Origin of the sequence: Bradyrhizobium sp. (assembly GCF_047605465.1) — a bacterium.
In the GTDB taxonomy this organism is placed as follows: Bacteria; Pseudomonadota; Alphaproteobacteria; order Rhizobiales; family Xanthobacteraceae; genus Bradyrhizobium.
In genome coordinates, this window is the sequence record NZ_JASGFS010000029.1 from 1 (window position 1) to 57,671 (window position 57,671).

Here is a 57,671-nt window from a genome sequence, read left to right on the forward strand (position 1 = left end):
GATCACGATCTATTGCGGCGCCTCGTTCGGCGCCGGCAATTACGGCATGTGCGGGCGCGGTTTTCATCCCCGCTTCTGCTTCTCCTGGCCGAATGCCAAGACCGCCGTGATGGGCGGCGAGCAGGCCGCAGAGACCATGGCGATCGTCACCGAAGCCGCCGCCGCGCGCCGCGGCAAGCCGATCGAGAAGGACAAGCTCGACGCCATGAAGGCGCAGATCGTCGGCGTGTTCGACGGCCAGATGGACGTGTTCTCGACCAGCGCGCGCGTGCTCGACGACGGCGTGATCGATCCGCGCGACACTCGCGCGGTGCTGTCCGAGGTCCTCGCGATCTGCCGCGAGGGCGATTCGCGCACACCCCAGCGCATGCAGTTCTCGGTGGCCCGCCCATGAGGAACGGATCAGTGCAGCACCGGCCGTTCTTCAAGGTCCTGATCGCCAACCGCGGCGAGATCGCGCTGCGCGTGATGCGCAGTGCGCGGCGGCTCGGGCTCGGCGTCGTCGCGGTCTATTCGGATGCAGATCGCGATGCGCTCCATGTGCAGCAGGCCGATCAGGCCGTGCGCATCGGCGAGGCGCTGCCGGCGCAATCCTATCTCAACATTCCCGCGATCGTTGCGGCGGCCAAGGCCAGCGGCGCGGACGCGGTCCATCCCGGCTACGGCTTCCTGGCCGAGAACGAGGATTTCGCGGCAGCCTGCAGGGATGCCGGGCTCGTCTTCATCGGCCCGTCCCCGCAGGCCATCGCCGCGATGGGCAACAAGGCGGGTGCCAAGGAGATCATGAAGAAGGCCGGCGTTCCCGTCGTGCCCGGCTATCAGGGCGCAGACCAGGGCGACGAGGTCATGCTGGCGGAAGCCAGGAAGGTCGGCTTCCCCGTGATGATCAAGGCCGTCGCGGGCGGTGGTGGGCGCGGCATGCGGCTCGTCACCGACGCGGCCTCGTTTCCGGATGCGCTGCGCAGCGCGCGGTCAGAGGCGAAGGCGGCGTTCGGCGATCCCACGGTCATCCTCGAACGCGCCATCCGGAATCCCCGCCACATCGAGATCCAGGTGTTCGGCGACAGCCACGGCAATGCCATCCATCTCGGAGAGCGCGATTGCTCGGTGCAGCGGCGGCATCAGAAGCTGATCGAGGAGGCACCGTCGCCCGCGGTCACGCCGGAACTGCGCGCGAAGATGGGCGATGTCGCCGTCGCCGCGGTCAAGGCGCTGCGCTACGAGGGCGCCGGCACGCTAGAGTTCCTGCTCGATGAGAGCGGCGCGTTCTATTTCATGGAGATGAACACGCGCCTGCAGGTCGAGCATCCCGTGACCGAGGCGATCACGGGGCTCGATCTCGTCGAACTGCAACTGCGCGTCGCGCGCGGCGAGCCCTTGCCGGTGACGCAGCAGGACATCCGCTTCTCGGGCCACGCGATCGAGGTTCGGCTCTGCTCGGAAGATGCCGCGCAGGATTTCATGCCGCAGTCGGGGCGCATGGCGCGCTGGCAGGTGCCGGGCGGCGTCCGCGTCGAGCACGCGTTGCGATCGGGCACGGAGATCCCGCCATTCTACGATTCCATGATCGCCAAGGTCATCAGCCATGGCGCCACGCGCGAGGAAGCGCGCGGCCGGCTGATCTGCGCCCTGGAGCAGCTCACGGCTCTCGGTGTCACCACCAATCAGGCATTCCTGATGTCTTGCCTGCGTCATCCCGGCTTCGCGGCGGGACAGGCGACGACGGCCTTCATCGGCGCACATCGCGACGAACTGCTGGCGCCGCGGGCGGATAGCGCTTTCGACGCGGCGCTCGCGGCTCTTCTGCTCTACATCACCAATACGCGGGCGCCCGCATGGCGTTCCGGCCGGAGCCTGGCGGCGACGTTTCCGCTGCCGGTCAAGGTCGAGATCGCCGGGAAGGTCCACGAGCTGGAGGTCACGCGCCAGCGCGATGGCGGCTATACGGTCTCCGCCGATGGCCGGCAGGACAGCTTCGAGATCGACCAGCTCGATGCCGAAACGGTTCGGTTCCGCCATGGCGGCGTGATGGAGACCGCGCAGTTCGTCCGCGACGGCGATCGTCTCCATCTGCAGCACCGCGGGCTGCCGCTCTCCGCCATCGACCTGACGCTTGCTCCGCCGAAGGCCGCCGCGGCCAATGGCGGTGACGGCAAGGTTCGCGCCGCCATGAACGGCCGCATCGTCGCCGTTCTGGTCAAGCCGGGCGACCGCGTCAGTGCCGGCCAGCCGGTGATGACGCTGGAGGCGATGAAGATGGAGCACGTCCACAAGGCCGGAATCGACGGCGTGGTATCCGCGATCGACGTCGCCGAGGGTGAGCAGGTCACAACGGGCAGGATCGTGGCGGAGATCGGGGCGAATTGAAGCGGTGCGTGCTACACCCGTAGGGTGGGCGAGGGCGCATCGCGCCGTGCCACCGTGTTGCGGTGATCGCATGGGCACACTTCGCTTTGCCCAGCCTACGGCACCAAGGCGTCCCGCCCGGTCCCCTCGTTGAGCAGGCAAGCCACCTGATGCCCGTCGCCCGCACGCGCCAGCGCGGGCCGTTCCGTCTTGCATCGCTCCATCGCAAACCGGCAGCGGGTGTGGAAGGCACAGCCCGGCGGCGGGTTGACCGGGCTCGGCACGTCGCCGTCGACCAGCGGGGCGAGCTTCTTCGCGAGCGGGTTTGCGATCGGCACCGAGGCTAGCAGGGCCTGCGTGTAGGGATGACGCGGATTGCGGAACAGCTCGTCCTTGTCCGCGATCTCGACGATGCGGCCGAGATACATCACGGCGACGCGGTGGCTGATATGTGCGACGACCGCGAGGTCGTGCGCGATGAAGAGATAGGAAAAGCCGTGCTGCTTCTGCAGGTCGATCAGCAGATTGATCACCTGCGCCTGGATCGAGACGTCGAGCGCCGAGACCGGCTCGTCGCAGACGATCAGGCGCGGTTCGAGTGCCAGTGCGCGCGCGATGCAGATGCGCTGCCGCTGGCCGCCGGAGAATTGGTGCGGGAAGTTGCGCATCTGGTCGGGCCGCAAGCCGACCTGCTCGAACAGTCTGGCGACACGCGCTTCCAGCGCCTTTCCGGTCGCGAGCCCGTGCACCGCGAGCGGCTCGCCGACGATGTCGCCGGCGGTCATGCGCGGATTGAGCGAGGCGAAGGGGTCCTGAAACACGATCTGCATCGCACGGCGGTGCGGGCGCAAGGCCGTCTTCGACAGATGCGTGATGTCTTCGCCTTCGAGGCGGATCTGGCCCGTGGTCGGCTCGACGAGCCGCAGCACGCTGCGCGCCACCGTCGACTTGCCGCAGCCGGATTCGCCGACGAGGCCGAGCGTCTCGCCCGTACCGAGCGAGAACGAGACCCCGTCGACCGCGTGCACGGTGCCGACCTGCCGGCGCAGGACGCCGGCGCGCACCGGATAGTGCTTGGTGAGATCGGTGACCTCGAGCAGGGCCTCGGTCATGCCACCTCCGCCACGTCGGCCGCGCGCCAGCACGCGGCGAGATGGCCGCCGCCCCAATCGGCGAGCGGCGGATAGTCGGTCTCGCAGCGTTTCACCGCGAGCTTGCAGCGCGGCGCGAAGGCGCAGCCGGGCGGCAGTCGCACCAGCGAGGGCACGGTGCCGGGGATTTCATTCAGCCGTTCCTGCGCGGCGGCGCCGGATGCGGGCACGGCCGGGATCGAGGCCATCAGCCCGCGCGTATAGGGATGCTTGGGCGCGGCGAACAAGGCCTCCACGCTGGCCTCCTCGACCTTCCGCCCCGCATACATCACGATCACGCGCTGCGCGGTCTGCGCGACGACACCGAGATCGTGCGTGATCAGCACGAGGCCGGTGCCGAGCTCTTTCTGAAGGTCGAGGATCAATGCCAGGATCTGCGCCTGGATGGTGACGTCGAGCGCGGTGGTCGGCTCGTCCGCGATCAGCAGCGCCGGCCGGCACGCCAGCGCCATCGCGATCATCGCGCGCTGGCGCATGCCGCCGGAGAGCTGATGCGGATACTCGCGGGCGCGGCGCGCCGGTTCGGGAATCCGCACCAGCCGCAGCATCTCGACCGTGATGTCCCGGGCTTCCCGGGCCGAGATCGACCGGTGCAGCCGCACGGCCTCGACGATCTGGTCGCCGATCCGCATTACCGGATTGAGCGAGGTCATCGGCTCCTGGAAGATCATGGAGATGCGATTGCCGCGGATCGCGCGCATCTTCGCCTCGTCCAGCGCCAGCAGGTCGGTTCCCTCCAGTATGACCGATCCGCCGGCGATCCGGCCGGGGGGATCTGGCACCAGCCGCATCAGGGACAGCGCGGTGACGCTCTTGCCGCAGCCGGATTCACCGACGATCGCGAGTGTCTCGCCTCTGCTGACGTGAAACGAGACGTCGTCCACCGCCTTGAACAGGCCCGAGTTGGTGAAGAACACCGTCTTCAGGTTCCTCACATCGAGCACGAGATCGGATGTGTCAGCCATCAGCCGCGCTGCCTCGGATCGAGGATGTCGCGCAAGGCGTCGCCGAACAGGTTGGCGCCGAACACCGCGAGGCTGATCGCGACACCGGGGAAGATCACCAGCCACGGCGCGGTGCGGACATATTCCGCCGCCGACTCCGACAGCATGCGTCCCCAGGACGGATAGGGCTCGGGGATGCCGAGCCCGAGGAAGGAGAGCGAGGCTTCGGTGAGGATGGTCGAACCGAGCTGGGCGGTCGCGAGCACGATCAGCGGCGCGAGCGTATTCGGCAGCACGTGACGGACCGCGATCCGCACCTCGCTCATGCCGATCGACTTGGCTGCCTCGACGAACGGCTGCTCGCGCAATGCCAGCGTGTTGGCGCGGACGACGCGGGCGACCGTCGGGATCAGCGGGATGGCGATGGCGAGGATCACGTTCGGCAGCGACGGGCCGAGCGCGGCGGTCATCACCAGCGCCAGCACCAGCAACGGCAGGGCTTGGAGGATGTCGGAGACGCGCTGGAACAGGAGATCGACCCATCCGGAGAGATAACCGGACGTGAGGCCGACGATCACGCCGATGGAGCCGCCGAGCGCGGTCGAGCCGATGCCGACCGCGAGCGAGATCCGCGCGCCGTGGATGATGCGGCTGAACACGTCGCGGCCGAAGGAATCCGTCCCCATCCAGTGCGCCAGGCTCGGGCGCATCAGGGCATGCGCGGCATCGACCGTCAGCGGATCATAGCGTGCGATGAAGTTGGCGAAGATCGCGGTCAGCACGAAGACGGTCATGATGATCAGTCCGGCCGCGCCCAGCACGTGCCGCTGCGCCAGAAACAGAACGCGCCGCCAGCCGCCGGTCGCGTGTGCCCCGGCACGCCTCAGTTCAACGTCAAAGTCGATCGCGGCCATGCTGCTACCTTCCCCCTCGCCCCGCTTGCGAGGAGAGGGTTGGGGTGAGGGGGACTCTCGGTATGAAAGGTGACAGCGAGTTTCGTGGATGCTTCCTTGCACCCGAACTTGCGCCTCGCACAAATCCGACTTCTCTTTGCGGGCAGAGCACGGTGAAAAGAGGCGTAAGGTGAGTGAACGTTGAGCTCATTCCGTCAATCCGTGTACCTGATGCGCGGATCGAACACCGCGTAGAGCATGTCGACCGTGAAGTTCGCGAACACGACGACCACAGCGATGAACATCACGAGGTTCTGCACGATCGGGTAGTCGCGCCAGCGGATCGCCTCGACCAGGAAGCGCGCGACACCGGGGATGTTGAACACGGTCTCGGTAACGATCAGGCCGCCGATCAGGAATGCCGCCTCGATGCCGATCACGGTGATCACGGGCAGGATCGCGTTCTTGAGCGCGTGATGATAGTTCACGGCTGCGTCGGAGGCGCCCTTGGCGCGCGCGGTGCGGATATAGTCCTGCCGCAGGACCTCCAGCATCGAGGAGCGGGTGATGCGCATGGTCAGCGCCGCGCTGCGGAAGCCGACGGCGGCGGCGGGCACCGCATAGGTCGCGAAGGCTTCCAGCCATGTCTGCGGATTTGGATTGAAGATCGGCATCTGCCCGAACATCGCCACCGACGCGGTGAGGATCAGCAGGCCGAGCCAGAACGACGGCAGCGACAATCCGCTGAGGCTGACCACGCGCAATGCGTAGTCGAGCTTCGTTCCCTGCTTCACCGCGCTGAGGACGCCCAGGGGAATGCCGATCGATGCCGAAAACAGCAGTGCCAGTCCGGCGAGCCGTGCGGTGATCGGGATGCGCGGCAGGATCTCCTGCAGCGCCGGTTTCTCGGACACGTAGGAGTAGCCGAAATCGCCGCGCAAGAGGCCGCTGATCCAGTGCCAATATTGCAGGATCAGCGGCTGATCGATGCCGAGCTCCTTCTCGAGGTTGGCCTTGTCGGACGGATCGACATAGCCGGCCGCGGCAAACAGGATGTCGACGATGTTGCCGGGGACGATGCGCAGCAGGAAGAAGATGACGATCGAGATCCCGAACAGGGTCACGAGCATCAGGAACAGGCGCCGCACCAGATAGGCAAACATCCCTTCGCCTCCTGCCGAACCTTCGGCCGCCTGCGGCCTGTCGCTACTTGTCCATCCACACGTCCTCGTAGCGGTAGCCATTATAGGAGCTGTTCGACATCACCGTCACGCCCTTGACATAGGGCTTCCAGCACGTGCCGGTGCGCGCGTGGAAGATGATCGGACGGGCCACGTCCTCCTGCAGCTTCTTGTCGATCTCCCACACCAGCTTCTTGCGCTTCTCGGCGTTGGTCTCCATCGACTGCTGGTCGAACAGCTTCTCGATGTCCTTGTTGCAATAGTTCGTGTAGTTGCGCTCCGAGCCGCAGGAATAGTTCTCGTAGAACGACTGGTCGGGCTCGTCGACGGCGTTGCCGGTGAGGTTCAAGCCGAGCGCATAATCCTTGCGCGCGACTTTCGGGAACCATTGCGCGGTGTCGACGACATCGAGCTCGGCGTCGATGTAGATGGTCTTAAGCTGGTCGATCAGGATGATGGCGGGGTCGCGGTAGACGTTGATGTTGCGGGTGGAGACCTTGATCGCGAGATGCTTGTCCGGCCCGTAGCCGGCGTTCTGCATCAGCTTGCGCGCCTCCTCGCGGTTCTTCGCGATGTCGGGCCCATAGCCGGGGATCTGCTCGAGCATTTCCTTCGGCATCGCCCACAGTCCCGCAGGCGCCGGTTCCATGGTGCCGCCGATGTCGCCCTGGCCCTCGAACATGATGTCGATGAAGGACTTGCGATCGAGCGCCAGCGCCAGCGCGCGGCGGATGTCGAGGTTGTCGAATGGCGGATTGGACGAGTTGATGATGATGTTGGTCGAGACGTTGTTCGGCTCGACGACGCAGACCGCGCTCGGATCCTGCGACTTGATATCCTTCAGCAGCGGGATGGAGACCTCCGTCGGGAAGGTCATGTCGAACTTGCCCGAGACGAAGCCGAGGATCGCGGTCGAGCGATTCGGGGTGATGGTGAACTCGATGCCGTCGAGATAGGGCAGACCCTTCTTGAAGTAATCCGGGTTCCTGGTGAGCTTGATCGACTCGTTGGCCTTGAACTCGACGAACTTGAAAGGCCCGGTGCCGATCGGCTTGGTCCGCATCTCCGCCGGGGACACATGGCAGGGATAGATCGGCGTATAGCCGGAGGCGAGCAGGGTCAGCAGCGCCGGCTGCGGCCGCTTCAGGTTGAAGGCAGCCTCATAGTCGCCGTTGACCGTGACGTCGTTGACTTCGTCGTACCAGGATTTGCGCGGGTTCTGCCGGAACTTCTGTTGCGACTTGCCCATCAGCATGTCGAAGGTGCACTTGACGTCCGCCGAGGTGAACGGCTTGCCGTCGTGCCATTTGACGTCCTTGCGCAGCTTGAAGGTCAGCACCTTGCCGTCGCTGCTCCAGGCCCAGCTTTCGGCGAGTTCGGGAACGATGGTGTCGACGCTGTTCTGCGCCTTGTGCTGATCGAAGATGATCAGGTTGCTCATCACCGGCATGAAGGGCACGTTGAACGAGTAGCTCGCGCCTTCATGGATGGAAGCACTGCCGGGACTGTCGCGGTGATACATCCGCAGGATGCCGCCCTGTTTCGGCTCGGCGGCGAGCATGGTGGTTGAGGCTGTCAGCACAGATAGCGCCGCCACTGCGGCGAGCGCCCACACGCTCCGCATGCTCTTCCTCCCTGACACCGGCCTTTCGCGGCCTGTTTGAGCAGACGATAACGAGGCCGATGGAGCGAGGCAACCGGCAACGCCACAGGCCGTCTCGACAATTTGGATGACGGACAGCGCCGAAGTTTCACACTTTCATCATGTGAGAGTGCAGGTGCGAACGGATGGTTCCGAAACAATAGTCGGGCCGAGCTTGCACCGACGCGCCTCCGCTGTCGTCCCGGCGAAAGCCAAGACCCATGCCCCAGGAATATCTTTGGCGAAGATTCCTCGTTGGGGTTCGCTCGCGCTCACCACCGAGAGATCACGCGGTGTGGGTCCCGGCTTGCGCCGGAAGGACAGCGGGCCCTCACACGATCCGCGACGTCTTGTTCCCCCAATAGCGATCGCGCAGCAGCCGCTTGTAGAGCTTGCCCGTCGGCAGCCGCGGCAGTTCCTTCTCGAAATCGACCGAGCGCGGCACCTTCTGCCGCGACAGCGATCCGCCGCAGAAGGCGATCAGCTCTTCGGCCAGTGCCGGCCCCGGCACCACGCCGGGCATCGGCTGCACCACCGCCTTCACCTCCTCGCCGAGGTCGGGATTGGGCACGCCGAAAACCGCGGCATCGGCGACCTTCGGATGGGTGATCAGCAGGTTTTCGCATTCCTGCGGATAGATGTTCACGCCGCCCGAGATGATCATGAAGGTGGCGCGATCGGTGAGATAGAGGAAGCGGTCTGCATCGACATAGCCGACATCGCTGACCGTGCTCATGCTGCCGTCGGCCGAGCGCGCTTCCTTCGTCTTCTCCGGATCGTTGAAATATTCGAACGGCGATCCCGTCTTGAACCACACCTGGCCGGGCGTGCCGATCGCGCATTCCTGCATGTTGTCGTCGAGAATGTGGAGGTCGCCGAGCAGCACCTTGCCGACCGTGCCGCGATGGGCGAGCCATTCCTCGCTGTTGCAGGCGGTGAAGCCGAGGCCTTCGGTGGCACCATAATATTCGTGGATGATGGGGCCCCACCATTTGATGACGTCGTCCTTCACCAGTGCCGGGCAGGGCGCGGCGGCGTGGACGGCGATTTCCAGCGACGACAGGTCGTAGCGGGTGCGTACCTCCTCCGGCAGCTTGAGCATGCGCGAGAACATCGTCGGCACGAGCTGGGTGTGCGTGATGCCCCACCGCTCGACGAGCTGGAGGTAGCGCTCGGGGTCGAACGTCTCCATGATCACCACGGTGCCGCCGATCCGGATCGTGAGATTGACCGCGGCTTGCGGCGCCGAGTGATAGAGCGGCGCCGGCGACAGGTAGACCATGCCCTCGCGGTAGTGCCAAAGCCTGGTCAGGAAATCGAACAGCGGCAGATTGTATTTCGGCGGCTCCTCCGGCAGCGGGCGCAGGATGCCTTTGGGCCGCCCGGTCGTCCCCGACGAATAAAGCATGGCGGTGCCGAGCCATTCGTCGGAGATCGGCGTTGATGGCAGGCCGGCCGTCACCTCGGCGAGGCCGACGATGCGGTCGCTCTCGCCCGTGCCGTCGGCGACGATGCAGAGCTTCACGTCGGGGCAGGTCTTGATCGCCTCGCGCGCGATATCGAGCTTGGCCGTCGAGGTGATCAGGATCTTCGACTGGCTGTTGACGAGGAGGTAGGCGAGCTCGCTCGCGGTGAGGAAGGAATTGATGCAGGTGTAGTACAGCCCGGACCGCTCCCCCGCGCCGCAGGCTTCGAGGTAGCGGGAGTTGTTCTCCATGAAGATCGAATAATGATCGCGCCGCGTCAGGCCGTTGTTGCGGAACAGACGCGCGAGCCGATTGCTGCGCGCATCGAGCTCGCGATAGGTCACGGTCTCACCCGTGCTCGCCATGATGAAGGCGGGCTGGAGCGGGCGTAGGCGGGCATGCGTACCTGTGTACATCAGTCCTCCGGCGTTGCTATGCGGCGAGAAGCAGGATTTCGCGCAGTTCGGCAGGGCCATCGATCCTGCGCGGGTTGCGCGGCACCCAGGGTGTGCGCATCGCCTGCTCGGCGATCGCATCGAAATGGTCGGGCGAGACGCGCACGTCCGACAGGCGGCGCGGCATGCCCAGCGCGCCGATGAAGGCGTCCAGCACATCGCCGGCGTCGCGTCCGGGATAGCCCATGGCGGCGGCGACGATGGCCTGGCGATCGGCATTGTCGCGCGCGTTCCACCGCATCACCGCCGGCAGCATGATGCAGGAGGTGTAGCCGTGCGGCACGTCGAACGCGGCGCCCAGCACGTAGCCGATGCCATGGCTCGCGCCCATCGGCACGCCGGCCGAGAGCGCGCCCATCGACAGCCAAGTGCCGATCTGCGCATCCATCCGCGCGTCGAGATCGGCGAGATTGGCCTTCACCCGTGGCAGCGCATCGGTCAGCATCGCCAGCCCCTTGACCGATTGCGCGTCGGCATAGGGATGCGTCTCGCGCGAGCAGATCGCCTCGACGCAATGGTCGACGGCGCGGATGCCGGTTGATAGGAACAGCCATTCCGGCGTGTGCACGGTGATCGCGGGATCGAGGATGGTCGCGCGCGGCACGGCGAGCGGATGCCGCAGCATCTGCTTCACATGCGTGCTGCGGTCCGTCACGCCCGCGATTGCGCTGAACTCGCCGCCGGCGATCGTGGTCGGCACGCTGATCTGACGTACGCTGGGGGCGGTCATCTCCGGCGCGACGCCGTTGCGCACGCGGATACGATCGATGCCGCCGACGTCGTCGACGCCGTTGGCGAGGCAGAGCTGCACGGCCTTGGCGCCGTCGGTGATCGAGCCACCGCCGATGGTGACGATCAGGTCGGTGCCGGCTTCGCGCGCCGCATTGGTTGCGGCGATCACCGCCTCGCGCGGCGTGTGCGCGGGCATCGCGTCGAACACGCCGACGCAGCGTTCGCCGAGAGCCTCTCTGATCCTGGTGATTTCGTCGGTCTGCCGGTTGAGCGTGCCGGAGACCATCAGGAAGGCGCGGTGCGTCCCAAGCCGGTCCATCTGGGCGACGATGGCGCCCGCGGCCGGGTGACCGAACACAACCTCCTCGATCGCGCCGTAAACGACACGTCCCTGGTGCACGCCTGTCCTCCCCGGACAATCCGTCTTGTTGTTATCCGGACAGTCTAGCCGAGCGGACGCCACACGTCATGCGTGAAGACGCTGGTGTACGGGTGCGTACTCGGCCTCTCATGGTTCGCGACGCCCGCTTCGGCGGGCTCCTCACCATGAGGGCTGATATTCCGCCGCCAAGCGCGGCTTCATCCTGAAGGGCCGCCTTGGGCGGGCATCTCGAAGGATGGCCGCAGGCGAGCATTCCGCCGCGTATTCCTTGATGGACGATCGCCCGGCCGCTTGGGAAGAGACAAGCGCAAGCCCGCCTGCAGGGCCAGCCGCTTTCCCTGTCAACCCGTCATCCGGCCAGGGCGTCTTCGGGGCGGTACGCGCAACGCTGTCTTGAAGAGTTCATTATTGAAACCCATCTTGTGCCGCCTGCGGGTAGGGGGCTACCCTGTCGCTGCCGCAGCCACCAGGGAAGGGGGCAAGAGATGAGCGAGCCGGACCCGAGGCAGCGTATTGCGCGGTGGCCATTCGTGGAGCCCTCCTTCGGCGCGGTCTTGCTCGCGGCCCTGTCCCTCACCACAGCGGGCCTGCTCGCCGGTTGTGAGCGGCCGGCCTCGCAGGCAGCCGCTCCGTCGCCGCCGTCGGTGACGGTCGCCCAGCCGGTCAAGCGCACCGTGACCGATTGGGACGAGTTCACCGGCCGCTTCGAAGCCGTCGAAGAAGTGCAGGTGCGCCCCCGCGTCGGCGGCTTCGTCAACTCGGTCGAATTCCAGGACGGCGCGATCGTGCATCAGGGCGACCTGCTCTACGTCATCGATCCACGCCCGTTCGAGGCCGTGGCGGAACAGGCCGACGGCCAATTGTCGGACGCGCGCGCCAAGGTCGAGCTGGCCAAGCGCGAGCTCGACCGTGGCCTGAACCTGGTCCAGACCAGCGCGGTCTCCGAACAGGTCGTCGACCAGCGCCGCCAGGCGCTGCAGGCCGCGCACGCCGCGGAAGCGCAGGCCGAAGGCGCGCTGAAGGCCGCCAACCTCAACATCGAGTTCACGCACGTGACCGCGCCGATCACCGGCCGGGTCAGTCGCCATCTCGTCAGCCCCGGCAACCTCGTGCAGGGCAGCGACAACGGCGCCTCGACGCTCCTGACCTCGATCGTCACGCTCGATCCGATCTACGTCTATTTCGACATGGATGAGGCGACGTACATCAAGTACAGCAAGCTGTGGTTCGAGGGCAGGCGCCCGAGCTCGCGCGACACCGCGAACCCGGTGCAGGTGACGCTGGCCGGCGAGACCAAGCCGTCGCATGACGGCACGATCAACTTCCTCGACAACCGCCTCGACGTCTCGACCGGCACGCTGCGCAGCCGGGCCGTCGTCAAGAACACCGATCTGTCGATCCTGCCCGGGCAGTTCGGACGGGTCCGGCTGATCGGCAGCGCGCCCTACGAGGCACTGCTGATTCCGGACGTCGCGGTCGCGACCGACCAGTCCCGCAAGATCGTGTTCGTGGTCAAGCCGGACGACACCGTCGAGGCGCGCCCCGTGATGCTCGGTCCGCTCGACGAGGGCCTGCGCGTGATCCGCGAAGGGCTGAAGGCGGAGGACCGCGTCATCGTCAACGGCATCCAGCGCGCCCGCGTCGGCGCCAAGGTCACCCCGCAGACGGCGCCCGCGCCGACCGGTGGTAAGTCATGAATCTCGGCCGGCTCTCCATCAATCAGCCGATCCTGGCGATGGTGCTGTCGATCGTGCTGTTGATCGTCGGCGCGCTCGCCTACACCACGCTGCCGGTCTCCGAATATCCGCAAGTCGTGCCGCCGACGGTGGTCGTCACCACGCAATATCCAGGCGCCTCCGCGCAGACGGTGTCCGACACCGTGGCGGCTCCGATCGAGCAGGAGATCAACGGCGTCGAGGACATGCTGTATCTCTACAGCCAGGCGACCTCGAACGGGCAGCTCACCATCACCGTCACGTTCAAGCTCGGCACCGATCTCGACAAGGCCCAGGTGCTGGTGCAGAACCGCGTCGCGATCGCCCAGCCGCGCCTGCCGGCCGAAGTGCAGCAGCAGGGCGTCACCACGCGCAAGAACTCGCCCGACATCCTGATGGTCGTGTTCATGCTGTCGCCCGACGACAGCTTCGACCAGCTCTACATCTCCAACTATGCGCTGCTCCAGGTCCGCGACCAGCTCCTGCGGCTCGACGGCGTCGGCGACATCCAGATCTTCGGCGCGCGCGACTATTCGATGCGGCTGTGGCTCGATCCCGATCGCATCGCCAACCTCGGCCTGACCTCGACCGAGGTGCTGGCGGCGATCCGCGCGCAGAACGTGCAGATCGCGGGCGGCCAGATCGCCGAGCCGCCGATCGCGGACCGCGCCTTCCAGCCGAATCTCGTCTTCACCGGGCGCCTGAAGGACACCAGGCAGTTCGAGGATATTCTGATCAAGGCCGGCTCCGACGGACGCACGGTGCGCCTGCGCGATGTCGCCCGCATCGAGCTCGGCGCGCTCTCCTACACCACCAACAGCTTCCTCCTGCGCAAATCGGCCGTCGGCATGCTGGTGACGCAGCGGCCGGGATCGAACGCGCTCGCGACCGCCAAGGGCATTTCCGACACCATGGCGAAGCTCAAGGAGAGCTTTCCCAGGGGGCTCGACTACAATATCGGCTACAACCCGACCGAGTTCATCGCGCAATCCGTCCACGAGCTGATCAAGACCATCTACGAGGCGATGCTTCTGGTCGTGATCGTGGTGCTGGTGTTCCTGCAGGGATGGCGGCCGGCGATCATTCCGATCGTCGCGATCCCGGTTTCGCTGGTCGGCACCTTCGCGGTGATGGCGGCGCTGGGCTTCTCCATCAACAACCTCACGCTGTTCGGCCTCGTGCTCGCCGTCGGCATCGTGGTCGACGACGCGATCGTGGTGGTCGAGAACGTCGAGCGGCATCTCGAGCACGGCATGAGCCGGCGCGACGCCGCGCTCAAGACCATGGAGGAGGTCGGCGGCGCGCTGGTCTCGATCGCGCTGGTGTTGTGCGCCGTGTTCGTCCCGACGGCGTTCCTGGGCGGCATCTCCGGCCAGTTCTTCCAGCAATTCGCCGTCACCATCGCGGTCGCGACCGCGATCTCCTGCTTCTGCTCGCTGACGCTGTCGCCGGCGCTGGCCTCGCAGATCCTGGTGCCGCACGGGGAGAAGCGGCCGCCGGCGCGCTGGAACGTGATCGCGCGCGGCTGGGGCGCGTTCACCGGCGTCTTCAACCGCGTGTTCGACCGGCTGGCGCATGGCTATGCCGGCCTCGCCAATTTCGTGATCCGCCATGCGGCGGTGATGATCCTGGTCTACGTCGTGCTGATCGGCAGTGCCGGCTGGCTGATCGCGACGACGTCGCAGGGCTTCATCCCGGCGCAGGACCGCGGCTACGTCATCGTGTCCGTGCAATTGCCCGGTGCGGCCTCGCTGGCCCGCACCACCGACATCGTGCGCGAGATCGAACGGATCGCGCTGGATACCCCGGGCATCATCCGCGTCGCCGCCTTCGCCGGCTTCTCCGGCGCGACCCGCACGCAGGCCGGCAATGCGGCCGCGCTGTTCCCGGTCTTCGACGAGCCCGAGGCGCGCCTGAAGAAGGGGTTGTCCGCGAATGCCATCACGGGCGAATTGCGCAAGCGTCTCGCCGCGATCCAGGGCGCGTTCATCATCGTCATTCCGCCGCCGGCCGTGCCCGGCATCGGCACCGGCGGCGGCTTCACCATCCGCATCCAGGACCGCCAGGGCCGCGGTCCGGAGATGCTGGCGGCCGCGACCGACGAACTGGTCGCCGCCGCGCGCAAATCACCCAATCTCACCTCGGTGTTCTCGCCGTTCACGGCCAACACCCCGCAGCTCTTCGTCGACGTCGACCGCACCAAGGCGCAGAAGCTCGGCGTCCCCATCGCCAACATCAACGATACGATCGAGACCTATTTCGGTTCGACCTATGTCAACGACTTCAACCTGTTCGGCCGCACCTACCACGTCACCGCGCAGGCCGATTTCCCGTTCCGAAAGGAGCCGAGCGATCTGGCCCGGCTGCGCACGCGCAATGCCGCAGGCGACATGGTGATGCTCGGCAGCGTGGTCGATTTCAAGGACGTCTCCGGCCCTGACCGCGTCGCCCGCTACAATCTCTATGCGGCGTCGGAATTGCAGGGCGAGCCCGCGCCGGGCGTCAGTTCGACCACCGCGCTCGACACCATCAAGAAGCTCGCCGACGACACCTTGCCGAGCGGCTTCACGTTCGAATGGACAGACCTGTCCTATCAGCAGGTCACCGGCGGCAATGCGGGCCTCTACGTGTTCCCGATCTGCGTGCTGTTCGTCTATCTCGTGCTGGCCGCGCAATATGGCAGCTGGACCCTGCCGTTCGCCGTGATCCTGATCGTGCCGATGTGCCTTTTGGCGGCCACGATCGGCGTGCGCATCATGGGGCAGGACGTCAACATCCTCACCCAGATCGGCTTCGTCGTGCTGGTCGGGTTGGCGGCCAAGAACGCCATCCTGATCGTCGAGTTCGCGCGCGATATCGAGAACGAGGGCAAGCCGCGGCTGGAAGCCGTGATCGACGCATGCCGCCTGCGCCTGCGGCCGATCCTGATGACGTCGTTCGCCTTCATCCTCGGCGTGCTGCCGCTGGTGATATCGACCGGTTCCGGCTCGGAGATGCGGCAGGCCGTCGGCGTCGCCGTCTTCTTCGGCATGATCGGCGTCACCCTGTTCGGGCTCCTGTTCACGCCGATCTTCTACGTGGTGGTGCGGAACCTGGCGGAGGGGCGGCGGGACGGGAAGCCGGAGGCGGTGGCGCAATAAGCGTGGGCGTCGGCGCATCCACATCCCGGCCCTTGCCGCGACGGCACCTCTTGTTCGGCGTCCATACTAACGACCAACATGAAATGGATGGGCAGCGAGGGAGTTCTTCACTACTATCCGCGCGATTTCAAAGCAGAAACTTCCGGGAGACAAACGTATGAAATCAGTACTTTTGGCGGCCGTCGCGACCTCTGCCCTGTTGCTGGCAGGATCGGCCTCCGCACAAGGCGTCAAGATCGGCATCCTCAACGACCAGTCCGGCGTCTATGCCGATTACGGCGGCAAATATTCGGTCGAAGCCGCCAAGATGGCGATCGAGGATTTCGGCGGCGAAGTGCTCGGCCAGAAGGTCGAGATGGTCACCGCCGACCACCAGAACAAGCCCGATCTCGCCACCTCCATCGCACGCCGCTGGTATGACGCCGACAACGTCGACATGATCACCGAACTGACGACATCGTCGGTGGCCCTCGCCGTGCAGGACCTGTCGAAGGAAAAGAAGAAGATCGACATCGTGGTCGGCGCGGCGACGTCGAGCATCACCGGCAACGCCTGCTCGCCCTACGGCTTCCACTGGGCTTTCGACACCCACGCGCTGGCGGTCGGCACCGGCGGCGCGCTGACCAAGGCGGGCGGCGACACCTGGTTCTTCCTCACCGCGGATTACGCCTTCGGCTACGCGCTGGAGAAGGACACCAGCGAAATCGTCACCGCCAATGGCGGCAAGGTGCTGGGATCGGTCCGCGTGCCCCTCAACTCGTCGGACTTCTCCTCCTTCCTGCTGCAGGCGCAGAGCTCGAAGGCGAAGATCGTGGGTCTCGCCAATGCCGGCCAGGACACCACCAACTCGATCAAGCAGGCGGCCGAATTCGGCATCGTCTCCGGCGGCCAGAAGCTGGCCGGCCTGCTGATGACGCTCGCCGAGGTTCATGGCCTGGGACTGCAGGCGGCGCAGGGCCTGGTCCTGACCGAAGGCTTCTACTGGGATCATGACGACGCCTCGCGCGCCTTCTCCGAACGCTTCTTCAAGCGCACCGGCCGGATGCCGAGCATGATCCACGCCGGTACCTATTCGGCGACCCTGAGCTACCTGAAAGCCGTCAAGGCGGCCGGGACCAAGGACTCCGAAGCCGTCGCCAAGAAGCTGAAGGAGCTGCCGGTCGACGATGCCTTCGCCAAGGGCAAGGTGCTCGAGAACGGCCGCATGGTCCACGACATGTATCTGTTCGAGGTCAAGAAGCCCTCGGAATCGAAGAAGCCGTGGGACTACTACAAGCAGATCGCGGTGGTCCCCGGCGACAAGGCGTTCGCCACGGCCAAGGAAAGCGGCTGTCCGCTGACGAAGTAGGTCTCGGCGGCTCGACAAGCACAACGGGTCCTGGCGCAAGCCAGGACCCGTTATCGCGACAGCGCGTTGGTGAAAACGCCACCAGCCTGCCCATGACCACGCCCGGTGGTTATGGGTCCCGGCTTTCGCCAGAGCGACACCGAGAGCACGCGCCGGCGCTCACACCAGCCGCAACAGCACCGCGCCCAGCGCGCCGACCCAAAGCGCGACGGCGGCGAGCGCCTGGATCGCGAAGCCGGGGCCGCGCTTGGCGGCCGCCTGAGAATAGCCGATGAAGTAGACGATGCGGCCGATAATCCAGATCGCGCCGATGCCGGCCGCGAGGGCGTCGCCGTTATAGATCGCGAACAGCCAGAGCGACGGCAGGACGATCGGCATCCATTCCAGCGTGTTCATCTGGATGCGGAAGGCGCGATCGAAATCCGGATGGCCCGATGTCGCCGGCACCTTGATGCCGGTCTTTGTTCGCGCCCGGGACACGTTGATGCTGGTGAACAGATAGAATGCGATCGCCAGCAGCGTGACGAGGGCAGTGAGGTGATACATCGAGGCCTCCGGCGGTCGGATATTGCTCAATAGCCGGTCAGCTCGAGATAGCCAACGCCGTCATGCGTGCCGGCAAAGCTGATCGGTCCTTCCCAGTACGAGAAACCGGTTCCCATCCACGCCTTCGGATTGAGCGGCTTGCACGAAATCGAGAATGACCGCGACGGGATCGCGATCTGCCATTCGACCGGCACCTTGCGGCCCGCGATCTCCGCCGTCGCCTTCGGACTCATCTGGATGTCATCACCCGCGATCGATCGGGTTTCGCCCGAAGCGCTGATCCAGTTGCCGAACGGATGATCCTTGCCGTCCTTTTGCCGCAGCCGGTACAGCATCAGCTTGTCGCCTGACGACAGATGCAGCGACAACCAGTCCCAACCGGTCTGGTCGGTGTCGAGCGGCTGGCTGCTCCATTCCCGGTCCATCCAGGCCTGGCCGGACACGTCGACCGGCTTGTCGTCGATGAGAAGCGTGCCGCGCGCGCGGTAGAACGGCTGGCTGTAGTAGTAGGAGGCTTGACCGCGTTCCGACTTGCGGCTGTAGCCGCCGTCGCCTTGCAGCACCACCGGACGATCAGCGTCCAGTGCCAGCGTGTAGCTGAAGTCGGCGCCGGAGGCCTTCAGCGTCAGCGGAGCCAGGGTCCGATCCTCGGTCCGTTCGGACCCCTTCATCTCCCAATCGTCGATCCACGCCATGAACGGTTTCGCCGTGACGCCGGCCTGCCCGACGCCGCCGCGGGAAAACGTCTCGCTGAAGCGATGGGTGTCGGCGCGAGTCACTGCGGCGTGGCCCATCCAGACCTGTTGATTGGCCCAGCCCTCGCCCTGCGGTCCCGGCTGCGTCGCCTGGCGGAACAGCGTCCACTGCAGGCCGCAAGGCGCGCCGCTGCCGTCGACGAGATTCGCCGTGAGATACCACCATTCGATGCGAAACTCCGGATGCGGCTCGTGATCGGCGGGGAAGGCGAAAGTCTTTCCCGGCGTGACTTTCGCGAAGCCGTCGGCGGTCTCGCCAAGCCCGGCATAGCCCTGCGCGCCGGCATGGCGCGCGAGCGCCAGCGCGGCGATGCCGCCGGCAAAGGCGCGCCGCGAAATCCGCTCAGCGTTCATTGGCAAACACCTTGACGAGGTCCGCCGGCTGCATCCGCGCCAGCCGCACCATGGGCAGAAGGGCGGCGAGCAGCGAGGCGAACAACGCGACCGCGACCAACTCGACCAGTTGCAGCGGAAACACGTGGAACGGCAACCGCCAGCCGAACGCCTTCACGTTCACGATGGCGATCAGGCACCAGGCCACCAGCAGCCCGAGCGGCACCGCCAGCAGCGAGGTGAACAGCGCGACCGACAGCGTCTTGGTCAGCTCTATGGCGGCGAGGCGCGGCCGCGTCAAACCGATCGCCCAGAGCGGTGCGAGTTGCGGCAGGCGCGAATTCGCCAGCGTCAGCAGGCTGGTCAACAGCGCGATGCCGGCGACGCCGAGCGTGAACGCGTTCAGCGCCGAGGTCACCGCAAAGGTGCGGTTGAAGATGCGGATCGACTCCGCCTTCACCGTCGCCTGATCGGCGACGCTGCGATCGTCGAGTGCGAACTGCTGCCGCAAGGCCGTGATCAGGCCCGAAATCTTGTCGCGCGGAACGATCAGCCCGATCCGCGTCTGCGGCGTTTGCGGAAACTGCCGGATCAGCGCCGCGACGTTGACGGCGAGCTGGCCCTTGGGGTTGCCGTAATCGGCATAGATGCCGACGATGTCGAGCTCCCAGGTGCCGCCCGGCGCCGGGACTTCGATGACGTCGCCGACGCGCACGTTCAGGCGGCGGCTCAGTTGCTCGCTGATGAAGGCGGCGTTGCCCGGCACGAGCTGGCTCCAGGCGCGGGGCGCCGTCTCCAGCAGCGGCCAGCGTTCGCGGTAGAGCGCGTGGTCGGGCAGGCCGAGCAACTCGACCGGCTGTCCCTGCACCTGCGTCTCGGCCCGCCCGCCGGAGAGGATCGCCTGGACCTCGGCTCGCGCCTTCAGCCAATTGCGGATCGCGACGGCCTGCGCGTTGTCGGACGCGCTGATATAGACGTCGGCCGCGAGCCGCCCGTTGAGCCAGCCGACGAAGGTGCGGCTGAAGGTCTCCACCATGGTGGAGACGCCGACATTCACGGCAAGCGCGAGCAGCAGCGCCATCAAGGCCAGCGACAGTCCGGAGAGTTGCTGGCGGCTGTCCGCCCAGAACCACAGCGCGAGTGGCCCGCGCGCTTGCCGCTGGCCGGCGAGCAGGATCAGTTCGATGATGGCCGGCAGGGTCAGCGCCGCGCCCAGCATCAACGCCGCCAGCACGCCGAATCCCGCGATCAGCGATTGCCCGTAGTGAAGCAGCAGCAATGCGACGGCGAACACGGCGCAGGCCGCAAGGCTCTGCAGGACGAGCCAGCGATGCTGCGCCTGTTGCCAGGCGCGCGGCTGGGCGGTCGCGAGCACGGGCATCCGGAATGCCTTGATCAGGCTGGTGGCGGCCGCGACGATCGCGCCTGCGATGCTGATTCCGACGCCGGCGAGCCACCATTCGGGCCGCAGCGTGAGCTGCCCCGGGATCTGCGCGCCATAGAGCCCGCGCAGCGACGCGGCGACGTCGGGAAGCAGCGCAGCCGCGATGACATAGCCGCAGACGAGCCCGATCAGCCCCGCGACCAGCGCCAGCACCATCAGCTCGATCACCATCATGGTGTTGACCAGCCGCGCCGAGACGCCGCAGGCCCGCAGCGTGCGCAGCATCGGCAGGCGCTGTTCGAAGGCGAGGCCAACGGCGGAATTGACGATGAACAGCCCGACGAAGAACGACAGCAGGCCGAAAGCCGTGAGGTTGAGATGAAAACTGTCGGTGAGCCGTTCCAGCTCGGTCTCGGCCGTCGGCTCGACCCGCTGCAACCGGTCTCCGACGATGCTCGCGAGCGGCGCGGGCCTGTCCTTCGGTTTGCCGATCAGGAGCCGCGAGACCTGGTCCGGCTTGTTCAGCAGCCGCTGGGCCACACCGATGTCGACGACCAGCACGTCCGGCACGAGCTGCGGCAGCACGCGCAGCGGCGGCAGTTTCGCGCCGGTGCTGATCGACAGGACCGCGCCTTCCTGCTCCTGCAGGTCGGCCAGCGTTTCCTGTGCCAGCAGTGTCTGGCCGGGCGTCGCGACGAAGCCCGCCAGATCCGCGGCCCCCAGGCGCGGCGCGTTGCCGACATCGGCCGGCAGCGTCACCGGCTCGATGCCGAGCAGGCGCAATGAGCGTCCATTGACCTGGACGCGGCCCTCGAGCACCGGCGAGACCGGCCAGCCGGCGCGGCGAAGCTTGACGAACAGATCCTGCGAAAACGTCGCCGCATCAGGCGCGATCAGCATCGCCGTCCGCACTCCGCCGAAGGTCGCGGCCGCGCGGTCATAGGCGCTGCGGGCCTGCTGGTTGATCGCCTGCACGCCGCTCCACAGCGCGGTCGCGGCGATCAGCCCGATCAGGAGCGTCGCGAACTGCATCCGGTGGCGTCGCCAATGGCTCAGCAGCACCGCGAGCACCCACAGCGCCCGCCTCATGCGATCCGTCCCGCATGCAGGGTGACGTGGCGGTCGAGCGTGGCGGCCAGATGCAGGCTGTGCGTCACCATCAGGAAGCCGCAGCCGGTGCGCGCAACGAGGTCGCGCGCCAGCGCCAGCACGTCATCGGCGGTCGCTTCGTCCAGATTGCCGGTCGGCTCGTCCGCGAGCAGTAGCGCGGGCTTGGTCGCCAGCGCCCGGCCGATCGCGACCCGCTGCTGCTGACCGCCGGACAATTGCTCGGGATAGCGCTTCAACAGGGCGCCGAGCCCGAGCCGCTCGACCAGCTCCTGTGTCCAGGCCGCATCATGCCGGCCGGCGATCCGTGCCTGGAAGGCGAGATTGTCGGCGACCGATAGGCTGGGGATCAGGTTGAACTGCTGGAAAACCAGGCCGATCCGGTCACGCCGCAATGCCGCCCGGCCGGCGTCCGACAGGCCGGTGACTTCGGTCTCCGCGAGCCGGATCGTGCCGTTGTCGGCGGTGTCCAGTCCCGCGATGAGGTGCAGCAGCGTGCTCTTGCCGCTGCCGGATTCGCCGGTCAGCGCGATGCGCTCGCCGGCCTTGAGGTCGAGATCTACGCCGCGCAGCACGTGGACCGGTTCGCCGGCCGCGGCGTAGGTCTTGGAAAGATTTCGGATGCTCAGCACGATGAATGGCGCCGCACGGAATTAACTCGATGCTGCGTAGCACACCTGGCGCGGAAATGCCGGGGTTGCGTTGTCGTCAAAGCCGTTGTTAGCTTTGTGACGGCCAAATCAAATAAGTGCCGAAAAGAGATCGACGGGGAGAATGATGAGCGCTCAGGGAACGCCCAAAGCAGACGGAATGGCGGCGGGCAGGACGACAAGGACGCCGGTGGAGACACCCAAGGGCGCCTGGACCATCACCTTCCTCCTGTTTCTCTTCATGCTGGTGAATTTCGCGGACAAGATCGTCGTCGGCCTCGCCGGCGTGCCGATCATGACCGACCTGAAGCTCCAGCCCGACCAGTTCGGCCTGCTCGGCTCCAGCTTCTTCTTCCTGTTCTCGATCTCGGCCATCGTGGTCGGCTTCATCGTCAACAAGGTGTCGACGCGGTGGGTCCTGCTGACGCTCGCCGTGATCTGGGCGCTGGCGCAGTTTCCGATGGTCGGCACGGTCTCCTTCACCACGCTGCTGATCTGCCGCATCGTGCTGGGCGCGGGCGAGGGGCCGGCCTTCTCGGTTGCCGCGCATGCCATCTACAAATGGTTCCCGGACGAGAAGCGCACGCTGCCGACCGCGATCCTGTCGCAGGGCTCGGCCTTCGGCGTCGTCCTCGCGGTGCCGGCGCTGAACTGGATCATCGTCAACCACTCCTGGCACTATGCGTTCGGCGCGCTCGGCGTCGTCGGCCTGATCTGGGTCGCGGCCTGGCTCGCGCTGGGCAAGGAGGGGCCGCTCGAGGACACGCAGACCCTCGCCGCCACCGAGACCAAGATTCCCTATGTTCAGCTTCTCACCTCGCGGACCTTTCTCGGCTGCGTGATCGCGACCTTCGGCGCCTATTGGGCGCTGTCGCTCGGCCTCACCTGGTTCACGCCGTTCATCGTCAAGGGGCTCGGCTTCTCGCAGAGCGAGGCCGGGTTCATCTCGATCCTGCCCTGGGTGTTCGGCGCGACCATCGTTATCCTCACCGGCTGGATCTCGCAGGTCATGATGGCGCGGGGCTACACGACACGCATCGCCCGCGGCGTGCTCGGCTCGGTGCCGCTGATCATCGGCGGCCTGATCCTGGCGTCGATGCCGCATGTCCAGGGCACGGGCCTGCAGATCGCGCTGCTCGTCGTCGGTTCCGGCCTGTGCGGTGCGATCTACGTCGTCTGTCCGCCGATGCTCGGCGAGTTCACGCCGGCCTCGCAGCGCGGCGCGATCATCGCGATCTACGGCGCGCTCTACACGCTCTCCGGCATCATCGCGCCGAGCGTGATGGGCACCGTGATCCAGCGTGCCGGCAGCATGCTCGACGGCTACATGACCGGCTTCACCATTAACGCCGTGGTCATGGTCGGCTCCGGCGTGATCGGCCTGCTGCTGCTCTGGCCGAACACCGAAAAGGCGAGGTTGCTGCGCGGCGTGGCTCCGCAGGCGAACACGCTCAAGGGCGCGGTGTCGCCGACGTAAGAGGGCATTGGGCAGTTCGGCTGCCCGCCCCAATCACCACCGTCGTCCCGGCGAAAGCCGGGACCCATACCCCAGGAAGAAGTTTGACGAAGGCGCGGAGTGGGCCGCTCCGCGGACGGGGTATCATTGCTGGCTGTGGCTCCGGCCCCCCGCGCAATTGCGCACGCGGCCGGCACGGCACTTCAACTGCGGAAACGCCCTGAACGCGCCCGCTACTGCATTCCCTGCGCACCACGGATCAGCTTGCCCGGCCGGTGTCCGGTCGCTTCCCCGTGCCGGCGCGTGACCACGCCCGAGACGATCGTGGCGTCATAGCCGTCGACATCCTGCAACAGCCGCCGACCGCCGACCGGCAGGTCGTAATGCACTTTCGGCGGATGCAGGTGCAGCCTGTCGTAGTCGATCACGTTGACGTCGGCCTTGTGGCCGGGTGCGATCAGGCCGCGATCGGTGAGGCCGACCGAGAGCGCGGTCTTGCGCGACTGCGCCGCGACCACGAACGGGATCGACAGCTTCTCGCCGCGCTTGCGGTCACGCGTCCAGTGCGTCAACAGGTAGGTCGGAAAGCTGGCATCGCAGATGATGCCGCAATGCGCGCCGCCGTCGGAGAGGCCGGGCACCGATTGCGGATCGATCAGCATCTCGCGCGTCGCATCGAGATTGCCGTCGGAATAGTTCAGGAAGGGCACGTAGAGCATGCCGCGGCCCTGGTCCGACAGCATCGCATCGTAGGCGAGTTCCTCCGGCTGGCGGCCTTGCTTGCGCGCCTGCGGCCCCAGCGCGTTCTCCGGCGGCTGCTCGTAATCCGGGGGATCGCCGAGCAGGAACATCTTGTCGTAATTGGGCCGGAAGAACAGCGGATCGTCGGTTGCGGTCGCCGTCTCGCTCAGGATCGCCTTGCGCACGTCGCTCTGATGCAATCGCGCCAGCCGCTCCTGCAGCGGCAGATGCGCGATCGCCTGGTAGCTCGGATGGGTCTGGAACGGGTTGCGCGACAGCTCGAGCCCGAGCAGCAGGCCGACGGGACGCGCCGCGATCTGCGCGGTGATGGAGAGGCCGCGCCTGGCTGCCGCATTGATCTCGTCCAGCGTCTGGCGCCAGCGCTGCGGCGACCTGTCGTTCTGCGTGATCGAGAACGAGATCGGGCATTTCGTCGCGTCGGCCACCCGTAGCATCATCGGCAGGTCTTCATGGATGGTGGAGAGGTCGAGCACGAATTGCAGCACGCTGCGGCCCTGGCGATGCATCGCGCCGGCGATCGCCGTGAGCTCGTCCTCGCCCGCCTTCAGCGTCGGCGTGAAATCGCCGGTCGAGGTGCGGTGGTTGAGCGTACGTGAGGTCGAGAAGCCGAGCGCGCCGGAGCGCACCGCTTCACCCGCGAGCCTCGCCATCGCGGCGTTGTCCTCCGCCGTGGAGGGATCGCGGCGCGCGCCGCGCTCGCCCATGACATAGACGCGCAGCGCGGCATGCGGCAGCTGCGCGCCGACATCGATGTCGAAGTCGCGCTTCGAGAGCCAGTCCATGTAGTCCGGAAAGCTTTCCCAGGCCCAGGGAATGCCGGCGCTGAGCACGGGCTCGGGAATGTCCTCGACGCCCTCCATGAGCTGGATCAGGCGGGTGTGGTCGGCAGGCTTGCACGGCGCGAAGCCGACGCCGCAATTGCCCATGATCGCGGTGGTGACGCCGTTCTGCGAGGACGGCGTGATGTCGTGGCTCCAGGTGACCTGGCCGTCGTAATGCGTGTGGACGTCGACGAAGCCCGGCGTCACCAGCTTTCCGCGCGCGTCGATCTCCTCGGCGCCCCTGGCCGAGATTGTCCCGACCTCGCTGATCCTGCCGCCGGTGATGGCGACGTCGGCCTCGAACAGCTCGCCACCGCTTCCATCCGCGATGGTGCCGCCACGGATCACGAGATCAGGGGTGCTCATGGTGTTTCTTCCCGCTTTGTTTTGTCTTGTTTCCTGTCGTCCCGGCGAAGGCCGGGACCCATAGCCACGGCATTCGGTTCAGCGAAGACCGGCAATCGCCAGCTCGCGCCGAAACTGCGTCCGTGAGTATGAACCCCGGCCTTCGCCGGGACGACAGTCGAATTCGTTGCTCAGGCCTTGGCCTGCGGCTTCCGTTCCGTGAACGGCGACAGCACCACGGTCGCCACCATGAAGATCACGGAAGCGCCGAACACCCAGTGCGGTGCGCTCTGGTCCATGATCCAGCCGAACAGCAGCGGGCTGACGATGCCGCCGAGATTGAATCCGGTCGAGACGATGCCGAAGGCGCGGCCGGCGGCGCCGGGAGGCGCGGCGTTGCGCACCAGCATGTCGCGCGAGGGAGCGATCACGCCGGAGAGGAATCCCGCGGCGGTCATCGCCGTCGTGAGGGCCCAGCCGGGCAGCGTGACGAGCGCGATCAGCAGCACGATGGCGGCATTCGCGGCAAAACAGGCGGCCGCGACCTGCCCGTGGCGCTCGGTGTGGTCGGCGAGGAAGCCGCCCGCGAGCACGCCCGCGGCGCTCGCCGCCAGGAATGCCGTCAGCGCGACATTGGCGGCGGAGTAGGTGGCGCCGTAGCCGCTCATCAGCGCGACCACGCCGAAATTGTTGATGCCGGCGACCGACAGGCTCAGCAGCATGAACAGCGCGGTCAGCGTGATCAGCGCCGGCGTGATGACGGCCTGCTTCGGCGCATTCTCGTAGCCCGGCTTCTTCTTGTGCGCGCCGGCATCGGGAATGTTCATGACGACCAGCAGCAACGCCACCGCGACGCCGATCGCGCCCGACGCGATCAGCGCGCCGCTGCCGCCGGATACGGCAACCAGCGCGGCGACGATCGCCGGTGCCACTGCGCCGCCGAGATAGCCGGCAAAGGTGTGGATCGAGAAGGCGCGGCCCATCCGCGCCTCGTCCATGTGTTCGGCGAGGATCGCGTAATCGGCGGGATGATAGACGCTGTTGGCGAGCCCGAGCAGCACGGCGCAGACGATCAGCGAGGCGTAGCTGAGATGCAGGCCGAGCAGGATCAGCGCCAGTCCGCCGAGCACGAGGCCGCCCAGCAGGATGCTGCGCGCGCCGAAATGATCGACCAGATAGCCGGTCGGCGCCTGCGTCAGTCCCGACACCACCGCGAACACGGTGAGCGCGAAACCGAGCTCGATATAGCCGACGCCGAGCTGCTGCTTCAGGAACGGGAACAGCATCGGCAGGACCAGCAGATGGAAATGGCTGACCCAATGCGCAATCGAGATTCCGCTCAGCGTGCGCAGCGCGCTGTCCGCCTTGCCTTGCTGCGGTGCGGCGAGAACGTCGGCCATTATCGTTCCGTTTCAACTCTCCAAGGGCGGGCAAACTATCGGGGAGAGCGGTTATTTGTCCATGAACGCAGGTGCATGGCAGGTAGCGCGGCCGGGGCGTCAGGGGACCCGATCAGCCATCAGCGGGACGGTCAGCGATCAGCGGAAAGTCTGGCCGAGGCAGCCGAGCCTCATCTCCATTGTCGTCCTGGCGAAAGCCAGGACCCATTACCCCCAGGCGTCGTTTGACGAAGATTCGTCATTCGGGACTACGGCCGATCGGAGCCGGGGATCACGCGGTCGGGGTCCTGGCCTTCGCCAGGACGCCGCCGCAGGGTGGGGCAGAGGCGCAGACCCAAATCGCGCTGAATTCGGCAGCGCCCCTTACAAGGGCTCGTCGTCATTGCCGTACCGGTCGCGCTTGGGCGTGGCGATGTCGCCGTCCTCGAAATCGTCGTCGGTGTCGCGCGGAGGCAGAGGTTTCTTCGCCTTCTCGTCCGCTGTCTTGGGCGGTTCGCTCGGCTTGGCGGTCTTGGCCATGGCAGTTCCCGGATGGTGATGCGTCATCCGACGCTATCCCGAAAAGATGTGCGGTTCCTGACTTACCGCAAGCCCGCGAGAGGCATCAGCCCCGCACCACCGGGCCGCCGGCCTTCTTCCAGGCGTCGATGCCGCCGGCGATATGGACGGCGTTGGAGAGCCCGGCCTGCTTGGCGGCGGCCACGGCCATCGCCGAGCGCTCGCCGAAGGCGCAGAAGAAGACGATGCGGCGGCCGGTGGCGGCGGCGACCTCGCGCAGCATGCCGCCGGGCCTCAGGCTCTCCTCGACCGACGGATAGGGCGTGTGCAGCGCGCCTTCGAGCATGCCGTGCTTGGCGCGCTCGTTGGTCTCGCGCAGATCGACCAGCAGGACGTCGGGACGGCCGAGCGAGCGCATCGCCTCGATGGCGCTGAGCACGCGCCCCTCCTTTTCGAGTTCTTCCTGATGCAGGCCGACATGCATGTTGGCGGGGATCGCCACGTCCATCATCTTCGGATTGGCCAGCTTCAGATTGGCCATCAGCTCGACGTACTCGTCGACCGAGCGCACCTGCAGGCGCGGATTGTAGCGCTTCTCCTCGCCGATGGTGGAGACGGTGTCGCCCTTGTAGTCATGTGCCGGGAATACCATCGTTTCGTCCGGCAGCTTGAGCAGGCGGTTGAAGATCGACTCGTACTGCGCGCGCGAGGAGCCGTTCTGGAAATCGGTGCGGCCGGTGCCGCGGATCAGCAGCGTGTCACCGGTGAAGACGCGGTCGCCCATCAGATAGGAGTAGGAATCGTCGGTGTGGCCGGGGGTGTACATCACGTCGAGCGACAGGCCCTCGATCGTCACCTTGTCGCCATCGGCGACCCGCATCGCCACCACGTCGGCCTTGGTCTGGTCGCCCATCACGGTCATGCAATGGGTGCGGTCGCGCAGCTCGCCGAGGCCGGTGACGTGGTCGGCATGCAGGTGGGTGTCCACCGCCTTGACCAGCTTGAGGTCGAGCTCGCGCAGCAACTGGCAGTAGCGGTCGACCTTCTCCAGCACGGGATCGAGGATCAGCGCCTCGCCGCCGCAGCGGCTGGCCAGGAGGTAGCTGTAGGTGCCCGAAACGCTGTCGAAGAGCTGGCGGAAGATCATGGCGAGGACCCGGTGTGATCTGGTTTCCAGATTCTACTACGATATGGTCCATTAGGAGAAGTAATTCACTGCCGTTATTGAAAAAGGTGGAAGATTTTTATTGTCGGTGATTGCTCAGGGATATCAACCGCGCCCGTCGACATTGCCCGCGAAGGCGGGCGAGCCGGTCTTCCGGTGCGCGAAGGGATATCGCGGAGCCGCGGCCATATCGGCTTCCCGGCCTGCGTGGGGATCACCGCGCATGCCCCGGGGGATCGCCTCACGGCTTCACCAGCGTGTAGCCGTTCTCGGTCAGGAACAGGATCTGCCCGACCCCGACCTGCACGGGCGTCGCGGACGGGATGAAGTCCGGCCGCTTGCCGGTGTCCCGCTCGACCGTATCGACGGTGTTGAGGCAGATGTCGAAACGCACGCCCTGCGCGATCAGGCTTTCGACCTGCTTGCGGCGATCGTTGCCGGTCAGCAGGAGGTCGATGCCGGGGCCGAATGCCACCACCTCGATAGCGACTTTGTCGGGGTCGTAGAATTTCAGGAGGTTGTTGGCGACGCTCAGCACCAGCGCCTGCTTCTTCACGTCGCCGTCGGACAGTTGCAGCACGATCTTGTGCTCGGCGAACGGCTTGTCCTGCAGCGGCACCAGCTGCGCGGAAGCCAATGGAATCGCGGCGAAGGCGAATGCAGCCATCAGCATGGCGCGGAATGTCCGAGCGTGGGTCATCCCTGTCCCGCAATGCCGGGATTGTCCTCGACGCCTTTCAACGTGACGCCGGCGCCGAGGCGGTCCGGCATCATCCGGCCCGAGCGGAGATATTTCGCGACGACGTCCCACACCGGAGCGCCTTGCTGCGCGTTGACCGAGGCCCAGCCCGCGACCTTGTAGCGCCGGTGCGCCTCGATGGTCCGGCCATTGTCGAGCTTCAGTTCTGAGATGCGGCCGCCGATCGCGGCCGTCGGCGTGCAGGTGTAGCTGAGGCCGCCGGCGCGCACCATGTCGCCGCCCTGCTGGTAGTAGGGATCGGCGTTGAAGAGATTGTCGCAGATGTCCTCGAGCACGTCCCTGATCTGGCTGCCGGTCATCTCCTGTACATAGGTCTCGGGATAGCTGATCGCCGTTTCGGCGAGCACGTCCTCCATGGTCACGGGCTGGCCGGACAGCGCGGTGACGCCCCAGCGGAAGCCGGGCGACAGCGCGATCTCGGCATCGAGCTCGCTGCGCAGCGCGGTGCAGATCAGCTGATCCATCGGCCCGGAGAAATTGCCGCGACGATAGAGCAGGCGGTCCGGCGTCGCGATCTTCTCGGACCAGTCGTTGACATGCGGGGCGCGGATCTTGCCGATCAGTTCGGCCATCGCGGGATCGGGCTTGAGCAGCTCGGAATAGACCGGCAGCAGGTGATAACGGACGTCGCCGACCTTGCCCTTGGCGATGTCGAGGTCCAGCACCGCCAGGAATTTCCCGTTCGATCCCGCATTGGTGACGAGCGTGGTGCCGCCCGCATTCTTCACCGCGATCGGCTGCGGCACGGCGTCATGGGTATGGCCGCCGAGAATGACGTCGATGCCGGTGACGCGGCTCGCCAGCTTGAGGTCCACGTCCATGCCGTTGTGCGACAGCAGGATGATGGCGTCGACCTTGTCGGTGTTGCGCAGGCCGTCGACATGCCGCTGCAGCTCTTCCTCGCGGATGCCGAACGTCCAGTCCGGCGTGAAACGCTTGGGATGCGCGATCGGCACGTAGGGAAACGCCTGCCCGATGATCGCGACGCGATGGCCGCCGAGCTCCCTGATCATCGACGGCTTGAACACGCGCCCGCTCGCCTTGTCGAAGGCGGGCGCGTCGTTGAACGCGGCTTCCTCGGTCAGGAAGACGTTCTGCGCCAGGAACTCGCCCTTGAAGCGTTCGAGATTGTCGCGCAGCACCTGCTCGCCATAGGTGAATTCCCAGTGACCGGTCATCGCCTCGATGCCGAGCTGGTTGGCGACCTCGACCATGTCGCGGCCCTGCATCACGTTGGCGAGCCCGGTGCCCTGCCAGAGGTCTCCGCCGTCGACGAGCAGCGCGTGCCTGTCGCCGACTTCGCCGCGCAGCCGGTCGACCAGCGTCTTCAGATGCGCGAAGCCGCCGAGCTTGCCGAAGCGTGCGGCGGACTTCTCGAACTCGAAGCAGGTGAAGGCATAGGCGTCCGCGCTGTCGGGCCGGATGCCGAAGCGGTCCAGGAAGGCGCGGCCGACCAGATGCGGCGGCTGTCCGGCCATCTCGCCGATGCCGATATTGACGCTCGGCTCGCGGAAATAGACCGGATTGAGCTGCGCGTGGGTGTCGGTGATGTGCAGGATCCGCGCATTGCCGAAGCGCTCGAGGTCGTAAATGCTCGTGGCCTCGGCGGCGCGCGCAAACCGCGGCAGCCCGGCTGATGCGGCGATTGCGCCTGCACTCTTCAGAAAATCGCGGCGGCGGATGGCCATCTCGAATTCTTCGCGCCTCTCAGCGACATTTCGACGGTTCGACGGCGCCAGTCTAGCGGATTTCCATCGCCTTCCAGGCCTCTTTTTCCGACGTGGCCTGGAAGATCGATGCTTTCGCCAGGGCCTCGGCCTCCTTGGCGGCGGCGACCGCGCGGTCGAAATCGCCGCCATCGGCGGCCTTCTTCGCTGCCGCCAGCGTCGAGACGGTCGTGGTCCATTGGTTGCGCATGCCGGCTGCCTCCTTGGAAGCAGTCTCCGCCGCGGCATAGGCCGCCTTGTAGTCCGCTTCTGTTGCCGCGCGCGCCGCTGGCGCGAGGCTCATGGCAAGCACCATGGCGAGAGGAAGTGACAGCTTCATGGCCGCGCTCCCGGACCGGAAATCGGCAAGCCGTTGGCGACGTAGGAGAGGAAGTATTCGACGTCGCGATACTCGTCCGACTGCGGCTCCAGCGGAACCGCGCGGGTCTGGCTGTTGCAGGTGACGAAGCGGCGGCTGATCGTGCCCATGCCGCTCCATTCGGAACGATAGATCGGCATCGCGTTCAGGATGCCGAGCGCAGGCGCCAGCACCTCGGCGCGGATGCGCTCGCCCGGGCTCTGCACATGGCAGCTCGCGCAGGAGAAATTCATCTGGCCGCGGCGGGTGTAGAAATAGCGCTTGCCGTTTTCGAAGGCCGCGAGCGCGCGCGGATCGTCGGGGATCTTGATGTCCATCGGCTTGCCGCGCGAGGTGAAGGCCATGTAGGCGGTCAGCGAGGCCATCTCGTCCTTCACGTAGGAATAGGGCGCCTCGCCATTGGCTTCGCGGCAGCGGTTGAGCGCGAGCTCGAGCGTGACGACCTTGCCTTCCTTCTCGTCGAAATAAGGATAGTTCTGGCGAATGCCGATGCCGCCGTTCGGGAAGCAGTCGGCATAGGTCTTGCCGTTCTTGAACGGGGTCGCGAACATCTCCTTGCCGGCGTCGAGCGAGAACTCGTAGGGCGGGAACTCCTCCTTCTCCTGCCACTGCCGCTTCATGTCCTCGTTCATCGAATAAGGACCGTTGACGAAATCCTCGTGCTTCACGGTGGGGAATTTCTGGAAGAAGAAATTCTGGAAGGCCTTTGCGTCTGCCGCCGGATCGACCTTGTCGGCCGCGATGGCGCGCGGCGACGCAAGGGCGAGTGCGGCAAGCGCAGCGCAGACGGAGCCGAGCAGGAGGGCGAAGCGAGCTCGCATCACGAGATCTTCGCGGTGGTCGTGTCCGAGCCGCCCTTGTTGTCGGTCCACGAGATCTTGAGATCGTCGCCCTTCTTGGCGCCCTTGAAGCTGAACTTGACGTAGGGGTCCTTGGAGACAGCGGGACCCCAATCGGCAACGAAGACGTCCTTGCCGTTGCATTCGAACTTTAGCTCCTGGATGAAATGCGCGGGGATCAGCTCGCCCTTGGCATCCTTCACGAAGCCGGAATCCATGGGATGCTGGATCAGCGCCTGCACCTCGGTGATGTCGCCGTTGGCGGTGGCGCGCACGCGAATCGTGGATGCCATCTGTCTCTCCCTCGCTGGGGCATGATCCGGAAAAGCGGTTTTCCGATCAGGTTATGCTCAAAAACAAAAGCTGGAGCGCGACGACCGCGCTCTAGCCGCCGCAGCCACCGACGGTGACCTTGACTTCCTTCGCCGCGCTGAAGAGCTTGCCGTCGGCCTCGACGATCGCGACCACGTTGGTGGTCTTGGCCATCTTCAGGCGGTTGGCGACGCTCGGCATCGTGCCATCCGAAATCCTGTAGGACGCCGCAAGCGCGTTCGGGTTCTCGGCGACGAAGAACGAGATCGACGTGACCTTGTCCAGCGTCGTCGTCACCGAGATCGGCACCACCGCGCCGTTCTCGGCGATCTCGGGCGCGTCGAGCTTGACCTTGTCGGAGGGCTCGGCCGTCTTGCCGTACAGCGCCTTGATGGCGTCGGCCTGGCTCTTCTGCTTGAAGGCGTCTTCGGGATATTTGTCGTTCGCCGCGGCGCGCGCGGGGGCCGCGCCGAACGGCAGGTTGCCGAGGCCGATCAGCGCGACCGAGGCCGCGCCCTGCAGGATCAGGCGCCGCGTCGTGATGGGGCCGGTGGTTGCGTTCATCAGAGGTCTCCTGGCGTTCCGGCCGTCACAGCGTCTGCAGGAAATCAACGATCGCGCTGATCTCCTGGTCGGTGAGGATCCGGTTCCGGCCGAATGGCGGCATCATGGTCTGCGGGTTGCGCTTGGTCTCGTCGAACAGGATCGCAACGAGCTCGTTGCGATCGGGGTATTTCGCCTTGATGTCCTTCAGCTCGGGCCCGATCGTTCCGGGCAGGTCGCCGCCCTGGATGACGTGGCAGGTCAGGCAATTGCCCTTGCCGCGGTCGAAGGCGAGCTTCTGTCCCTCGGCCACGGCGGATTGCGCCCGCGCGGGAGACGCGGCCGCGCCGGCCAGGAGGGCCAGTGCAACGAGCAGGGCGGGCTTGGTAGGAAAGGCGGTCAAGGCGTCGTCGTCCCGGAGCGTTATGCAACATGCCAAAGATAGTGCTCAAAAGCACACCCGGCATGTCCTGACAATCAAGACTATGCAGGCTGGAAAACGGAGTTAATATCTCCCGCATTGCAAATGAATAGATAGTTCATTCATTAGACAGCTTTGAGCTGGCAAATTATTCCGGGAGGGCGTTTGGCCCTCGTCATGTCTTGGTCTGCTTGCTGGTTTTCCGGGGACGTCAATTGGCTGAATATGTCGTTGAATTTGGCAGGGACGGCGGCCGGGTCGAGTCCGACGGGCGGCTCGATGCGCCGGCGTTCCATCGCAACCACGAGCCGATCTGGGCGATGCTCGAGAAGCGTCTTGCTGGACGCTCGGGCGACATCGTGGAGGTCGGCAGCGGAACCGGCCAGCACGTGGTCGATTTCGCCCGCCACACGCCCGATCTGGTCTGGTGGCCGAGCGACCTCAACCAGCGTCATCTGAAGAGCATCGAGGCCTGGCGCGTTCATTCGGGCCTGGCGAACATCCGCGCGCCGCTGCGGATCGATCTTGCCGATCCGGACTGGTGCCCGGAGATGAAGAACGGGCGCGGCCCGGCCAGTCTTGCGGCCATCTTCTGTGCCAATGTCATTCATATCGCCCCCTGGCGCGTGGCCGAGGGCTTGTTCGCCGGCGCCGGCCGCTATTTGCGGCCGGATGGCCAGTTGTTTCTCTATGGCCCGTTCAAGCGCGACGGCCGGCACACCGCGCTCAGCAATGCCGTGTTCGACACGTCCTTGCGCGAAGGCAATCCCGAATGGGGCGTGCGTGACGTCGGCGACGTCGAGAAGCTCGCGAAAGGCGCAGGCATTTGCCTGGTCGACGCGATCGACATGCCCTCCAACAATCTCACGCTGGTGTTCTCGCGTTAGCCAGGCGGGAGGTGCACTCCCTCGCCCGCTTGCGCGGGAGGGCTGGGGAGAGGGTATCTTCGCAACCGAGAACCCCAAGGGAGAAAGCCTTCACCCGGCGCTTCGCGCCGACCTCTCCCGGCAGCGGGAGAGGTGAGCAGCGCCCCCGGCTCCCGCTGGTTCAGCCGAACGACGTCTCGCCTGACGGCACGGGGCCCTCATGCCGCGTCGTCCCGCCAGCCGATCTTGTCCTTCAGGAAGCGCAAACCGAGCACCTCGAAGCTGGCGCGCTCCTTGTTGTCCTTGCCGTAGCCGTGGCCGCCCGCCGCGGGCTCGTAGAACCAGGCTGCGTAGCCCATCGCCTGCAGCTTGGCCGCCATCTTGCGTGCGTGGCCGGGATGGACGCGGTCGTCGCGCCGCGTGGTGGCGATCAGGATCGGCGGATAGGGCTGGCCGGGTTTTGCGTTGTGATAGGCGGAATAGGTCTTCAGCCACTCCCACTCCTCGGGCTTGTCGGGGTCGCCATATTCGGCGATCCAGCTCGCGCCCGCGAGCAGCTTGGTGTAGCGGCGCATGTCGATCAGCGGAATCGTGCAGAACAGCGCGCCGAAACGCTCGGGGTATCGCGTCAGCATGTTGGTGATGAGGATGCCGCCGTTCGACCCGCCTTGCGCGGCGATCCGCTTCGGCTGCGTGACGCCGCGACGCACCAGGTCGGCGGCGACGGCGGCGAAATCGTCGTGCGACAATCGCTTGCCGGCGAGCCGGCCGGCATCGTGCCAGCGCGTGCCGAATTCGGCGCCGCCGCGCAGATTCGCCTGCACCGTGGTGCCGCCGCGCTCCAGCCACAGCTTGCCGAGCGCGGGATTGTAATAGGACTTCACCGAGAGGCCGAAGCCGCCATAGGCGCTCATGTGCACCGGTGCGTCGCCGGTCTCGCCGGCCGGGCCGGTCTGCACGTAGGGGATGCGTTCGCCGTCGATCGAGATCGCCTCGTGCTGGGTGACGACGAGACCGGCGGCGTTGAAGGTCCGCGGCGCCTGCTTCAGCACGGTTGGGCTCGCCACGCCACGCTCGATCAGCAGCAGCGACGGCGGCGTCAGCGGGTCCTGCACATTGGCGAGCAGGTCGCCATTGCTCTCGGACGGATGGCGATCGAGCGGCCAGACGTCGACGACGCCGATGTTGGGCAGGCCGCCGAGCGTCTCGCGGCCCCAGCCGGCGGCCGACGGCGTGCAGATCTCGAAGCGCGGCCGCAGCTCGTCGAGGATCGAAAGCACCAGCCTGCCCGCCGTCCAGAAGAATCCCTGCAGCGCGCGCCGCGCTCCGGGCTCGAACAGCACCGTGAAATCGCGGCTGCCGGCGAGGAACGCGGGGAGCGAGATGCCGAGCACGGCGTCGGCGGGGTAGCTGCGTCCCTCGATCGACCACGTCTTGCGCAGCTTGAGTGCGAACCAGTCGCCATGCGCCTGCATCCAGACATCGGTCGGCAGATCGAGCCTGGTCGTGCCGCCGGCCTCGTCGCGCAGCCAGATGCCGTAGTTGAAGAAGTCGATCTGGTCGATGATCCAGGCGCGCGGCGTGTGCCCGGTGTCGTCGGCGCTGCCATAGGTCTGCATGTGGTCGGCGGTGGTCTCGAAGATCGCCTGCGCCTGATCCACATTCTGGCCGCGCCGCCACAGGCGAACGGTCCGCGCATATCCCGAGCTCGTGACCATGCCCTCGCCATGGGCGCTGGACAGCAGCAGCGTGTCCGCATCGAGCCAGTCGACGCCGCCCTTGGCTTCCGGCAGCGCGAAGCCGCCGTCGACGAACCGTTTCGCGTCCATGTCGAACTCGCGCAAGGTGACGGCATCGCTGCCGCCGCGCGACAGGCTCAGCATGGCCCGCGGACTGCCCGGCTGCGAGCTGATCGAGCTCAGCAGCCAGTCCTCATTCTCTTTGGCCGCGAGCGCGTCGACATCAAGCAGGGTTTCCCACACTGGACTGGCCTTGCGAAACTCCGCCAGCGTCGTCCGCCGCCACAGGCCGCGCGGATTGCCGGCATCCTTCCAGAGATTGTGGAGATGGGCGCCGCGCCGGCTGACATAGGGGATGTTGTCCGGCCGATCGTAGATCGCCGCGAGCGTGTCGCGATCGCGTTCGAAGGACGCGCCGCTGAACGCGGCGAGCGTCAGCCTGTTCTGCCGCTCGACGAAATCGAGCGCGCGCGGGCCCTCGATGTCCTCCAGCCAGAGCCAGGGATCGTCGTCCGGAGCCGAAAGCGTGGGCCTGTCGTCGATGGGCATGATGCGGACTCCGGAAGATCGTGTGGGCGGACGGTATTTGATCGAGCGCAAGCCGTCCGGCGCGCGTGCTGCTATCTGCGGCCCAATTGCGTCCGCGGCATGGCTTGCGCCCATTTGCGCCGGTTGTCCGCTTTCCTCCGGCCCTCCATAGTGCCCGGAATCAACAAGGCCCTCGGGCGGAAATGCCGATGATCGATGTGACTGCAACCGATGAGATTGCCGACGACGTCCGTGCGCGTGCCAACGTGGTGCGCCTCGCGGCCGCGCAGGCGCTGACGGGCGCCAATTCGGCGGTGATCTTCGCCACCGGTTCGATCGTCGGCGCAACGCTCGCACCCGACATGTCGCTCGCGACCGTGCCGCTCTCGATGTATGTGGTGGGGCTCGCCGCCGGCACGCTGCCGACGGGCGCGATCTCGCGCCGGTTCGGCCGCCGCGCGGCCTTCGTCATCGGTACGGCCTGCGGCGCGCTCACAGGCCTGCTCGGCTCGTTCGCGATCCTGCACGCCTCGTTTCCGCTGTTCTGTCTCGCGACGTTCCTCGGCGGCCTCTACGGCGCGGTAGCGCAGTCCTACCGTTTCGCCGCGGCCGACGGCGCCAGCGCCGCCTACCGGCCCAAGGCGGTGTCCTGGGTCATGGCCGGCGGTGTCTTCGCCGGCGTGCTCGGTCCGCAGCTCGTGCAATGGACCATGGACGTCTGGCCGCCTTATCTGTTTGCCTTCAGCTTCCTGGTGCAGGCCGCGGTGGCACTGGTCGCGATGGGCATCGTCGCCGGCGTCGACATGCCGAAGCCGGCACCGGCCGACCTGCATGGCGGACGGCCGCTGCTCGAGATCGTGACCCAGCCGCGCTTCATCGCCGCCGCGCTGTGCGGCGTCATCTCCTATCCCATGATGAACCTGGTGATGACCTCGGCGCCGCTCGCCATGAAGATGTGCGGCCTCAGCGTCTCCGATTCCAATTTCGGCATCCAATGGCACATCGTCGCGATGTACGGGCCGAGCTTCTTCACCGGTGCGCTGATCGCGCGGTTCGGCGCGCCGAGCGTCGTCGCCGCCGGCCTGCTGATGGAGGCGGGTGCGGCCGCCATCGGTCTCACCGGCATCACCGCGATGCATTTCTGGGCGACCCTGTTCGTGCTTGGCGTCGGCTGGAATTTCTCCTTCATCGGCGCGTCCGCGCTGGTGCTGGAGACGCACCGGCCGCAGGAGCGCAACAAGGTGCAGGCCTTCAACGATTTCCTCATCTTCGGCATGATGGCGATCGGCTCGTTCTCGTCCGGTCAGCTGCTCGCGAATTACGGCTGGTCGGCCGTCAACATGGTGGTGTTCCCGCCGGTGCTGCTCGGTCTGGCCGTGCTCTCGCTCGCGTCCTGGGCGCGCCGCCGCAAGGCGCGGCTCGACGCGGCGATGGGCGAGTTTCCGGACGCGATCTAGCGCGCGATCCGGGAACGTGCGCAGCCGCTTTCCGGAAAGGCCACGCGCGATGCGGCTGGCAGGAGGCTGTCAGCAGTCATGACACTTCGATCGCCGTCGAAGTGATTTTCGGACGGTGGTCCACTACATGGTGCGTCATGGCCGGGCTTGACCCGGCCATCCACGTCTTGGGTGCGCCGATCGAGGAACGTGGATGCCCGGGACGAGCCCTGGCATGACGGAGTAAGCAGCATGCTCGACAGTCCCGAGACTCCAGCCATCGACGAATCCTCGTTCCGCTATGAGGGCTGGCGCATCGTCGCGGTCTGCTTCCTGCTCGCGACCTTCGGCTGGGGGCTCGGCTTCTACGGCCAGAGCGTCTATGTCGCCGAGCTCCAGCGCGCGCGGGGCTGGCCGGCCTCGCTGATCTCCTCGGGCACGACGTTCTTCTATCTGTTCGGCGCACTGCTCGTCGTTTTCGTCGGCGAGGCGGTCCGCACCTATGGCCCGCGGCTCTGCCTGATCGCGGGCACGCTGGCGATGTCGTCGGCCGCCATCGCGATCGGCGCGGTGCGTCAGCCCTGGCAGCTCTATCTCGCCGACGCCGTGCTCGCCTTCGGTTGGGCCGGCACCAGTCTGGCGATGATCACCAACACGATCAGCCTGTGGTTCGACCAGAAGCGCGGCATGGCGATCAGCCTGGCGCTGAACGGCGCGAGCTTCGGCGGCATCGTCGGCGTTCCGCTGCTGGTGACCCTGATCGGCCATATCGGCTTTGCCAGCGCGATGTATGCCGCGGCGGGCGCCATGCTGGTGCTGCTGTTGCCGGTGATCCTCCTCGTCGTCGGCCGGCCGCCCGACCTTCATGGCTGGCAGGCGGCGAAGAAGGCGAAGCCGAAATCATCGGCGGAGATTCGCAAGGCCGCGCTGCGCGACGTCGGCTTCCTCACGGTGACGATCGCGTTCGCGCTGGTGCTGTTCGCCCAGGTCGGCTTCATCGTGCACCTGATCTCGTTCCTCGATCCCGTGATCGGACGCGAGCGCGCGGCGGTCGCCGTCGCCGTGCTGACCGCGATGGCGGTGATCGGACGCGTGCTGTTCTCGATGGTGATCGACCGCCTCAACCAGCGGCTGGCATCCGCGCTGTCGTTCCTGAGCCAGGCGGCGGCGCTGCTCGTCGTCATCAACCTGCACAACGACTACGTGCTGATCGCGGCCTGCGCGGTGTTCGGCTTCTCGGTCGGTAACCTCATCACGATGCCGTCGCTGATCGTGCAGCAGGAGTTCGATTCCGCCTCGTTTGGCGTGCTGATCAGCCTCAACACCGCGATCAACCAGGTCACCTACGCGTTCGGTCCCGGCGTCGTCGGGTTCCTGCACGACCTGTCCGGTGGCTATGCGCTGCCGTTCTATCTCTGCATTGCGCTGGAAGTGGCCGCAGCCGCGCTGATCATGGTGCGCGGTACGGCGCGGGCCAGGCCTGCTTAGTGTGGGCGAAGGCGGGCAGCGCCGTGCCCACCGTTTGATGCGATCCGCCGCGAGCTCTGGTGAACACGCTTCGCTTTGCCGACCTCGCGGCAATGAGCCCGCGGCTGCGCACGAGGACAAGTACGCGAGGCGCTTCGACACAGCCCGTCATTGCGAGCGCAGTAAAGCAATCCAGGCTGTCGCCGCGCAAGCGGTCCGGATTGCTTCGGCGCTGCGCTCCTCGCAACGAGGCGGAGGAAGCGGAGATCACGCCTCGCGCTGCTTCAGCAGCGCTTCGACATCCAGCCGCCGGGTGAACATCGCGAGCTTGCCGTCCGCCCCGAACGGCCATTGCTCCCTCGGCTTGTCCCAATACAGCTCGACACCGTTCTCGTCGGGATCGCGCAGATACAGCGCTTCGCTGACGCCGTGGTCGCTGGCGCCATCGAGCGCGATGCCGGCGGAGAGCACGCGGTGCAGGGCGTCCGCGAGCGCGGGCCGCGTCGGATACAGGATGGCGGTGTGGAACAGCCCGGTCGTGCCCGGGGGCGGCGGCGAGCCGCCCTTGCTCTCCCAGGTGTTGAGCCCGATGTGGTGGTGATAGCCGCCGGCCGAGATGAAGGCCGCGCCGGAGCCCATGCGCTGCATCAGCTCGAAGCCGAGCACGCCGCAATAGAAGCCGAGCGCGCGATCGAGATCGGCGACCTTGAGATGGACGTGGCCGATCCGTGTGCCGGCGTTGACGGCGGGGGTCTGCGACATGGGTGTTGCTCCGTTGACCAGCTCCACATAGGGCCGGTTCCGGGACGGCGCTACCAGCCATCCCGAAACGCATCGTTTCCGGAAGTGCAACTGCGCTTCCGGACCCCCGGCTAGGACAGTTCGGGCACCTCGCCTTCGGGCAGCTCGAACGCGAAGGCGTTCAGCGTCATCGATACCAGCGTGTAGTAGCCGCACAGCCCGATCACCTCGACGACGCCGCGCTCGCCTAGCAGCTGGACCGCCGCATCGTAGAGCCCTTTCTCGACGCCGTGGCCTTCATGCAGCGACTTCGCCAGGTCGTAGATCATCCGGCCCTTTGGGTCGTCGAATTCCGGCGTGCGGCGATCGCGGATCGCGTCGATGATCTCCGGCTTCATGCCGCCCTCGAGCGCGAGGCGCTTGTGCGCATACCACTCGTACTGCGCGGTCCAGTGCCGCGCCGTCACCAGGATCGCGATCTCCCGAGAGCTTCGCGGGAAACACGGTGTCGAAACGCAGGACCTCGCCGAGCCGCGTCGCGTGCCGCGCCATCTCCGGGCTGTTGAGCCAGGCCATCATCGGCGCCGGGGGCTTGCCGCGTTTGCCGGCAATCGATTCGTCATAGGTCTGCCGCTGGCTCTCGTTCATTTCGCCAGGCGAAAGAAGTTTCAGGCGCATCGTTGTTTCCTCTTTGTTTTCAAGCTTCGCCGTCGCCGCGACTATAGCTGAATGCGGATTGTCATGCGTAGGCGCGGGCGACGGAAGTGGTTGAATTCCACGGTGCGATGGCCCAGAGTCGCGCCCAACAAGTCGATTTTGATTGATGGAAACGACCATGAGCGAATCTGAAGCCGCCGATCTCGAGGAATTCCGCCAGCAGACCCGCGCCTGGCTGGAGGCCAATTGCCCGCCGGAGATGCGCAAGCCCGCGACGTCGGATACCGACGTGTTCTGGGGCGGTCGCAACGCGAAATTTTCCTCCGAGCCGCAGCGCGTCTGGTTCGAGCGCATGCGCGACAAGGGCTGGACCGTGCCGGACTGGCCGAAGGAATATGGCGGCGGCGGCCTCAGCGCGGCCGAGCACAAGGTGCTGCGCGCGGAGATGGCGAAGATGGGCGCGCGCCCGCCGCTGTCGAGCTTCGGCATCTGGATGCTCGGGCCCGCCTTGCTGAAATACGGCAACGACGCGCAGAAGAAGGAGCATCTGCCGAAGATCGCGGCCGGCCTGATCCGCTGGTGCCAGGGTTATTCCGAGCCGAACGCCGGCTCCGACCTCGCCTCGCTGCAGACCCGCGCCGAGAGCGACGGCGACGACTTCGTCATCACCGGCCAGAAGATCTGGACGTCCTACGCCAACTACGCCGACTGGATCTTCTGCCTCGTGCGCACCGACCCGTCCGCGAAGAAGCACGACGGCATCAGCTTCATCCTGTTCGACATGACCTCGAAGGGCGTCTCGACCAAGCCGATCCTGCTGATCTCCGGCTATTCGCCGTTCTGCGAGACCTTCTTCGACGGTGTCCGCGTGCCGAAATCGCATGTGGTCGGCACGGTCAATCGCGGCTGGGATGTCGCGAAATATCTGCTTCAGCACGAGCGCGCGATGATCTCCGGCATGGGCGAGCGCGGCGTCGGCCGTCCGCTCGGCCAGATCGCGGCCGACTCCGTCGGCTCCGATGCGCAAGGCAGGCTCGACGACGCGATGCTGCGCGGTCAGATCGCGAGCTTCGACGTCGATGAGGCGGCGCTTGCCGCCTGCGCCGAGCGCGCGGTCGATCTCGCCAAGGCCGGGCAGGCCCATCCGGCGTTCTCCTCCGCGATGAAATATTACGGCACCGAGCTCAACAAGCGCCGCTACGAGATCCTGATGTCGGCCGGCGGCGTCGATGCGCTGGAATGGGAGAGCGAGCGTTCGAAGCACGGCGCCCGCCCGCGCGCCTGGCTGCGCACCAAGGCCAACTCGATCGAGGGCGGTACCAGCGAAGTGATGCTCGGCATCGTCGCCAAGCGCATCCTCGATCTGCCGGGGGCGTAGCTTCACCGTCGTTCCGGGGCGATGCGCGGCATCGAACCGGGAACCTCGAGATCCCGGGTTCACGCGTCGCGTGCCCCGGAATGACATCAACAGATTTCCAGAGACGCTAGAGACTTTCACATGGCCCTCGTCCTCACCGAAGAACAATCGATGCTCCGCGACAGCGCGCGCGGGCTGATCAGCGACAAGGCGCCGGTGTCGCACCTGCGCGGCTTGCGCGACGCCAATGACCCCACCGGCTTCTCCAAGGAGCTCTGGCATTCCTTCGCCGAGATGGGTTTTGCCGGCCTGCTGGTGCCGGAGGAGTTCGGCGGCTCCGGTCTCGGTTTCGTCGAGGCCGGCGTGGTCATGGAGGAGATCGGCCGCACGCTGATGCCTTCGCCCTTCCTCGCCACCAGCGTGGTGGCGGCCTCGGCGCTGAACCGCGGCGGCAATGCCGCGCAGAAGTCGGAATACCTGCCGAAGATCTCCAACGGCTCGCTGCTGGCGACGCTCGCGATCGACGAGGGCGCCAAGCATCGTCCGCTCCAGACCAGCCTGCAGGCCGTGCGCGCCGGCAACGGCTTCAAGCTCTCCGGCGCCAAGGCCCTCGTGGTCGACGGCCATGTCGCGGATCTCTTCATCGTGGCCGCCCGCACGGCGGGCTCGGCCGGCGAGCGCGAGGGGCTGACGCTGTTCCTGGTCAACCCCAAGGCGAAGGGCGTTTCGATCGAGCGCACCATCATGGTCGACGCCCACAACGCGGCGCGGATCGAGCTTGCCAATGTCGAGGTCAACGCCGACAGCGTGCTCGGCGAGATCGACCAGGGCGCGAACCTGCTCGACGGCGTGCTCGATATCGGCCGTGGCGCTGTCGCATCGGAAATGGTGGGTCTCAGCGACGAGGTGTTCAACCGCACCGTCGAGTATCTCAAGAGCCGCAAGCAGTTCGGCAAGCTGATCGGCGAATTCCAGGCGCTCCAGCACCGCGCTGCCGAGCTCTATGTCGACATCGAGATCACCCGCGCCGCCACCATGAAGGCGCTGCAGGCGCTGGACGGAGACGTCGCCAAGGCCGCCTCCGCGGTCGCGGTGGCAAAAGCCCGCGCCGGCACCACCGCCACGCGCGCGGTGCAGGAAGGCGTGCAGATGCATGGCGGCATGGGCATGACCGACCAGTTCGACATCGGCTTCTTCATGAAGCGCGCCAGGGTCTGCGAGGAACTGTTCGGCGACGCGAACTACCACACCGAACAGCTCGCCCGCGCGCGCGGCTATTGAACGCCATCACCTCATGGTGAGGAGCCGCGTCTTCGCGGCGTTGCGAACCATGAAGGCCCACGCTCTTTCATCCCGGCCTTCATCCTTCGAGACGCGCGTTCCGCGCTCTTCAGGATGAGGGGAGAGGGACTTGCCGGTCGCGACGATCGAGAGCGTTGCGTATATCCGTGCCTCAACGTCATTGCGAGGAGCGCAGCGACGAAGCAATCCAGACCGTCACCGCGGCAGCATCCTGGATTGCTTCGCTGCGCGCGCAATGACGAACGGCTACAATGACGAAGGGCTTTAATGGCGAAGCGCCACGGCGGCTCCAGAAACGAGAATGCCCGGAACTGATCCGGGCATCCCAAACGTTCGGAGCGCAACTGTCGTTGCGTGATGCCTACCGCATCGGCGGGGCGTACTGCACGCCGCCGGCATTCCACAGCTGGTTCATGCCGCGCGGGATCTTCAGCTTGGACTTCTCGCCGATGTTGCGGTCGTACATCTCGCCGTAATTGCCGACGTGGCGAATGATGCGGACGGCCCAGTCCTTGGTGAGGCCGAGCTGCTCGCCGTAATTGCCTTCGGTGCCGACCAGCCGCATCACTTCCGGCTTCTTCGACTTCAGGGCCTCGTCGATGTTCTCCGAGCTCACGCCGAGCTCTTCGGCGTTGATCATCGCGTAGAGCGTCCATTTCACGATCATCATCCAGTCGTCGTCGCGCTGGCGCACGACGGGAGCGAGCGGCTCCTTGGAGATCATGTCCGGCAGGATCATGTGGTCGCCGGGCTTCGAGAGGTTGAGCCGCAGCGCGTAGAGCTGGGAGACGTCGGCGGTCAGCGTGTCGCACTTGCCGCTGTCATAGGCCTTCACGACGTCCTCGAGCTTGTCGAACTTCATCTCCTGGTACTTCATGTTGTTGGTGCGGAAGTAGTCGGAGAGGTTGAGCAGCGTCGTCGTCCCGGCCTGCACGCAGACCTTGCTGTCGGTCAGGTCCAGCGCGGTTTCCTTGTTGCGCGAGCGGGGCACCATGAAGCCTGCGCCGTCGTAATAGGCGACCGCGGGGAAGTAGAGGTCATAGTCGAGCTCGCGCGCCATGCTCCAGGTCGAGTTGCGGGAGAGGATGTCGACCTTGCGGCTCTGCAGCTCCTTGAAGCGCTCGCTGGCATCGAGCGGAACGAACTTCGCTTTGCTGGGATCGTCGAAGATCGCCGAGGCCACCGCGCGGCAGAAATCGACGTCGAAGCCGGTCCAGTTGCCCTTGTCGTCGGGGTTCGAGAAGCCCGGAAGGCCCTTGTTGACGCCGCACAGCACTTCGCCGCGACGGACGGTGCGCTTGAGGGTGCGGGTGTCGTAGAATTCGTAGATCACCGCCAGAGCGCCGACCAGTACGGCAACCGCGAGCCCGATGATCAGGCCGCCTCGGAATGTGCGCATGATGTCTCTCTCTCGAAATAATCGGGAAAAGGAGTTTAGCGAAGGAGGAGAAGCATGATCCGGGACTGGAAGGCCGCGTCAGCGCGAGGTGCAGGGCGGCTTTCCGGAAGGATCATGCGGACGCGATGATCTCTAGAGTTCCGGCTTCTGCCGCACCACGACCTTGGTACCGACGGGGACGCGATCGTAGAGATCGGCCACGTCGTTGTTGACGAGGCGGAAGCACCCCGAGGAGATCTTGGTGCCGATCGTGTCGGGCTGGTTGGTGCCGTGGATGCGGTAGACCGTGGAGCCGAGATACATCGCGCGGGCCCCCAGCGGGTTGCCGGGGCCGCCGGCCATGAAGCGGGGCAGGTAGGGCTGGCGCTGGATCATTTCCGGCGGCGGCGTCCAGTCCGGCCATTCCTTCTTGTTGGTGATGCTCAGGAGGCCCTGCCACTGGAAGCCGTCGCGGCCGACGCCGATGCCGTAGCGGATCGCGCGCCCGCCGGGCTGCACCAGGTAAAGGTGCCGCTCGGCGGTCGAGATGATGATGGTGCCGGGCGCCTCGGTGGTGCGGAAATAGACCACCTGCTTCTGCCATTCCGGATCGAGCTGATAGCTCTCGTCGGCGATCACACCCGGCTGATCGCCGCGGTCCGGCTGCTGGGCGGCGGCGTAGGGGCTGGTCAGGATCAGGCCGAGGGCCGCCATCGACCCTGCGATGAACATCCCGGTCAGGCGACGAAAATCCGTCATTTCAAGCTCTCCCCGCTGCCAAAGCGCAAATCATTCGGAACCATCAAATCTCAGGGGCATGTTCATGGCAAGTTGATGGCACGCCCTACCAGTATGTCACGAGAATGCTTTGGTTTTTTGACGGGGCCCGGCAATGCCGCAATCGGCGGACGGTACGAAAAGCATCAGTTTGCCGCCGGGGGCGAGGAGGGGGCCCGCCGGGCGCAAGGCGATCACAGAGGGCCTCATGGTCCGAGGCGCCTGCCGAAGGCGGTCCCCACCGCCAGGATCGGATGATCCCACCCGCGATGTGCCCGCCTCCTGAGGCGCCCGCCCAGGGAGGGCGTCTCGAAGGATGGCCGCAGGGGAAGCCGCGCCGAAGCCGGTCCCAACACGCGGCTGGTGGCGGTGTCGCAATCAAACCCGCCACCGCATCGACCTTGCTAGATCCGGTTGGCCTCCGGCGCGATGCCGAGCCGCCGGACGATCTCGGCGCCGACGGCACGCGCCTCCTGCCGCGAGCCGACGCGAGGGCTGCGAAACTTCCGTCCCGCATGCAGCCTGATGACGACAGTGTAGTGCTCGTCCTCGGATCGGCCCTTGCGCTCGACCGTGATCGTCTTCACGTCGCGTCCTTCGATATGGTCCGCGCGCGGCTTGCCGTCACCCGACAGGCGCTCGACCCGGATATCGTCCTGCCGGATGATCCAGAACGCTCCGGTCACGAGGTTGGCGAATCTGTAGACCGCGAACGCGGCGATCCCGCCGATCGGCAGCAGCATGAGGTCGATCGGGCCGGGCGGCAGGCCACGCCAGAGCTTGTAGGCGTAGGGACCCGCGCACAGTGCGACGGCGATCAGTGCAACGATCCGGATGTCCCTTGCGGAGAACGGCTCGAGCGGCTCGCCGAGATGCATCTCGGGATTGCTGGCATCGAGCGGATTGATCGGCGTCTCGACGTTGGGAACGTCGAATTGCGTGGCGACCCGGGCCACGGTCTCACGAACGCGCGTGACGTCGGAGATCGGCGGCGAGGTCAGCCGTTCTCCCGAGGCCAGTGTGAAAGCCAGTTGGAAGCGGGCTTTCACCCGCTTGCTGCGGGGAACCTGCAGGGCGGTGATGTCGTCTTTGGTCACGACCCTTGTCTGCAGCTTGCCGAACGGCCGCTGGCGCCCGATCAGGATCTGGTCCGGAGTGATGATCCACACCACGGCGGGCGCCAGCATGATGCCGCCGACGAACACCGCTCCCACGAGGAGCGCGGCCACGGAGATGGCCACCTCCAGCGTATCGTGCGTGAACAGGCCGGGCGTGAAGCAGAGCGCAACGGCGGCGGCGAAGCCGGACATGACCAGCCGCTGTGCGATCGAGGCGCCTTCACGAAGGCGGATGTCGGTGCTGGTGTTCGCGTCGTCCATTGCGGGCGGCTGTTTCGTCGGCGCGAAACTCCACGGACGGGTCCGTGAAGTCAAGCGACAACGGCGGCAGGAGGGATCCCGACGCGTCTCCGCGCGGGTTCAGCTATCGGCGCTCAGCAGCCGGCCGATGGTGCGGTCGATCTGGTCGTAGCTGCCTTCGCCCTCGTGCTGGAACACGATCTTGCCGTTCTGGTCGATGATGTACTGCGCCGGCCAGTATTGATTGCGGTATGCGTTCCAGGTCCTGGATTCGTTGTCCTGCGCCACCGGATAGGTGATGCCGTGGCGCTTCAGCGCGGCCTGCAGATTGGAGGCCGAGCGCTCGAACGGGAATTCCGGCGTGTGCACGCCGACCACGACGAGACCCTTGTCCCTGTACTTGGCGTAGAGGTCGGTGACGTGCGGCAGCGTGTTGACGCAGTTGACGCAGCCATAGGTCCAGAAGTCGACCAGCACGACCTTGCCGCGCAGGTCGGCGATGTTGAGCGGCTTCGAGTTGAACCAGTTGCTGATGCCGGCGAATTCGGGCGCGCTCTCGTTGTTGGCGGCGGCCGCGACGACCGGAACAGTGCGAGCGGCCTCGTCGCAGATGCCGGGGATCACGGCGCCGGTCACGGCCATGCCGATCAATGCGGCGGAGACGGCGAGCAGTTTGAAAGTCATGGAAACGTCCTCCGGTGAAGATGGGGGATGATCACAGGCCGATCCGGCCGGTGGGGTAGAACTGGGTGAGCCACGCCACGGCCAGCGTGTCGTATTGGAAGTAGGCGGCGAGCGCGAAGGCGATCACGACGAGGCCGAAGCCTTGCTGCAGACGCGGAGAGATACGTGAGAGGCTGCGCACGCGCGTGGTCGCGGCCTGTCCGCCATAGGCGATCGCCAGCATCGGGATGGCCGCGCCGATCGCGTAGGCGATCAGCAGCGTTCCGGCCCAGGCGGCGTTTCGCGAGGTTGCGACCAGCGTCAGGATCGAGCCGAGCACCGGGCCGGCGCACGGCGTCCAGACCAGGCCGAGCGTGGTGCCGAGCACCAGGCCACCGAATGCGCCCTCGCGCTGCGTGGCGCTCGCTGCGCCGAGATCGAGCCAGCCGTTGAGGCGCATCGACAGCCATTCGAACGGCGCCGGCCACAGCATCAGCAAGCCGAAGCCGAGCAGCAGGATCGAGGCGGCTTCGCGCAGCACGTTCGGATCGAAATCGAACAGGCGCGTGATCGCGCCGAGCAGCAGCGCGGTCGCGGAGAAGGAGACGACGAAGCCGAGCGCGATCATCGCCGGACGCAGATGACCCGCGCAGCCGATCGAGGCGCCGAGCAGGATCGGCAGCATCGGCAGCGTGCACGGCGCGGCGATGGTGAGAATGCCGGCGAGGACGGCGAAGATCAGGTCGAGCATCGAAGGGGCCTCGTGAATGGGATCACGAGGTTGTTTCGGGCGGCGTGCGCCGGCCGTTACAGGCCGTCACGCGCTCGTGACGGGAGGGAATTCGCAGAGGTCGTGATGCCCGGGCTTGTCACTCCTGCGGAGCCGAAGCCCTTTCGGCGGGGCGAAAGCCTGTGCATCCACGTTCTCCGCGCCGAGCGGTGGAGCGTGGAGCCGGCCATGACGCTGTTGAAGCGGTGCCCGCATCGTATCGGCCCCCCAGACACAAAACGACCCGGAGGGGGGCATCCCGTCCGGGTCGTTGGAGGTCCTGGGAGGTTTAAGCAAAACCGTATGTGAGCTTTATAGGGATGAAGTTTTTCCGCCTGATGTTGTGCTTTGTTTCAATTGTTTCGTCGGCGGTAACACTTCCGTGTCCCGGGGAAGGGCCGGGTCTCCGGCCCTATCCCCTTGAAATCCTTGGTCTTAGGCGGCGAAACGGTCGACGCCGGCGCCTTTAAGCAAATCGGCGAGTTGCTTGCGGGCATAGAACATCCGGGTCTTCACCGTGCTCTGGGGGATGCCGATGATCCGGCCGACTTCCTCCACCGACTTCTCATGGTAGTAGACGAGATTGATGATCTCGCGATGCGCGGGCGACAGCTTGGCGACGCAGGCGCGCAGGATGGCGCTGGTGTCGTTGCGGTCGAGCGAGGTCTCCGGCGTGTCGGAATCGTCCGGAATCTGGCGCACGTCCTCCTGGTCGATGTCCTCGAAGCGGCGCTGGCGCATCGCGGTGAGCGCCTTGAAGCGGGCGATCGAGAGCAGCCAGGTCGAGACCTGCGAGCGGCCCTGGAACTGTCTTGCCGTGCGCCACACGTCCAGGAACACCTGGCTGACCAGATCTTCCGCCGTGGTGGCGTCGCGCACGATCCGCAGGATGAAGCGGTACACGCGCACGCTGTGACGGCAATAGAGGATGTGCATGGCCGTCCGGTTGCCGTCGGCAATGCTTTCGAGAAGCATGTCGTCCGAGGTCGCCTGAGCGGCAATGATGCTCTGGCTGGCTTGGGCGTTGATGGCGATGACGTTCGGCATTGACCTAGCTCCCCGGTGCGCCGCAACCGGCGGCGTTTCCTTGAGCCAAATTGTTAATGAGCCAACGTTTCGGGACGTCTGCACCAAAAGCGGAAAATGGTTTCGTGCGCGGTCAAATTGTTTCGTCGCGACGGGGGCGACGAAACATTCGGGACAAAAAATCGTGGAGTTTCAATGTACGGGAAATACGGGGGTAGTCGCACAGGGAGCGGGAACGAATCACGGGAGCTCGCGTTCCCGGCGGACAAAGCGTCGTCCCGGCGCGGGCCGGGACCCATGGCCGCTGAGCCTGGTTTTGGCGAAGGTGCGGGGGGTGACCAGCCTCGTATCGCAGCGTCTGCGCGGCGCATCGGTCCTGGCTTTCGCCAGGACGACGATGGGGATGGCGCGGTCTACGCCTTCTCGCCGGCGGGCGAGAACAGGTAGCCGCCGCCGCGAATGGTGCGGATCACGGCGGGCTTTGTCGGGTCGGGCTCGATCTTGCGGCGGATGCGCATGATGCGGAGATCGACGGCGCGGTCGAACGCTTCGGCGTCGCGCGCATTGGCCAATTCGAGCAGGCGCTCGCGCGACAGCACGCGCTTGGGATTGGCCGCGAACACCTTGAGCAGCCCGAACTCGGAGGCGGTCAGCGGGTGCTCGTTGCCCTCGTCGTCGCGCAGCGCCTGGGCTTCGAGGTCGAGCCATTTGGTGCCGAAGCGCACCAATTGATCCTTGTCGGATTTCGCCGCGGCCGCAGTGTCCGGCGCCGCCGCCTTGGCCGGCGCGCTCCGCCGCAGCACCGAGCGGATGCGGGCCATCAATTCGCGCAGCTCGCAGGGTTTCGCCACATAGTCGTCGGCGCCGAGCTCGAGGCCGACGACGCGGTCGATCGGGCTCGCGGTCGCCGTCAGCATGATCACCGGCACGTTGATGCGGCTCTTGAGGTCGCGGATGATCGAGAGACCGTCCTCCTCGGGCATGTTGAGATCGAGCACCACGAGATCGGGCATGCCGCCGTCGATCGCGGTGCGCAACGACTTGCCGCCGTCACACAGCGTCACGGTGAAGCCGTGCATCTTGAGATAGTCGCCGACCATCTCCCGGGCCGGTGCTTCATCGTCGACGATCATGATGTGGGGGCTTTGGGTCATGATATCTCGGTCGCCGGTAGCGTGATGGTGAAGGTCGAGCCCTTGCCGGGGCCAGCGCTCTCGGCGGTCACCTCGCCGCCATGCATGTCGATAATACGCTTGACGATGGAAAGCCCAAGCCCGGTCGAGCTCTCGCCGGCGGTCGGCTTGGCCGAAAGCCGCTGGAACCGGCCGAACAGGCGGCCGATGTCCTCGGGCGACAGGCCCGCGCCCTCGTCGTTGACCCGGACGATGGTGTCGTTGCCCTCATGGGTGACGGCGACGTCGATCCTGCCGCCGATCGGGCTGTACTTGATGGCGTTGCTGATGAGGTTGTCGATCGCCTCGCGGATGCGGTCGGTGTCGCACATGGTGACGATGTTCGACGGCGCCGTCACGGTGATCGTCTGCTGCTTGTTGACGGCGAGCGGCTGGTTGGCCTCGGAGACCTCCTTGACCAGGGCCGCGACGTCGACCGGCTCGCGGCGGATGGTGATGTCGAAGGCGTCGGCCATCGCGTCGGAGATCAGGTGGTCGACCATCGTGGTCAGGCGCTTGGTCGCGTCGCGGATGTGGTCGACCTGGGCGACCACGCCGTTTGCCGTCGCGCCGGTCGAGATCAGCTCCTTCAGCATCTCGGTGCGGCCGAGGATTACGCCGAGCGGATTCTTCAGGTCGTGGGCGACGGTGCCGAGGATCTCGTTCTTGAAGCCGTTGGCGCGCTGCAGCCGCAGCCATTGCGCCGAGAGGCGCCGGTTGGCCTGCATCAGCGCGCGGGTGCGCTGGGCGACGCGGTCCTCGAGCTGGGTGTTGGCGTCCTGGAGCTGCTGATAGAGGATCACGTTGTCGAACGCGATCGAGAGCCGGCTGGAGAAGATCTCGACCAGCGAGCGGTCGGTTTCGGACAGCTCGCGCTCGGCCTGCAGCAGCACCACGACCTCGCGGCCGGAGCCGGTGCGCAGATAGATCACGCTGCGATGGTCGGCGAATTCGTTCTTGCGGCGCTGGAACGCGGCCTCCACCAGCGAGCGCAGGTCCGGATCGAGCGCGCGCGAGGAGGTCGTGCCGATGAAGCGGCTGTAGCACCCGCTGCCGGCGAGCACCGAGAGCTCGGGGTCCATGCCGCCATTGTCGCGCAGGACCAGTATGCCGGCGCAATCGACATTGAGCAGCGAGGCGAGCTGGGTCAGCACGCCCTCGGCGAGCCGCTGCATCGACTTGAAGTCGTACAGCGTCGAGGCCGCGTCGATGATGATTTCGAGCCCGCGCCGGGTCTGAACCATGCGCTCTAGCTGCTGGTAGGAGCGCAGCGCCGCGGTCAGCGAGGTGAACAGCTTGTCGGCGGTGAGCTCGGTCTTAGCCTTGTAGTCGTTGATGTCGTACTGCACGATCACGCGCCGTTCCGGCGCCTGGCCGGGCTGTCCGGTGCGCAGGATGATACGCACCGTCTCTTTCCGCAGCTCGTTGCGGATGAATTCGACGAGCTCGAGCCCGGCGACGTCCGTCTCCATGATGACGTCGAGCAGCACGGCCGCGACGTCGCGGTGCTCGGCCATCAGCTTGCGACCTTCTGCCGCGGAATAGGCGGAGAGGATCTCCAGGCCCTGGCCGTTCAGGGTGTAGTCGGACAGCGCGAAGCGGGTGCCGTCATGGACCGCCGGATCGTCGTCGATGACGGCGATTTTCCATTTCCGGGTGTCCGTATCCTCCGACGCGGTACCGGTATCGTCGATCAGGTGGAGGACATCGTCCTGTTCGGCCATTGAGAAGTCCCGTCAGTCTCAGTGCTTTGCGCGCCGCCCTTGGCGATGCGGGGCATGATAATCCGAAAAGTAGTGCCTTGTCCCAGCTTGGATTCCAGCATCATCCGCCCGCCGAGCTGCTGGGTGACGAGGTTATAGACGATATGGAGGCCGAGTCCCGTGCCGCCTTCATTGCGCCGCGTCGTAAAGAAGGGGTCAAAGGCCTGGCGCTGCACGTCGGGGGTCATGCCGGCCCCGTCGTCGGCGAAGATGATCTCGATGTCGTCGCTGCCCCGCGGCCGCGCCGAGATCGAGATGGTGCCGGGGCGGCCGTCGGCGAAGGCATGGGTGGCGGCGTTGAGGAAGAGGTTGGTCAGGATCTGGCCGTAGGAGCCCGGATAGCCGTCCAGCAGCAGCCCCTCGGGCACGTCGACCTGGAGCGTGGTCGGCGAGCGCTTCAGCACCGGGCGCAGGCTCGCGATGATCTGGTCGGTGGCTTCGCTCAGTGAGAATTGCCGGCGCTCGGCATGCGAGCGGTCGACCGCAACCTGCTTGAACGACTGGATCAGCTCGCCGGCGCGCTGCAGATTGCCGACGAGCTGCTGCGAGGCGTCGCGCGAGGCCTGCACGAACTCCTCGAGCTGCGAGCGGCGCAGGCCGCCGTCGCCCTTCAGCTGCGCCTCGAAGATCTCGCTGCGGCGGGCGAAGCTGGAGGCCACCGTCAGGCTGATGCCGATCGGGTTGTTGACCTCGTGGGCGACGCCGGCGACGAGGCCGCCGAGCGCGGCGAGCCGTTCGGCGTCGATCAGGTTCTGCTGCGCGGTGTTGAGCTCGAACAGCGCGCTCTCGGCCTTCTCCTTGGCCGCGCGCAGCTCGTCCTCGGTCTGGCGCTTGGCGATGGCGTTCTCGCGGAACACCTCCACCGCCCGCGCCATGGCGCCGACCTCGTCGCGCGCCTTGATGCCCTGCACCTCGCGGTCGAGGTCGCCGAGCGTGATCGCGCGCATCGCGGTCATGATCTGCTGCAGCGGCAGCCGGATCGACAGCGCGATCAGCACGCCGGCGGTCAGGATGATGCCGAGGAAGATCACCGCGATCGACAGCACCCGCCGCGAGATGTTCGAGAGCGTGCGGTCGAACGTCTCCTGCGCCTTCTGCTCGCGCTGGCGCATCTTGCTGGAGAGCTCGTCGATGGCGCCGATCGCCTCGGCCTGGCTGGCGTCGATGGTGTTGCGCAGCAATTCGGTGCGGCTGGCGAGCTGCTCGGAGAGTTTGGCGAATCCCTCGCGCAGTGCCGCGGTGCGGGTGGCGAGCCGTTGCAGCGCCATGCGCTGGAGGTCGTTGTCGGCGAGGTCGATCATCACCGGGATGGTCGTCTCGATCGTCTCGGTGTTGCGGCGGGCGTCCTCGGCTGCGCCCGGCGACAGCGACAGATAGTAGGAATTCGCCGCGACCAGCATCGCGGTGAAGGCCTCGCGTGACTTGCCGAGCGAGGGCCAGATCAGCGCGTCGCGGTGGCCGGTGGCGCCCTCGATGATGGAATAAAGGCCCGCCATGTCCTTGGCCGGGCCCTGCACCTGCTCCTCGTAGGTCTTGGCGATCGTCGCCTGCACGCCGCGCAGCTCGCCGAAGCCGTTGAGGAAGCGTTCGGTGGTACGCTCGAGCTCCTCGACCGAGCCCGCCAGCATCGGGTCCTTCGCGGCGCGGTCGGTCAGCGTGCCCAGCACCGCCTCGCGCAGCAGCAGGATCTCGGCGAACAGGTCGGGGCTCGGCTGGTTGATGTAGCGGTGGATCAGGTTCTGCAGTCGCCCGGTCTCGCTTTCGAGCAGCGCCAGGATCTTGTCGGACTCGCGCACCTGGCGCACGTCGTCCCAGGCCGAGCCCAGCACCTGCGCGCCGTTCCAGATCAGCCCCGCCAGCACCACCACCACGGCGGAGTTCAGCGCCGCGATCGACAGGATGCGCCAGCGGATCGGCACGGCGCGCAGCGCGCCGACGATGCGCGCGCGCAGCCGCCCGATCGGGCCGGGCAGCCTGTCCGCGAGATCGCTGTGTCCGGGTGCAGCCAAAAAGCTTCACTCCACCTTGCGAATGCGTTCGATCAGCGCCGCGGTGGCCGGATCGCGCGCGGCCCTGGCGTAGATGCCGGCCATGGCGTCCTCGAACGGCTTGCGGTCGATTGTCTTGACGATGATGACGCCGGCGGCCTCCGCCTTGCGCTGCGATTGTTCCTCGAGGTCGCGCCACTTCTCGCGCATGAAGCGGCTGGAGCGCAGCGCGGCCTCCCTGAAGATCTTCTGGTCGTCGTCGGAGAGGCTCTGCCAGGCCTTGAGCGAGATCACCAGCACCTCCGGGCTCATCGTGTGCTCGGTCAGCGTGTAATAGCCGGCGTGCCGGTAATGATCCGTCGTCACGAAGGATGGCCAGTTGTTCTCCGCGCCGTCGATCAGGCGGGTCGTCAGCCCCGTGAGCACCTGCCCGTAGGGCAGCTCGACCGGTTCGGCGCCGAGCGAGCGGACCATCTCCGACATCAGGTCAGATTGCTGCACCCGGATCCGCAGTCCGTTGAGATCGGCGACGCTCTTCACCGGGCGGACGCTGTTGTAGATCGACCTCGCCCCGGAATCGTAGAAGGCGAGCCCGACGAAACCGTAGGGCTCGAAGCTGTCGAGGATCTCGGTGCCGATCGGACCGTCCAGCACCTTCTGCATGTGTTCGATCGAGCGGAACAGGAACGGCATGGCGAGCACATTCATCGCTGGGACGAAGTTGCCGATCAGCGCCACGTTGGTCCGGTTGAGGTCGATCGCGCCGGCCCGGGTCTGCGCGATCGTCTCCTTCTCCTCGCCGAGCTGGCGCGAGTGAAACACCTTGATCTCGTGCCGGCCGCCGGTGCGCTCGGCGATCAGGGCGCCCATGTAGCGCAGCGCCTGGACGGTCGGATAATCCTCGGCCTGGGTGTCGGCAGCGCGAAACTCGCGCGCAATGGCGCCCGTCGCGCATATGGCGAGCAGAAGCGCGACAAAAACCACTCCGGTCCGCGAGAGTTCGGCACGGCTCAACACTTGCACACTCAACCCCTCGGTGATGGAGTCTATGGCGGGAGCAAAAGGTTCAACGCAATCTATCAGAAGGTCGCGAGAAGGCTATCCTGCGACGGTGGTCGCGCGCGGCGATTGTGCGGCGCGGCTGATTGTCGTTCCTGATTGAATCCGCACATGCGTCGCTTTAAGCAGGTAGGGCAAGGGTCGCCTCAAGGGTCGCCTTTTGTTCGCGCGAGACGGGATCATCGGTCGTGACTTCAGCATGGCGCCTTCTGCAGGTCGTTGCCGCCGCGGCGGTGCTCGCGTGGAATTGTCCGGCGCGGGCGGCCACCGACATCGCGCTGTGGCACGCCATGTCGGGCGAGCTCGGCCGGCAGCTCGAGAAGCTCGTCTCCGACTTCAACGCTTCGCAGCCGGATTACCGGATCGTGCCGAGCTACAAGGGCAACTACACCGAGACGGTGACGGCCGCGATCTTCGCCTTCCGCTCGCGCAGCCAGCCCGCGATCGTCCAGGTCAACGAGGTCGCCACCGCCACCATGACCGCGGCCAAGGGCGCGATCTATCCCGTCTTCACCCTGATGCGCGACGAGAACGAGCCGTTCTCGCTGGCCGATTACCTGCCCGCGGTCTCCGGCTATTACACCGATGCGGCCGGCAATCTGCTGTCGTTCCCGTTCAATTCGTCGACGCCGATCCTGTACTACAACAAGACCATGTTCCGTGACGCGGGGCTCGATCCGGAGAAGCCGCCGCAGACCTGGCCCGAATTGGGCGTCGTCGCCAAGCGCCTGCGCGATCGCGGCGTGGCATGCGGCTTCACCACGTCGTGGCCGTCCTGGATCCACATCGAGAATCTCTCCGCCTTCCACAACCTGCCGCTGGCGACCCGCGCGAACGGCTTTGCCGGGCTCGATGCCGAATTGACCATCAACAATCCGGTCGTCGTGCATCATGTCGCGCGGCTCGCCGAATGGCAGAAGAGCAAGGTGTTCGACTATAGCGGTCGCGGCCAGTCGGCCGAGCCGCGCTTCCAGAACGGCGAATGCGGCATCTTCATCGGCTCGTCGGCGACGCGCGCCGACATCAGGGCGAATTCGAAGTTCGAGATCGGCTACGGCATCATGCCGTATTGGCCGGACGTGCGCGACGCCCCGCAGAATTCGATCATCGGCGGCGCCACGCTGTGGGTGCTGCGCGACCGCCCGCGCGAGGAATACAAGGGCGTGGCGCGGTTCTTCTCCTATCTGTCGCAGCCCGGCGTGCAGGCGGCCTGGCACCAGAACACCGGCTATCTGCCGATCACCCGCGCCGCCTTCGAGCTCACGCGCGCGCAGGGCTTCTACGATCGCAATCCGGGCTCGGCGATCTCGTTCGAGGAGATCACGCTGCACCCGCCGACCGAGAATTCGAAGGGCATCCGGCTCGGCTCCTTCGTGCTGATCCGCGGTGTGATCGAGGACGAGCTGGAGCAGGCCTTCGCGGGTCAGAAGGGCGCCCAGGCCGCGCTCGACTCCGCGGTCGAGCGCGGCAACAAGCTGCTCCGCCAGTTCGAGCGAGCCGGTCCGGACCGGTAGCGATCCGTGTCATCAGGCCTGTCAGCCTTCGCGCGCGACGTGCGTTTTCCCTCCCGCCTGACAGGGAGGGCCATCCGGATGAACAAAGACGTCGCCGAGAGTTCGCCCGCGGCGATTCTCCGAGAAGCCCGCCTGCGGCGGGCCCTCAGGATGAGGTCCTGCTTCGCGGTAAAATGCCAAACCCTCATGGCGAGGAGGCCGCCGAAGCGGGCGTCTCGAACCATGCGGGCCGGGAATGTATGGCGGCCTCCCACCAGCGGCAGAAATGGGCAGCGCGAATGACCGACGCTTCATCGCAAGGTTTTCCGGTTTTCACCGATGCGGAGAGCTTTCTCGCCTGGCGCTCCGATCCGCCGCGATGGCTTCCGGTCGCGACCGACATCGCCCGCCATCATGGCCTTGACGGTCCCGCGCGGGTGTTTTCGACCGGCACCAATCTCGTCGTCGGGTTCGGCGACCGCGTGATCCTGAAGATATTCCCGCCGCTCCTGCGCGCGCAGTTCGTCTCCGAACGCGGGTCGCTGACGCAGCTCA

Annotated in this window: 47 protein-coding genes and 1 pseudogene (1 of these 48 running past the window's edge); 13 read left to right on the plus strand and 35 right to left on the minus strand. The window is 66.2% G+C overall.

Features of this window, described 5'->3' with window-relative positions; all coding sequences use genetic code 11:
* Together QM712_RS20900 and QM712_RS20905 are read left to right on the plus strand one after the other, a co-directional pair.
* On the plus strand, window positions 1–394 hold a 394-nt coding region (locus QM712_RS20900), incomplete at its 5' end, for a carboxyl transferase domain-containing protein (protein ID WP_415025034.1).
* Entirely contained in the window at window positions 391–2,367 is a 1,977-nt protein-coding gene (locus QM712_RS20905; protein WP_415025035.1) for an acetyl-CoA carboxylase biotin carboxylase subunit, read from the plus strand. The genes QM712_RS20900 and QM712_RS20905, both read left to right, overlap by 4 nt.
* Before the next feature lie 95 nt (window positions 2,368–2,462).
* On the opposite strand, the gene QM712_RS20910 is transcribed toward QM712_RS20905, so the two are convergent.
* The 7 genes from QM712_RS20910 to QM712_RS20940 all read right to left on the minus strand — a co-directional run bounded on the left by QM712_RS20910 (window position 2,463) and on the right by QM712_RS20940 (window position 11,210).
* Window positions 2,463–3,458, minus strand: a complete 996-nt coding sequence (locus QM712_RS20910; protein ID WP_415025036.1) for an ABC transporter ATP-binding protein — start codon at window positions 3,456–3,458, stop codon at window positions 2,463–2,465.
* Window positions 3,455–4,462 carry an ABC transporter ATP-binding protein gene (locus QM712_RS20915; protein ID WP_415025037.1) on the minus strand — a complete coding sequence of 336 codons (1,008 nt, stop codon included), beginning with the start codon at window positions 4,460–4,462 and terminating at the stop codon, window positions 3,455–3,457. The genes QM712_RS20910 and QM712_RS20915 overlap by 4 nt, the downstream gene beginning before the upstream one ends.
* A complete protein-coding gene (locus QM712_RS20920; protein ID WP_415025038.1) occupies window positions 4,462–5,355 on the minus strand; it encodes an ABC transporter permease in 894 nt (297 codons plus the stop codon). Before QM712_RS20920 ends, QM712_RS20915 begins: the two co-directional genes overlap by 1 nt.
* Window positions 5,356–5,549: 194 nt before the next feature.
* Window positions 5,550–6,497, minus strand: coding sequence for an ABC transporter permease (locus QM712_RS20925; protein WP_415025039.1), 948 nt, complete (start codon window positions 6,495–6,497; stop codon window positions 5,550–5,552).
* 43 nt (window positions 6,498–6,540) lie between these two features.
* On the minus strand, window positions 6,541–8,139 hold the full coding sequence (locus tag QM712_RS20930) for an ABC transporter substrate-binding protein (protein WP_415025040.1): 1,599 nt from the start codon (window positions 8,137–8,139) through the stop codon (window positions 6,541–6,543).
* Window positions 8,140–8,488: 349 nt separating this feature from the next.
* Entirely contained in the window at window positions 8,489–10,039 is a 1,551-nt protein-coding gene (locus QM712_RS20935) for an AMP-binding protein (RefSeq protein ID WP_415025041.1), read from the minus strand.
* A 16-nt stretch (window positions 10,040–10,055) separates the two neighbouring features.
* The gene (locus QM712_RS20940) at window positions 10,056–11,210 is read right to left on the minus strand and encodes an iron-containing alcohol dehydrogenase (protein WP_415025042.1); all 1,155 of its coding nucleotides are present in this window, start codon (window positions 11,208–11,210) and stop codon (window positions 10,056–10,058) included.
* 467 nt (window positions 11,211–11,677) lie between these two features.
* On the opposite strand from QM712_RS20940, the gene QM712_RS20945 reads away from it, so the two are divergent.
* The 3 genes from QM712_RS20945 (at window position 11,678) to QM712_RS20955 (ending at window position 17,395) form a co-directional block, all read left to right on the plus strand.
* Window positions 11,678–12,889 (plus strand): efflux RND transporter periplasmic adaptor subunit, encoded by a 1,212-nt coding sequence (locus tag QM712_RS20945; protein ID WP_415025043.1) that lies wholly within the window; start codon window positions 11,678–11,680, stop codon window positions 12,887–12,889.
* Entirely contained in the window at window positions 12,886–16,047 is a 3,162-nt protein-coding gene (locus tag QM712_RS20950; protein WP_415025044.1) for an efflux RND transporter permease subunit, read from the plus strand. The genes QM712_RS20945 and QM712_RS20950 overlap by 4 nt, the downstream gene beginning before the upstream one ends.
* A gap of 157 nt (window positions 16,048–16,204) precedes the next feature.
* Entirely contained in the window at window positions 16,205–17,395 is a 1,191-nt protein-coding gene (locus QM712_RS20955) for an ABC transporter substrate-binding protein (protein WP_415025045.1), read from the plus strand.
* 159 nt (window positions 17,396–17,554) lie between these two features.
* Here QM712_RS20955 and QM712_RS20960 read toward each other — a convergent pair whose 3' ends face one another.
* The 4 genes from QM712_RS20960 to QM712_RS20975 are packed head-to-tail and all read right to left on the minus strand — an operon-like array spanning window position 17,555 to window position 22,152.
* Window positions 17,555–17,941 carry an MAPEG family protein gene (locus QM712_RS20960; RefSeq protein WP_415025046.1) on the minus strand — a complete coding sequence of 129 codons (387 nt, stop codon included), beginning with the start codon at window positions 17,939–17,941 and terminating at the stop codon, window positions 17,555–17,557.
* A 26-nt stretch (window positions 17,942–17,967) separates the two neighbouring features.
* Entirely contained in the window at window positions 17,968–19,050 is a 1,083-nt protein-coding gene (locus QM712_RS20965) for a lipocalin-like domain-containing protein (protein ID WP_415025047.1), read from the minus strand.
* Window positions 19,040–21,502, minus strand: a complete 2,463-nt coding sequence (locus tag QM712_RS20970; RefSeq protein WP_415025048.1) for an ABC transporter permease — start codon at window positions 21,500–21,502, stop codon at window positions 19,040–19,042. The genes QM712_RS20965 and QM712_RS20970 overlap by 11 nt, the downstream gene beginning before the upstream one ends.
* The gene (locus QM712_RS20975) at window positions 21,499–22,152 is read right to left on the minus strand and encodes an ABC transporter ATP-binding protein (protein WP_415025049.1); all 654 of its coding nucleotides are present in this window, start codon (window positions 22,150–22,152) and stop codon (window positions 21,499–21,501) included. The genes QM712_RS20970 and QM712_RS20975 overlap by 4 nt, the downstream gene beginning before the upstream one ends.
* 145 nt (window positions 22,153–22,297) lie before the next feature.
* Between QM712_RS20975 and QM712_RS20980 the strand changes: the two genes are divergently transcribed.
* A complete protein-coding gene (locus QM712_RS20980) occupies window positions 22,298–23,647 on the plus strand; it encodes an MFS transporter (RefSeq protein WP_415025050.1) in 1,350 nt (449 codons plus the stop codon).
* Between the two features lie 212 nt (window positions 23,648–23,859).
* On the opposite strand, the gene QM712_RS20985 is transcribed toward QM712_RS20980, so the two are convergent.
* From QM712_RS20985 to soxX, 11 genes are all read right to left on the minus strand, one after another.
* Window positions 23,860–25,575: an N-acyl-D-amino-acid deacylase family protein gene (locus QM712_RS20985; RefSeq protein ID WP_415025051.1), complete on the minus strand. Its 1,716-nt coding sequence runs from the start codon at window positions 25,573–25,575 to the stop codon at window positions 23,860–23,862.
* 170 nt (window positions 25,576–25,745) lie between these two features.
* Window positions 25,746–26,954 carry an MFS transporter gene (locus QM712_RS20990; RefSeq protein WP_415025052.1) on the minus strand — a complete coding sequence of 403 codons (1,209 nt, stop codon included), beginning with the start codon at window positions 26,952–26,954 and terminating at the stop codon, window positions 25,746–25,748.
* 363 nt (window positions 26,955–27,317) lie between these two features.
* Window positions 27,318–27,473, minus strand: a complete 156-nt coding sequence (locus tag QM712_RS20995) for a hypothetical protein (RefSeq protein WP_415025053.1) — start codon at window positions 27,471–27,473, stop codon at window positions 27,318–27,320.
* An 85-nt stretch (window positions 27,474–27,558) separates the two neighbouring features.
* Window positions 27,559–28,599, minus strand: a complete 1,041-nt coding sequence (locus QM712_RS21000) for an MBL fold metallo-hydrolase (protein WP_415025054.1) — start codon at window positions 28,597–28,599, stop codon at window positions 27,559–27,561.
* Window positions 28,600–28,858: 259 nt separating this feature from the next.
* Window positions 28,859–29,317, minus strand: coding sequence for a hypothetical protein (locus QM712_RS21005; RefSeq protein WP_415025055.1), 459 nt, complete (start codon window positions 29,315–29,317; stop codon window positions 28,859–28,861).
* On the minus strand, window positions 29,314–31,065 hold the full coding sequence (soxB, locus tag QM712_RS21010; protein WP_415025056.1) for a thiosulfohydrolase SoxB: 1,752 nt from the start codon (window positions 31,063–31,065) through the stop codon (window positions 29,314–29,316). Before soxB ends, QM712_RS21005 begins: the two co-directional genes overlap by 4 nt.
* A 52-nt stretch (window positions 31,066–31,117) precedes the next feature.
* A complete protein-coding gene (locus QM712_RS21015) occupies window positions 31,118–31,423 on the minus strand; it encodes a hypothetical protein (RefSeq protein ID WP_415025057.1) in 306 nt (101 codons plus the stop codon).
* Window positions 31,420–32,283: a sulfur oxidation c-type cytochrome SoxA gene (gene soxA / locus QM712_RS21020; RefSeq protein WP_415025058.1), complete on the minus strand. Its 864-nt coding sequence runs from the start codon at window positions 32,281–32,283 to the stop codon at window positions 31,420–31,422. The genes QM712_RS21015 and soxA overlap by 4 nt, the downstream gene beginning before the upstream one ends.
* Complete coding sequence (gene soxZ / locus QM712_RS21025; protein ID WP_415025059.1) at window positions 32,283–32,594, minus strand: thiosulfate oxidation carrier complex protein SoxZ; 312 nt, start codon at window positions 32,592–32,594, stop codon at window positions 32,283–32,285. The genes soxA and soxZ overlap by 1 nt, the downstream gene beginning before the upstream one ends.
* Before the next feature lie 91 nt (window positions 32,595–32,685).
* Entirely contained in the window at window positions 32,686–33,177 is a 492-nt protein-coding gene (soxY, locus tag QM712_RS21030; RefSeq protein WP_415025060.1) for a thiosulfate oxidation carrier protein SoxY, read from the minus strand.
* A gap of 25 nt (window positions 33,178–33,202) precedes the next feature.
* Window positions 33,203–33,559 (minus strand): sulfur oxidation c-type cytochrome SoxX, encoded by a 357-nt coding sequence (gene soxX / locus QM712_RS21035; RefSeq protein WP_415025061.1) that lies wholly within the window; start codon window positions 33,557–33,559, stop codon window positions 33,203–33,205.
* Between the two features lie 233 nt (window positions 33,560–33,792).
* Between soxX and QM712_RS21040 the strand changes: the two genes are divergently transcribed.
* On the plus strand, window positions 33,793–34,464 hold the full coding sequence (locus tag QM712_RS21040) for a DUF938 domain-containing protein (RefSeq protein WP_415025062.1): 672 nt from the start codon (window positions 33,793–33,795) through the stop codon (window positions 34,462–34,464).
* Between the two features lie 197 nt (window positions 34,465–34,661).
* Here QM712_RS21040 and QM712_RS21045 read toward each other — a convergent pair whose 3' ends face one another.
* On the minus strand, window positions 34,662–36,731 hold the full coding sequence (locus QM712_RS21045; RefSeq protein WP_415025063.1) for a prolyl oligopeptidase family serine peptidase: 2,070 nt from the start codon (window positions 36,729–36,731) through the stop codon (window positions 34,662–34,664).
* A 188-nt stretch (window positions 36,732–36,919) separates the two neighbouring features.
* Between QM712_RS21045 and QM712_RS21050 the strand changes: the two genes are divergently transcribed.
* Together QM712_RS21050 and QM712_RS21055 are read left to right on the plus strand one after the other, a co-directional pair.
* A complete protein-coding gene (locus QM712_RS21050) occupies window positions 36,920–38,167 on the plus strand; it encodes an MFS transporter (RefSeq protein ID WP_415025064.1) in 1,248 nt (415 codons plus the stop codon).
* A 231-nt stretch (window positions 38,168–38,398) separates the two neighbouring features.
* Window positions 38,399–39,634, plus strand: coding sequence for an MFS transporter (locus tag QM712_RS21055; RefSeq protein ID WP_415025065.1), 1,236 nt, complete (start codon window positions 38,399–38,401; stop codon window positions 39,632–39,634).
* Window positions 39,635–39,880: 246 nt separating this feature from the next.
* On the opposite strand, the gene QM712_RS21060 is transcribed toward QM712_RS21055, so the two are convergent.
* On the minus strand, window positions 39,881–40,375 hold the full coding sequence (locus tag QM712_RS21060) for a VOC family protein (protein ID WP_415025066.1): 495 nt from the start codon (window positions 40,373–40,375) through the stop codon (window positions 39,881–39,883).
* Between the two features lie 110 nt (window positions 40,376–40,485).
* Window positions 40,486–41,032 (minus strand): annotated as a pseudogene (locus QM712_RS21065) (carboxymuconolactone decarboxylase family protein).
* A 157-nt stretch (window positions 41,033–41,189) separates the two neighbouring features.
* Here QM712_RS21065 and QM712_RS21070 point away from each other — a divergent pair.
* Window positions 41,190–42,389 (plus strand): acyl-CoA dehydrogenase family protein, encoded by a 1,200-nt coding sequence (locus tag QM712_RS21070; protein ID WP_415025067.1) that lies wholly within the window; start codon window positions 41,190–41,192, stop codon window positions 42,387–42,389.
* 120 nt (window positions 42,390–42,509) lie between these two features.
* Complete coding sequence (locus tag QM712_RS21075) at window positions 42,510–43,649, plus strand: acyl-CoA dehydrogenase family protein (protein ID WP_415025068.1); 1,140 nt, start codon at window positions 42,510–42,512, stop codon at window positions 43,647–43,649.
* 382 nt (window positions 43,650–44,031) lie between these two features.
* Here the strand turns inward: QM712_RS21075 and QM712_RS21080 are convergent, their stop codons facing one another.
* The 10 genes from QM712_RS21080 to QM712_RS21125 form a co-directional block, all read right to left on the minus strand.
* Complete coding sequence (locus tag QM712_RS21080; protein WP_415025069.1) at window positions 44,032–45,069, minus strand: amino acid ABC transporter substrate-binding protein; 1,038 nt, start codon at window positions 45,067–45,069, stop codon at window positions 44,032–44,034.
* A gap of 132 nt (window positions 45,070–45,201) precedes the next feature.
* Window positions 45,202–45,807, minus strand: coding sequence for a L,D-transpeptidase family protein (locus tag QM712_RS21085; protein ID WP_415025070.1), 606 nt, complete (start codon window positions 45,805–45,807; stop codon window positions 45,202–45,204).
* A 422-nt stretch (window positions 45,808–46,229) separates the two neighbouring features.
* Window positions 46,230–47,204 carry a hypothetical protein gene (locus QM712_RS21090; RefSeq protein WP_415025071.1) on the minus strand — a complete coding sequence of 325 codons (975 nt, stop codon included), beginning with the start codon at window positions 47,202–47,204 and terminating at the stop codon, window positions 46,230–46,232.
* Between the two features lie 99 nt (window positions 47,205–47,303).
* Entirely contained in the window at window positions 47,304–47,867 is a 564-nt protein-coding gene (locus tag QM712_RS21095; protein WP_415025072.1) for a redoxin domain-containing protein, read from the minus strand.
* Between the two features lie 31 nt (window positions 47,868–47,898).
* Window positions 47,899–48,597 carry a cytochrome c biogenesis CcdA family protein gene (locus tag QM712_RS21100; RefSeq protein ID WP_415025073.1) on the minus strand — a complete coding sequence of 233 codons (699 nt, stop codon included), beginning with the start codon at window positions 48,595–48,597 and terminating at the stop codon, window positions 47,899–47,901.
* Window positions 48,598–49,050: 453 nt separating this feature from the next.
* A complete protein-coding gene (locus QM712_RS21105; protein WP_415025074.1) occupies window positions 49,051–49,662 on the minus strand; it encodes a sigma-70 family RNA polymerase sigma factor in 612 nt (203 codons plus the stop codon).
* A gap of 392 nt (window positions 49,663–50,054) precedes the next feature.
* Window positions 50,055–50,795 (minus strand): response regulator, encoded by a 741-nt coding sequence (locus QM712_RS21110; RefSeq protein ID WP_415025075.1) that lies wholly within the window; start codon window positions 50,793–50,795, stop codon window positions 50,055–50,057.
* The gene (locus QM712_RS21115; RefSeq protein WP_415025076.1) at window positions 50,792–52,537 is read right to left on the minus strand and encodes a DUF3369 domain-containing protein; all 1,746 of its coding nucleotides are present in this window, start codon (window positions 52,535–52,537) and stop codon (window positions 50,792–50,794) included. Before QM712_RS21115 ends, QM712_RS21110 begins: the two co-directional genes overlap by 4 nt.
* Window positions 52,507–54,537 (minus strand): ATP-binding protein, encoded by a 2,031-nt coding sequence (locus QM712_RS21120; protein WP_415025094.1) that lies wholly within the window; start codon window positions 54,535–54,537, stop codon window positions 52,507–52,509. Before QM712_RS21120 ends, QM712_RS21115 begins: the two co-directional genes overlap by 31 nt.
* A 54-nt stretch (window positions 54,538–54,591) precedes the next feature.
* Complete coding sequence (locus QM712_RS21125) at window positions 54,592–55,587, minus strand: TRAP transporter substrate-binding protein (RefSeq protein ID WP_415025077.1); 996 nt, start codon at window positions 55,585–55,587, stop codon at window positions 54,592–54,594.
* 224 nt (window positions 55,588–55,811) lie between these two features.
* Here QM712_RS21125 and ugpB point away from each other — a divergent pair, with 224 nt between their 5' ends.
* Entirely contained in the window at window positions 55,812–57,137 is a 1,326-nt protein-coding gene (ugpB, locus tag QM712_RS21130; protein WP_415025078.1) for a sn-glycerol-3-phosphate ABC transporter substrate-binding protein UgpB, read from the plus strand.
* A gap of 278 nt (window positions 57,138–57,415) precedes the next feature.
* Window positions 57,416–57,671, plus strand: partial view of an aminoglycoside phosphotransferase family protein gene (locus tag QM712_RS21135; RefSeq protein ID WP_415025095.1) — the 5' end (the start) only. Its footprint extends 701 nt past the window's final position; only the first 256 of its 957 coding nucleotides appear in the window; its start codon is at window positions 57,416–57,418; the stop codon falls past the right edge of the window.

Bases quoted from the DNA above. Each gene is read 5' to 3' on its own strand.
- QM712_RS20905 (WP_415025035.1), top strand. From the start codon at position 391: ATGAGGAACGGATCAGTGCAGCACCGGCCGTTCTTCAAGGTCCTGATC.
- QM712_RS20910 (WP_415025036.1), bottom strand. From the start codon at position 3,458: ATGACCGAGGCCCTGCTCGAGGTCACCGATCTCACCAAGCACTATCCG.
- QM712_RS20915 (WP_415025037.1), bottom strand. From the start codon at position 4,462: ATGGCTGACACATCCGATCTCGTGCTCGATGTGAGGAACCTGAAGACG.
- QM712_RS20920 (WP_415025038.1), bottom strand. From the start codon at position 5,355: ATGGCCGCGATCGACTTTGACGTTGAACTGAGGCGTGCCGGGGCACAC.
- QM712_RS20925 (WP_415025039.1), bottom strand. From the start codon at position 6,497: ATGTTTGCCTATCTGGTGCGGCGCCTGTTCCTGATGCTCGTGACCCTG.
- QM712_RS20930 (WP_415025040.1), bottom strand. From the start codon at position 8,139: ATGCGGAGCGTGTGGGCGCTCGCCGCAGTGGCGGCGCTATCTGTGCTG.
- QM712_RS20935 (WP_415025041.1), bottom strand. From the start codon at position 10,039: ATGTACACAGGTACGCATGCCCGCCTACGCCCGCTCCAGCCCGCCTTC.
- QM712_RS20945 (WP_415025043.1), top strand. From the start codon at position 11,678: ATGAGCGAGCCGGACCCGAGGCAGCGTATTGCGCGGTGGCCATTCGTG.
- QM712_RS20950 (WP_415025044.1), top strand. From the start codon at position 12,886: ATGAATCTCGGCCGGCTCTCCATCAATCAGCCGATCCTGGCGATGGTG.
- QM712_RS20955 (WP_415025045.1), top strand. From the start codon at position 16,205: ATGAAATCAGTACTTTTGGCGGCCGTCGCGACCTCTGCCCTGTTGCTG.
- QM712_RS20960 (WP_415025046.1), bottom strand. From the start codon at position 17,941: ATGTATCACCTCACTGCCCTCGTCACGCTGCTGGCGATCGCATTCTAT.
- QM712_RS20965 (WP_415025047.1), bottom strand. From the start codon at position 19,050: ATGAACGCTGAGCGGATTTCGCGGCGCGCCTTTGCCGGCGGCATCGCC.
- QM712_RS20970 (WP_415025048.1), bottom strand. From the start codon at position 21,502: ATGAGGCGGGCGCTGTGGGTGCTCGCGGTGCTGCTGAGCCATTGGCGA.
- QM712_RS20980 (WP_415025050.1), top strand. From the start codon at position 22,298: ATGAGCGCTCAGGGAACGCCCAAAGCAGACGGAATGGCGGCGGGCAGG.
- QM712_RS20985 (WP_415025051.1), bottom strand. From the start codon at position 25,575: ATGAGCACCCCTGATCTCGTGATCCGTGGCGGCACCATCGCGGATGGA.
- QM712_RS20990 (WP_415025052.1), bottom strand. From the start codon at position 26,954: ATGGCCGACGTTCTCGCCGCACCGCAGCAAGGCAAGGCGGACAGCGCG.
- QM712_RS20995 (WP_415025053.1), bottom strand. From the start codon at position 27,473: ATGGCCAAGACCGCCAAGCCGAGCGAACCGCCCAAGACAGCGGACGAG.
- QM712_RS21000 (WP_415025054.1), bottom strand. From the start codon at position 28,599: ATGATCTTCCGCCAGCTCTTCGACAGCGTTTCGGGCACCTACAGCTAC.
- QM712_RS21005 (WP_415025055.1), bottom strand. From the start codon at position 29,317: ATGACCCACGCTCGGACATTCCGCGCCATGCTGATGGCTGCATTCGCC.
- soxB (WP_415025056.1), bottom strand. From the start codon at position 31,065: ATGGCCATCCGCCGCCGCGATTTTCTGAAGAGTGCAGGCGCAATCGCC.
- QM712_RS21015 (WP_415025057.1), bottom strand. From the start codon at position 31,423: ATGAAGCTGTCACTTCCTCTCGCCATGGTGCTTGCCATGAGCCTCGCG.
- soxA (WP_415025058.1), bottom strand. From the start codon at position 32,283: ATGCGAGCTCGCTTCGCCCTCCTGCTCGGCTCCGTCTGCGCTGCGCTT.
- soxZ (WP_415025059.1), bottom strand. From the start codon at position 32,594: ATGGCATCCACGATTCGCGTGCGCGCCACCGCCAACGGCGACATCACC.
- soxY (WP_415025060.1), bottom strand. From the start codon at position 33,177: ATGAACGCAACCACCGGCCCCATCACGACGCGGCGCCTGATCCTGCAG.
- QM712_RS21045 (WP_415025063.1), bottom strand. From the start codon at position 36,731: ATGCCCATCGACGACAGGCCCACGCTTTCGGCTCCGGACGACGATCCC.
- QM712_RS21050 (WP_415025064.1), top strand. From the start codon at position 36,920: ATGATCGATGTGACTGCAACCGATGAGATTGCCGACGACGTCCGTGCG.
- QM712_RS21055 (WP_415025065.1), top strand. From the start codon at position 38,399: ATGCTCGACAGTCCCGAGACTCCAGCCATCGACGAATCCTCGTTCCGC.
- QM712_RS21060 (WP_415025066.1), bottom strand. From the start codon at position 40,375: ATGTCGCAGACCCCCGCCGTCAACGCCGGCACACGGATCGGCCACGTC.
- QM712_RS21070 (WP_415025067.1), top strand. From the start codon at position 41,190: ATGAGCGAATCTGAAGCCGCCGATCTCGAGGAATTCCGCCAGCAGACC.
- QM712_RS21075 (WP_415025068.1), top strand. From the start codon at position 42,510: ATGGCCCTCGTCCTCACCGAAGAACAATCGATGCTCCGCGACAGCGCG.
- QM712_RS21080 (WP_415025069.1), bottom strand. From the start codon at position 45,069: ATGCGCACATTCCGAGGCGGCCTGATCATCGGGCTCGCGGTTGCCGTA.
- QM712_RS21085 (WP_415025070.1), bottom strand. From the start codon at position 45,807: ATGACGGATTTTCGTCGCCTGACCGGGATGTTCATCGCAGGGTCGATG.
- QM712_RS21090 (WP_415025071.1), bottom strand. From the start codon at position 47,204: ATGGACGACGCGAACACCAGCACCGACATCCGCCTTCGTGAAGGCGCC.
- QM712_RS21095 (WP_415025072.1), bottom strand. From the start codon at position 47,867: ATGACTTTCAAACTGCTCGCCGTCTCCGCCGCATTGATCGGCATGGCC.
- QM712_RS21100 (WP_415025073.1), bottom strand. From the start codon at position 48,597: ATGCTCGACCTGATCTTCGCCGTCCTCGCCGGCATTCTCACCATCGCC.
- QM712_RS21105 (WP_415025074.1), bottom strand. From the start codon at position 49,662: ATGCCGAACGTCATCGCCATCAACGCCCAAGCCAGCCAGAGCATCATT.
- QM712_RS21110 (WP_415025075.1), bottom strand. From the start codon at position 50,795: ATGACCCAAAGCCCCCACATCATGATCGTCGACGATGAAGCACCGGCC.
- QM712_RS21115 (WP_415025076.1), bottom strand. From the start codon at position 52,537: ATGGCCGAACAGGACGATGTCCTCCACCTGATCGACGATACCGGTACC.